Source organism: Mycobacterium sp. E3251 (assembly GCF_001666835.1).
Lineage (GTDB): Bacteria > Actinomycetota > Actinomycetes > Mycobacteriales > Mycobacteriaceae > Mycobacterium.
Map to the genome: position 1 here is coordinate 1 of NZ_LZJF01000128.1, position 55,602 is coordinate 55,602.

The following is a 55,602-nucleotide window of genomic DNA, read 5'->3' on the forward strand; positions in this document are numbered from 1 at the left end:
ACGCCCGCGATGATTCACTGGACTGCGCCGCCCGCTCCATCGACACCACCTCCGCGGCGGTGGCCGCCATGGCCGCGGAGGTCTTGTTGGCGGCCGCGGTCAGGTCACGGATCTCGGCGGTCGGCAACATCGAACCGCGCTCGATCACGTTCAGCAGCGAGAGGAATCCGCGTTCGGAGGCGCCCAGCGCGTACATGGCGGGCCGCGCCGCGGACCCGGGCGGCGGCAGCCGACGCGCGTTCGCCGGGCGGGGCGTGGGCAGCGGCTCGGAGCGCAGCCACCGGTAGCGGAACAACAACAGCGTCGCCGGGACGGCCATGATGACCGCGACGGCGCCGGTGATCTCCAGCAGCAGCGCGAACCATCCCCACGCCGCCAGCAGCATCGTCACCGCCGCCCAGAACACGCAGCCGGCGGCGAAGATCAGGCCCCACCGCAGCGCGCGACGTTGCCGCCGCAGCAGCCGCGCACGCGGATCCGCGGCGGCGCTGAGCTTCTGGGCCACCAGATCGGACAGGTCGGCGGCGGTGGCCAGCCCGCGCCCGAGCAGCGTGCGCCAGAGCCCGCGTCGCGCCTCGCTCACCGCCACGACACCCGGGTTACTGGCCAAAGGGCTTCTCGGTGACCGCGCCACTCTCGGCGGACGCGGGCCGGGCCTCCGGAGTGGCCCCGGCGGCGGGTGTCCCACCGGTCGGCAGCGCTTCGCCGCGCATCGACGCGCGGATCTGCTCCAGCCGGGAGTGACCGGCCATCTGCACCCCGGCCTGCTCGACCTCGAGCATGCGGCCCTGCACCGATCCCTGCGCGAGCTCGGCGGAGCCGATCGCGTTGGCGTAGCGGCGTTCGATCTTGTCGCGCACCTCGTCGAGGCTGGGCACGTTGCCCGGGGCGGCGATCTCGCTCATCGACCGCAGCGAGGCGCTCACCTGCTCCTGCATCTTGGCCTGCTCGAGCTGGCTGAGCAGCTTGGTGCGCTCGGCGATCTTCTGCTGGAGCACCATCGCGTTCTGCTCGACCGCCTTCTTGGCCTGGGAGGCCGCGCTCAGCGCCTGATCGTGCAGTGTCTTGAGGTCCTCGACGCTCTGCTCGGCGGTCACCAGCTGGGCCGCGAACGCCTCGGCGGCGTTGTTGTACTCGGCGGCCTTGGCGGCGTCACCGGCGGCGGTGGCCTGGTCGGCCAGCGTCAGGGCCTGACGCACGTTGACCTGCAACTTCTCGATGTCGGCGAGTTGCCGGTTCAGCCGCATCTCCAGTTGGCGCTGGTTCCCGATCACCTGCGCCGCCTGCTGCGTCAGCGCTTGATGCGTGCGTTGCGCTTCCTCGATGGCCTGCTGGATCTGCACCTTGGGGTCGGCGTGCTCGTCGATCTTCGCGTTGAACAGCGCCATCAGGTACTTCCACGCTTTGACGAACGGATTGGCCATGAGTGAGCTCCACCTTCGCTTCTTGTTGGCCGGATGGCCCCTGGATGGGCCGTCGCTTGTCGCTCAATTTAATGCGTCGGGGCCGATCGCCCTACCCCTGGCGCTGGAACGCCGCGCCGGGGCACCGCTCAGGCGATCGCCAGGGAAGCCACCGGCGGGATGACGACCTTCGTGCCGGCATCGATGCTGGGACCGCGCGCCCCGTCGACGGGCGCACTACGGGCCGCCCGTTCCTGGCCGGCCATCCGCTCGCCGGCGTCGGTGAGCACCGACGACAGCGGGACCTGTAACGCCTCGCAGATCGCGTTGAGCAGCTCGCTGGAGGGCTCCTTGCGCCCGCGCTCCACCTCGGACAGGTATCCAAGGCTCACCCGCGCCGAATCGGACACCTCGCGCAGCGTCCGGCCCTGCGTCACCCGGGCCTCGCGCAGCACGTCGCCGATGACCTCGCGCACTAATGACGGCATTCCCGCCCTCCTTCGTCAAGTCGGCCCCGCTCGGCACGGAATCGACCGCGTCCGGCAGATGCTCATTATGAAACGCGGGTGACGGGGCCTTGGTTCCCGTTCGGCGACCGGAAAATCAGTCCGTTGTCCGGCGCACTTCCCGAACGGTCGACACCACGTAGTCGATGCCGGTGACGATCGTCAGCACGATCGCCGCACCCATCACCACCGCCGCCGTCACCCGGAACGGCCCGGCCAGCGGCAGGATGAACAAGCCGATCGCCACCGCCTGGACCACGGTCTTGACCTTGCCGCCCCAGCTGGCCGGGATGACCCCGCGGCGGATGACCGCCAGCCGCAGCACGGTGACCCCGAACTCGCGCGCCAGGATCACCACCGTGACCCACCACGGCAGGTCGCCGAGCATCGACAGCCCGATCAGCGCCGACCCGATCAGCGTCTTGTCCGCGATCGGATCGACGAACGCGCCGAATTCCGTTGCCATTCCATAATTGCGGGCCAGCAGGCCGTCCAGCCGATCGGTGATGACCGCGACCGTGAAGATGACGAACGCCACCACCCGGAAGGCGACCTCGTGCCCGTCCTTGGCGAACAGCGCGAGCAGGAAAACCGGGACCAGCACCAGCCGGAGCAGCGTCAGCGTGTTGGCCAGGTTTGCGATGTGGACGCGGCCTGGGGGTCCCATCACCGGACCCGTTTGCGGCTGCCCCGACACGGCAACAGAATAACCGTTGGTCAGCATGCCCGTCCCCGATGCCGATACTGTTAGCCGTGACCGAAAGCTCACAGGACTGCCTGGTGCGACGCGCGCGAACGTCCGATGTCCCCGCCATCAAGCGCCTGGTCGACACCTACGCCGGCAAGATCCTGCTGGAGAAGAACCTGGTGACGCTGTACGAGGCCGTCCAGGAGTTCTGGGTGGCCGAATGCAACGACGAGGTGGTCGGTTGCGGCGCGCTGCACGTGATGTGGTCCGACCTGGGCGAGATCCGCACGGTCGCGGTCGACCCGGCGATGACCGGCCACGGCATCGGCCACGCGATCGTCGACCGGTTACTGGAGGTCGCGCGCGAGCTGCAGCTCAAGCGGCTGTTCGTGCTGACGTTCGAGACCGAGTTCTTCGGCAAGCACGGGTTCACCGAGATCGAGGGCACGCCGGTCACCGCCGAGGTGTTCGAGGAAATGTGCCGGTCCTACGACATCGGTGTCGCCGAGTTCCTGGACCTGAGCTACGTCAAGCCCAACATCCTGGGCAACTCCCGGATGCTGCTGGTGCTCTAGCCCGAAAGTGGCGCCCCGCGCTAGTCGTCGGGGTCGCCGCCGTCGGCGTCGCTGCCGCCCCGGATCAACGCCAGCGTTCCGGCCAGCTCGTCGGGCTTGACCAGCACCTCACGCGCCTTGGATCCCTCGCTGGGCCCGACGATGCCGCGGGTCTCCATCAGGTCCATCAACCGGCCGGCCTTGGCGAAGCCGACGCGCAGCTTGCGCTGCAGCATCGAGGTGGAGCCGAACTGGCTGGACACCACCAGCTCGACCGCCTGCAGGAACACGTCCATGTCGTCGCCGATGTCGGGGTCGACGTCGGTGCGTTCGCCCGTCGGCTTGGCCGTGGTGACGCCCTCGGTGTATTCGGGCTCGGCCTGGTCCTTGCACGCGTTGACGACGGCGTGGATCTCCTCGTCGGTGATGTAGGCGCCCTGCAGGCGCAGCGGCTTGCTCGCGCCCATCGGCAGGAACAGGCCGTCGCCCATGCCGATCAGCTTCTCCGCGCCGGCCTGGTCCAGGATCACCCGGCTGTCGGTGAGCGACGACGTGGCGAACGCCAGCCGCGACGGCACGTTGGTCTTGATCAGCCCGGTGACCACGTCGACGGACGGGCGCTGGGTGGCTAGCACCAGATGAATGCCGGCGGCCCGGGCTTTCTGGGTGATCCGCACGATCGCGTCCTCGACGTCGCGCGGGGCCGTCATCATCAGGTCGGCCAGCTCGTCGACGATCGCCACGATGTACGGGTAGGGCCGGTATTCGCGTTGGCTGCCCAGCGGCGCGGTGATGGCCCCCGACCGCACCTTCTCGTTGAAGTCGTCGATGTGGCGCACCCGCGATGCCTGCATGTCCTGGTAGCGCTGCTCCATCTCCTCGACCAGCCAGGCCAGCGCGGCGGCGGCCTTCTTGGGCTGGGTGATGATCGGGGTGATCAGGTGCGGAATGCCCTCGTACGGGGTGAGCTCCACCATCTTGGGGTCGATCAGGATCATCCTGACCTCTTCGGGGGTGGCCCGGGTCAGCAGCGACACCAGCATGGAGTTGACGAAACTGGACTTGCCCGATCCCGTGGAGCCCGCGACCAGCAGGTGCGGCATCTTGGCCAGGTTGGCCGAGATGAAGTCGCCTTCGATGTCCTTGCCGAGGCCGATCACCAGCGGGTGGTGGTCGCGGCGGGTCGACGGCGCGGTCAGCACGTCGGCCAGCCGCACCATTTCCCGGTCGGTGTTGGGCACCTCGATGCCCACGGCGGATTTGCCGGGGATCGGGGCCAGCATGCGCACGCTCTCGGTGGCCACCGCGTAGGCGATGTTCTTCTGTAGCGCGGTGATCTTCTCCACCTTCACGCCCGGCCCGAGCTCGACCTCGTAGCGGGTGACGGTCGGCCCGCGGGTGCAGCCGGTGACTGCGGCGTCGACCTTGAACTGGGTGAGCACCTCGCCGATGGCCTCGGCCATGACGTTGTTGGCGGCGCTGCGCTTCTTCGGCGGGTCGCCCGCCACCAGCAGGCTCATCGACGGCAGGGTGTAGGGACCCTCGACGACGCGGTCCAGCACCTCGGTCTTCTTCTTTTCCCGGCGGCGGCCCTTCCCGATGGCCGGCTCCGGCGTGGTGGGAATGTCGTCCTCGTTGTCGCGCAAGGCGGGGGCCGGCTCCGCCGTCGCCCATGGCGGCGGCCCGCCTTCGGCATCGAGCGAACCGTCGTCGTAGTAGTCGTCGGAAAAGTCTTCGGCCGCAGGGGAATCCGCGTCGTCGTAGTCGTCGTAGTCGTACTCGTCGTCGCCGAGCAGCCGCGCACCGAACATGGCGCGGACGGCGTCGGGCACCTCCCGGATGGTGGTCCCGGTCAGCAAGAGCAGGCCGAACATGAAGCCGATGAACAACAACGGCGCGGCGATCCAGGCCGTCAGCCCGTCCGACAGCGGGCCGCCGATGGCGAAGCCGATGAACCCCGCCGCGCGGCGCCGCGCTTCCGGGTCTTCCGGCGAGCCCGACCACAGGTGCCGCAGGCCGAGCGCGGAAAGCGCGATCAGGGTGGCGCCCAGGATCAGCCTGGGTCGCGCGTCGGGATTGGGCTGGGTTCGCATCAGCGCCACCGCCACCGCGGCGGTGACGACCGGGAGCGCCAGGACGCCCGCCCCGATGAAGGTGCGCAACAGCGTGTCAACCCACGCGCCGACCGGCCGGGCGGCGTTGAACCACGAGCTCGCGGCGACCACGACGGAAAGGCCGAGCAGCATCAGCGCGATCCCGTCGCGGCGGTGCCCCGGGTCGATGTCACGGGCGCGGCCGATCGACCGCGCCGCGCCGCCGGTGCTGCGGGCCGCCATCAGCCAGGTGGCGCGCAGGGCGCGGCCGCCGGTGAGTCCGGCGGCCACCAGGAGTGAATGGTTACGCCGCTTGGCGGGCCTGCTCGGCCGCTTGCGGGGCGCCGCCGGCCGCGCGCGACCCGACCCACTTCGCGAAGGGGCCTTTGACCTGCTCGTTCTGGCTTTGGAGCGGGCGGCGGTCTTGTTAGCCATGTCGGCAAGGGTAGTCGCACCGCCATCATCTGCACCACCCGCCACACTGGTAACGGTTCGGCTTGTGAGCCATCTGACGGGCCGGCCGCGGCGGCGCGTGAGTAGGGTGACAACCGGTGACCTGAATAACACAAGTCATGCGCGTCACCCACCCCGTAACCCAGGAGGCCCGAGCATGCCCGTCGTCGTCGTTGCCACCATGACCGTCAAACCGGAATCGGTCGACACGGTCCGCAACATCCTCACGCAGGCTGTGGAGGAAGTGCACAACGAACCCGGCTGCCAGTTGTACTCCCTGCACCAATCGGGCGAGACCTTCGTCTTCGTCGAGCAGTGGGCCGACGAGGAGGCGCTCAAGACGCACAGCACCGCCCCGGCCATCGGCAAGATGTTCGGCGCGGCAGGCGAGCACCTGGCCGGGGCCCCCGACATCAAGATGCTGCAGCCGGTCCCCGCCGGCGACCCGGACAAGGGTCAGCTCCGGTCCTGATGACGCGTCCCCTCGAAGGCAAGATCGCCTTCATCACCGGCGCGGCGCGCGGCCAGGGACGCGCACACGCGGTGCGGCTCGCCGCCGACGGCGCGAGCATCATCGCGGTCGACCTGTGCGACCAGATCGCCAGCGTGCCCTATCCCCTGGCCACCGAGGACGACCTGGCGCAAACGGTCAAGCTGGTCGAGGACACCGGCGCCCGGATCGTCGCCGCTCGCGGCGACGTCCGCGACCGGGCGTCGCTGTCGGCGGCCCTGCAGGCGGGCCTGGACGAGTTCGGCCGGCTCGACATCGTCGTGGCCAACGCCGGTATCGCACCGATGCAGTCGGGCGACGACGGCTGGCGCGACGTCATCGACGTCAACCTGACCGGCGTCTACAACACCATCAAGGTGTCCATCCCGACCATGGTCAAGCAGGGCACCGGGGGCTCGATCGTGCTGATCAGCTCGAGCGCCGGACTGGCCGGCGTCGGCAGCCCCGACGCCGGTTCCGTAGGCTATGCCGCCGCCAAGCACGGCGTGGTGGGGCTGATGCGGGTGTACGCGAATCTGCTTGCCACACAGTATATCCGGGTCAACTCGATCCATCCGTCCGGCGTCGAGACCCCGATGATCAACAACGAGTTCACCCGGGAATGGCTGGCCAAGATGGCGGCCGCAACCGACACGCCCGGCGCCATGGGCAATGCCATGCCGGTGGAGGTGCTGGATGTCGAGGATGTCGCAAACGCGGTGGCGTGGTTGGTGAGCGACCAGGCCCGCTACATCACCGGCGTCACTTTGCCGGTCGACGCGGGCTTCCTGAACAAGTAGCGGCGCATGGCACGAAATCCCGCCGCGCAGACCGCTTTCGGCCCGATGGTGTTGGCCGCCGTCGAACAGAACGAGCCGCCGGGTCGCCGCCTGGTGGACGACGACCTCGCGGAACTGTTTCTGCCGGCGCCGCTGCGCTGGCTCGTCGCGGCGACCCGGGTGGCGCCGGTGCGCCGCGTGATGATCCGCGCATCGGAGTGGACCGGGCGCGGTCTGTGGGCGAACATGGCCTGCCGCAAGCGTTTCATCGGCGACAAGCTGGCCGAGGCGCTCGAGGGCGTCGACGCGGTCGTCATCCTCGGCGCCGGATTGGACACCCGCGCCTACCTGCTGACCCGGCAGATCCGCATCCCCGTGTTCGAGGTCGACCTGCCGGTCAACGTCGCCAGGAAGGTGAAGACCGTCCGGCGGGTGCTCGGCGGGCCGCCGATGTCGGTGCGGCAGGTCGCGTTGGACTTAGAGCGCGACGACTTGCTGACCGCCCTGGCCGAGCACGGTTATCGCACCGATTACCGGGCCTTCTTCATCTGCGAGGGTGTCACCCAATACCTGACCGAAGCCACCGTTCGCCGGACGCTGGAGGGGCTGCGGGCGGCCGCGCCCGGCAGCCGTTTGGTATTCACCTACGTCCGGCGCGATTTCATCGACGGTACCAATCGGTACGGTACGCGTACGCTCTATCGCAGCGTCCGCCAGCGGAGGCAGTTGTGGCACTTCGGTTTACAGCCCGAGGAGGTCGGCGAGTTCATCGGGGAATACGGTTGGCGGCTGCTCGAGCAGGCCGGGCCCGACGAACTCCTCGAGCGTTACGTGCGGCCCACCGGGCGCAAGCTCAAGGCCTCGCAGCTGGAATGGTCGGCATACGCGGAAAAGCTGTAGGGCGGGTCAGATCTCGACGGTGGCGACCCGCTTCGCCCGGCTCCGCCGCGCTCGCGATCGCCACTAGACCTCGATGACCGTCGGCACGATCATCGGTTGCCGGCGGTACGTCTCGCCCACCCACTTGCCGACGGTGCGGCGCACGGCCTGGGCGATGCGGCCCGGATCGGTGATGTTGTCGGCGGCAAGCAGTTCCAACTCTGCCTCGACCCGGCGGCCGGCGGGCTCCAGCGCCTTGGGGTCTTCGGAGAAGCCGCGCGAATGCAGATGCGGCGCGGCCACGGGACGCCCGGTGCCGCGCTGGACGACGACGGTCACCGCGACGAAGCCCGACGACAGGATGAGCCGTTCCCCCAGCGTGATGTCGCCGACGTCGCCGCTGATGAGCCCGTCGACGAACATCTTGCCGACCGGCACCGCCCCGGCGATCGACGCCGCGCCGGCGACCAGGTCGACGCTGACACCGTTCTCGGCCAACAGGATCGACTCCTCCGGCACCCCGGTGCTGGCCGCCAGCTTGGCGTTGGCGCGCAGCATCCGCCAGGTGCCGTGCACCGGCATGACGTTGCGCGGCCGCACCCCGTTGTACAGGAACAACAGCTCGCCGGCGTACGCGTGGCCCGAAACATGCACGCGGGCTTGGGCGTTCGTGACGACGCGCGCCCCGATCTTGGCGAGGGCGTCGATCACGCCGTAGACCGCCTCCTCGTTTCCGGGGATCAGCGACGACGCCAGCACGATCAGGTCGCCCGCGGTGAGCGTGATGCTGCGATGCTCGCCTCGCGACATCCGCGACAGCGCCGACATGGGCTCGCCCTGGGTGCCGGTGGTGATCAGCACCACCCGCTCGGGCGGCATCATCTCGGCGGCGCCGATGTCGATCACGTCGGAATCGGCGACCCGCAGGAACCCCAGCTCCCGGGCGATGCCCATGTTGCGCACCATGGACCGCCCGACGAACGACACCCGCCGGCCCAACGCGACCGCCGCATCGATGATCTGCTGCACCCGGTCGACGTTGGAGGCGAAGCACGCCACGATCACCCGGCCCTCGGCGCCCCGGATCAGGCGGTGCAGCGTCGGTCCCACTTCGCTTTCCGACGGCCCCACGCCGGGGATCTCGGAGTTGGTCGAGTCGCACAAGAACAGGTCCACCCCGGCGTCGCCGAGGCGGGACATGCCGGGCAGATCGGTGGGCCGGCCGTCGAGGGGAAGTTGGTCGAGTTTGATGTCGCCGGTGTGCAGGACGGTTCCCGCGCCGGTGTGTACGGCGATCGCGAGCGCATCCGGGATGGAGTGGTTGACGGCGAAGTATTCGCACTCGAAGACGCCGTGGGTGCTCCGCTGGCGTTCGCTGACCTCGATGAACACCGGCTTGAGCCGGTGCTCGCGGCATTTCGCGGCGACCAGCGCCAGGGTGAATTTCGACCCGACGACCGGGATGTCCGGGCGCAGCTTGAGCAGGAACGGGATGCCGCCGATGTGGTCCTCGTGCGCGTGGGTGAGCACCAGCGCCTCGATGTCGTCCAGCCGGTCCTCGATGTGGCGCAGGTCCGGGAGGATCAGGTCCACGCCGGGCTCGTCATGGGTGGGGAACATCACCCCGCAGTCGATGATCAGCAACCGGCCGAGATGCTCGAAAACCGTCATGTTCCGGCCGATTTCGCTGATGCCGCCCAGCGCGGTGACCCGCAACCCACCGGTGGTCAAGGGACCAGGAGGGGCGAGGTCTACATCCACTTACGGGTCACCCTTTGACTCACCGGAGCACCGACGCCGCGCGCATATCGGCGGCCAGCGCATCGATTTGCTCGGGCGTCGCCGGCATCTGCGGCAGGCGGGGATCGCCAACTTCGATGCCCTGCAAGCGTAGACCCGCCTTAGACATCGTCACGCCGCCCAGCCGGCCCATCGCGTTGCACAGCGGGGCGACGGAGACGTTGATCTTCCGCGCGGTGGCGATGTCACCGGAAGCGAAGGCGGACAACATCTCTCGGAGCTGACCGGCGGCCACATGAGAGATCACGCTGATGAAGCCGGTGGCACCCATGGCCAGCCACGGCAGGTTCAGCGCGTCGTCGCCGGAATAGTAGGCCAGCCCGGTCTCGGCGATGATCTGGCCGCCGCTGTGCAGGTCGGCTTTGGCGTCCTTGATTCCCACGATGTTCGGATGGGCGGCCAGCGCGCGGATGGTCTCGGTCTCGATCGGGATCACCGAGCGCGGCGGGATGTCGTAGAGCAGCACCGGCAGTTCGGTGGCGTCGGCGACGGCGGTGAAGTGCGCGATGAGCCCGCTCTGCGGCGGCTTGGAGTAATAGGGGGTGACCACCAGCAATCCGTGGGCGCCCTCGGCCGCGCAGGCCTTGGCCAGCCGGACGCTGTGAGCGGTGTCATAGGTGCCCGCGCCGGCGACGACCCGGGCGCGGTCGCCCACCGCCTCCAGCACGACGCGCAGCAACTCCCGCTTCTCGTCGTCGGTGGTGGTCGGCGACTCACCGGTGGTGCCGGAGACCACCAGGCCGTCACACCCCGCGTCCACCAGGTGGTTCGCCAGGTGCGCCGCGGCGGCGGTATCGAGCGAGCCGTCGGGATCAAACGGTGTCACCATCGCGGTCAGCACGGTTCCCAACCGGGCCGGGGCGTCGAATCCGACGGTGCTCACGGTCATTAGGTTACCTGGCGGCGGCAAGGTATTTGGCAACGGCGCGGACGTGCGTTGACGGGCCGCCGGGGCGGTCAGCGTCAGGCTTCGGTGGCCAGCGGGCTGGTGGCCACCTCGGTCCCGTCGGCCAGGGTCGAGATCTCGAAGTCGGCGAACACCGCGGGCGCGGCGCCGGCGAGCTGGCGCAGGCACTCGATGGCCAGCCGCCGGATTTCCACGTCAGCGTGCTCGCTGGCGCGCATGGCGATGAAGTGCCGCCAGGCCCGGTAGTTGCCCGTGACGACGATGCGGGTCTCGGTCGCGTTCGGCAGCACCGCCCGGGCGGCCTGGCGCGCCTGCTTGCGGCGCAAAATCGCGTTGGGTTGGTCGGCGAACTTCGCCTCGAGCCTGGCCAGCAACTCCGCGTAGGTGGCCCGGCTGGCGTCGGCGGCCTCGGTCAGGATCCGGCGCAGTTCGGGGTCGTCCTCCATGCCCGGGGGCACGACGACGCGCGAGTCGCCCTCCGGCACGTAGCGCTGCGACAGCTGCGAGTAGGAGAAATGCCGGTGCCGGATCAGCTCGTGCGTGAGCGATCGCGAGATGCCGGTGATGTAGAACGACACGCTGGCGTGCTCGAGCACCGAAAAGTGCCCGACGTCGATGATGTGCTTGATGTAGCCGGCGTTGGTCGCGGTCTTGGGGTTGGGTTTCGACCAGCTTTGATAGCAGGCCCGGCCGGCGAACTCGACCAGCGCCGCGCCACCGTCGGCGTCGGTGCTCCACGGCACGCCCGGGGGCGCCAGGAACTCGGTCTTGGCGATCAGTTGCACGCGTAGCGGCGCGGTCTCGGCCACGGCGCTCACCTTAACGTTTCGCCCGGACCGCGAGCTCACCCGATATCAGCGGGGGCAGCAGCGCGTCGCGCAAGGCGGACAGCCGCGCGCTCTCGGTGCGACGCGCGTGGCACAGCGCCCCCAGGCCGGTGATCGTTCGTAGCGCCGTGGTGGGCAGGCGCCGAACGTCCGGGACCATAACGTCCAACAGATCGCGCGGCTGGATCCGCTGATGGCTCCCCGACGTCCCGGCCACCCGGCGTTGCAGCCGTTCGGAGACATCGGGTTGGCGCACGGCCGACCACAGGGCCGAGGCGTCGACGCCGCTGGGCTGCAGGACCACGAACTCGCTGCTGGCCACGGCCAGCTGCGGCGGAAGGCTCGGCACGTTCCAGATTCGCGGAATCCGGGGATTGAGCTTCGCGAACAGCACGCACGGGCCCGACAGGAGGAACTTGCCGCTCCTGATGGACTCGGCGCTCACGACGTGGGGCTGCGCCCCGTCGTCGAACGCCGGGAGGCTGAAGTGCGCGACCACGTCGTCGAACTCGGCCACATTGAGGAACGCCGTCGACCGGGTCGCAAGGCTGGACAGCGGCGCGCGTTCGCGGGCCGACTCCGCGATGGCGACCATCACGTTCTCGGCGGCCTCGATCACGCGCTCGTTGGCGGACACCTTGTCGTCGAGGGAGCCGAGCAGTTCGGCGATCGCCCGGCGCTGCGGCGCGCGCACGCTGCGCACCGCGACGTCACGCAGGATGCGCTGGCTGAGCAGCGGCTGCCCCGATCCGCAGCGGTGATCGCCCAGCCGACAGGTTTGCAGCGCGTAGTACCAATACCGCGTCTCGCGTGGGTCGTTGGCCCGGCATACCAGTGCGTTCTCGGTGACCCAGACGTCGGAGTCGCAGTACCGCAGGCTGCCGCAGCGCGACCCGACGCGCCCGAGGACGATCAGCGGGCCGGCCGCGTTGTGTTCGGCCGCGTAACCGATGGCCCCGTTGGCGCCGTAGACGCGGAAGCGTCCGCCCGGCGCGCGCGGCGGCGAGCTGCCACCGCTGCTGAAGGCCAGGTGGTCACCCAGCGTGGTGATCATCGCAGGCGCTCCAATTGTTGGCGCACAACGCCTTCCAGGCGTGCGGATTCGTCGAGCGCCGCGAGCAGGTCGCCGGTCAGGCGGGCGATCTTCTCCTCGGCCGGCTCGCCGTCGTCCTCGGGGACGGGCGCCCCGACATAGCGCCCCGGCGTGAGCGCGTATCCCGCCGCGGCGATATCGTCGAGCGACGCGGAGCCGCAGAAACCCGGAACATCTTGATAGGTAAGGCCTTTCGCGGCGGCCGATTCCGATCCGCGCCACGCGTGATACGTGTCGCCAATGCGGACGACCTCCTCGTGCGTCAGCACCCGCTCGGTGCGGTCCACCAAATGGCCGAGCCCGCGGGCGTCGATGAACAGCACCTGCCCGGACCGCTTGCCCTTGTCGGTGTCGAAGAACCACAGGCACACCGGAATCGACGTGCTGCGGAACAGCTGCCCGGGCAGCGCGACCATGCACGACACCAGGTCGGCGTCGACGATCCGCGCGCGAATCTCGCCTTCCCCGGCCACATTCGACGACATCGAACCGTTGGCCATGACCACGCCGGCCTTCCCGCCCGGGGCCAGTTTGGACAGGACGTGCTGAATCCACGCGTAGTTGGCGTTGCCGGCGGGCGGGACACCGAAGCGCCACCGCGGGTCACGCTCGTCGCGGGCCCAATCCTTGATGTTGAAGGGCGGATTGGCCATCACGTAATCCATCTGCACGCCGGCGTGCAGGTCGTCACGGAACGTGTCCCCCCACCGCTCGCCCAGCCCCGCGCTGTCGAGGCCGTGCACGGCGAGGTTCATCTTCGCCATCCGCCAGGTCTGCTCGACGCTTTCCTGTCCGAAGATGGTGACCCGCACGGGATCGCCCTCGTGCTCTGCGATGAACCGCTCGGTCTGCACGAACATCCCGCCCGAGCCGCAGCACGGGTCATACACCCGCCCGCTCGAGGGTTTTAGGACCTCGACGATCACCCGGACCACGCTGGGTGGGGTGAAGAATTCGCCGCCGCGGCGCCCTTCCGCGCGCGCGAAATTGCCCAGGAAGTACTCGTACACCTCGCCCAGCACGTCCCTGGCGTTGCCACGCCCACCCAGTCGCGCGGTGTCCAGCAGGCGCAGCAGCTCACCGAGGCGGCGCGGGTCGAGGTTTTCGTACAGCCGCGGCAGCGTCGCGGCCTCCATCGCCTCGTCGACGAGGCGGCCGATGTCGGGTGAATCCGCATTGTGCGCCAGGGACTTCCACTGTGCGTCGGAGGCATGTTTGAGGAACACCAGCCCGAGGATGACGTCTTTGTACTGGCCGGCCGAAAGGGAGCCGCGCAGCTTGTTGGCCGCCTTCCACAGCGTCTCTTTGAGATCTTTGTCCGTGGCCCGCATCAGCCGGCCGCCCGCAGACCGGCGGCCAGGTCGCCCCGGCTGGCGACGCTGAACCCGCCCAGTCCCAGCCACGAGGCCATGGATTGCAGTTCCCCGGCCAGCGCCTCGACGACGCGCGGTCGCGGCGCGTCGGGTTCGCCGAACGCACCGACGACGCGCAGCGTGTCAGCGGCCCGGTCGGCCTTGAGGTCGACCCGCGCGACCAGCTGCCCGTCCACCAGCAGCGGCCACACGTAGTAGCCGTATTGGCGCTTGTGGGCCGGAGTGTAGATCTCGATGCGGTAATGAAATCCGAACAGCCGCTCGACCCGGGGCCGAAAGAAGATCAACGGGTCGAACGGACACAACAGCGCGGTGCCCCGGTCGGCACGCGGCACCGCGCGGCCGGTGCGCAGATAGGCCGGCGCGGGCCAGCCGTCGACGTCGACCCGCTCGATCTCACCCGCGGCCAGCAGGTCGGCGACCGCCGGCTTGGCCTGCTGGGCCGACAGCCGGAAGTAGTCGCGGATGTCGGCCTCGGTGCCCACGCCGAGCGCGGTGGCCGCCCGCAGCGTGAGTTCCCGGACGGCTTCCTCGTCGTCGACGTCGCGCGCCAGTACGCTCGCCGGCAGCACCCGTTCCACCAGGTCGTAGTGCCGTGCGAAGCCCACCCGGGTGGCCGTCGTGAGCACGCCGGCCGCGAACAGCGCCTCCGCGACCCACTTGGTGTCGCTGCGGTTCCACCAGGTTCCCTTCTTGCGGCGCGGCTCGGCCGCCAGATGCGCTTCGATCTGCCCGGCGGTGCTGGGGCCGAGTTCGGCGACGGCGGCGACGATGTCCTCGGCAAGCTGGGGATTGGCCTTGACGATGTGGACGCCCCAGCGGCCGTGCCGGTACTGGCGCATCCGCCAGCGCAGCAGCGGCCAGTCGTCCACGGCCATCAGCGCCGCCTCGTGCGCCCAGTACTCAGCCAGCAGCCGCGCCGCGCGCGGGCCCCAGGCTGCGCGATCCAGCACGTCGCGATCGTAGGGACCGAGCCGGCTGAACACGGGCGCGTAGTGGGCGCGCACCGCGACCGAAACCGAATCCAATTGCAGCACTTGGATTCTCGAAATCAGGCGCTTCAGGTGGGCGCGGGTGACCGGACCGGCGGGGCGCGGCTCGCTAAATCCTTGGGCCGCAACGGCGATCCGTCGGGCTTGCGCGGCCGACAGCCTGGGGGTCCGGATCGACACGGCGCCGACAATACCGCTCGGGTGCGACAGCTCCCGGCGACGACGCGGCTAGCCCGTGCTGACTTTCCCGTCCAGCGGCACCGCGACGCTCGGCTCCGGCGCGTTCTTCTGCTCCTGGTAGGCCGACTCGAGCGCGGCCGGGACCGCTTCGAGGTCGCGGTACACGCCCATCAGTTGCTCGAGGACGTTGATCCGTTGCTTGATCGCCTCGTCCGCCGCGCGCCGGGCCTGCTCGCGGTAGTGATCGGCCTCGCGCTGGGCGTCGCGCCACGCCTTGTCGATCGCCGCTTCGGTCTCGGCACGCATCCCGGCCATTTCGGCCTCCAGCTGCTTTTTGGCTTCCTCGTAATCGGTTTCCATGGCTTTTCGCTGTTCGGCCATCTCCGCCAACTCCTCTTCGTGCTTTCGCTGCGCGGCCTCGACCTCGGCCTCGGCCGCTGCGATCAGCGCGTCCGCCTCGCTCCGCGCCTCGGCCTGCATCTCGGAAACCTCCTCGACCGCGCGCTGCAGCATCTTCGCCATCCGGCGCTGCACCGCGTGGGGTGAGGGTGAGGTGTCGATGAGGACGGCGACCTCCTTGCGCAGCGCGGCCGTCTGGTCGCCGGCTTCCTTCAGCCGGGACCGCAAACTCTCGACGTCGTCGAGCAACAACTGCTGCTTGGTGGTCAACATCTCGATGTGGGCATCGACCGCGGCCGGGTCGTAGCCCCTGAACATGCGAGTGAACGCTTTCGTGGGTTCGGTTATCACTGCCAATTCCCCCTCCTGGCAACGTGTGGTGACGTGGAGAGACCGACCCCCGCGTCCGAGTATGTCACGGGCGCGGAGACCAAGGCCTATGCCCGACGGTAGCTGTGCAGCCGGTACCGCAGCCCCGTGCGACTGACCTGCCACTCCCCCGTCTCACCCAGCCAGGCGTCGTCGAGCACCGGCGCGAGCGCGTCGTCGTCGTCGCGCCGCAGGTCGACTTCGACCTCGGTGACCTCACACCGCGTGGCCTGGGGCAGCGCGAGCAGGTAGACCTGCTCGCCCCCGATCACCCACGTCTCGGGCTCGTCCGCGGAATCGGCAAGAGCCGCCTCGAGCGACCCGACGACCTGCGCGCCGTCGGCCACGAAGTCCCTCCGGCGCGAGAGTACGACATTCCTGCGACCGGGCAGCGGCCGGACCTTGGCCGGCAGCGACTCCCAGGTGCGCCGGCCCATCACCACGGTGTGCCCGATGGTCAGCTCTTTGAAGCGGGCCAGGTCCTCGGGCACTCGCCATGGGATGTCGCCACCACGGCCGATGATGCCCGACGTCGATTGCGCCCACACCAGGCCGAGGTCGGTCATACAGCGACGGGGGCTTTGATCGCGGGATGCGGGTCGTAATTCTTCACGACGACGTCGTCGTAGGTGTAGTCGAAGATCGAATCCCGATGTCCCAGCACAAGTTCCGGGTATGGCCGCGGCTCGCGGCTGAGCTGGGTACGCACCTGCTCGACGTGGTTGTCGTAGATGTGGCAGTCGCCGCCCGTCCAGACGAACTCACCGACCGACAGACCGGCCTGGGCGGCCATCATGTGGGTGAGCAGCGCGTAGCTGGCGATGTTGAACGGCACGCCGAGAAAGAGATCGGCACTGCGCTGGTACAGCTGGCAGCTGAGCCGACCGTCGGCCACGTAGAACTGGAAGAAGGCGTGGCACGGCGGCAGCGCCATCTGCGGGATCTCCCCCACGTTCCACGCCGACACGATGATGCGCCGCGAGTTCGGATCGGTGCGCAGCAAGTCCAGCGCCGCGGTGATCTGGTCGACGTGCTCGCCCGTCGGCGTCGGCCAGGACCGCCACTGGACGCCGTATATCGGCCCGAGATCGCCTGTCTCGCTTGCCCATTCGTCCCAGATGGTGACGCCGTGCTCGTGCAGCCAGGCGACATTGGAGTCGCCGCGCAGGAACCACAGCAACTCGTAGATGACCGACTTCAGATGCACCTTCTTGGTGGTGAGCAGCGGGAAACCGGCCGACAGGTCGTAGCGCAACTGCTGGCCGAACAGGCTGCGGGTCCCGGTGCCGGTGCGGTCGGCTTTGGCCGTGCCCCGCTCGAGCACCAGGCGCAACAGGTCCTCGTAGGGCGTCGGGATCGGCACGCGGCCAGCTTAACGGCGATCGCAAGCGCGGCGAAGCCGGGCGCGGCGGGTCGACGCCGAAAAATCTAGCTCCCAGGGCCAGGAGTAGAACGGGTCCCATGCCGAACATCATCGACACCATCGCCACCGCTGACGGGACCTGCACCGTCCATTTGCTCACCCCCGATGGTCCGGAAGCTCAAGTCACGTGGCCCGGCGTGGTCATGTACCCCGACGCCGGCGGACTGCGCGACACCTTCGAACAAATGGCGGCCAAATTGGCCGGATACGGCTACGCCGTGCTGCTTCCCGACGTGTACTACCGCAGCGGCGAGTGGGCCCCGTTCGACATGGCCACCGTGTTCGCCGACGAGAAGGAACGCAGGCGGCTGTTCGGGATGATCGGCGGCATCACCCCGGACAAGATGGCCAGCGACGCCGTCGCCTTCTTCGACTACCTGTCGGCCCGGCCGGAGGTGTCCGGGGAGCGCTTCGGCGTTTGCGGCTATTGCATGGGCGGCCGCACGTCCCTGGTGGTCGCCGGCCGGGTGCCCGAGCGCGTCGCCGCTGCGGCGTCCTTCCACGGCGGCGGCCTGGTAACCGACGCGGCGGACAGCCCGCACCTGCTGGCCGACCGGATCAGCGCGACGGTGTACGTGGGTGGCGCCAAGGATGACGCGTCCTTCACGCGCAACGACGCCGAGCAGCTCGACAAGGCGCTGACCGCAGCCGGCGTGCAGCACACCATCGAGTGGTACCCGGCGGGCCATGGGTTCGCGGTGCCGGACAACGCGCCGTACGACGCCGCCGCGGCCGAGCGGCACTGGCAGGCCATGACCGAGCTCTTCGGTTCGGCGTTACCCCGCTAACCCGTTCAGCAGCAGCGTCGCGGCCATCGCCGCGCCGTCGGTGCGGATCTTGGCGGCCACGGCACTCGCCCCCGCGCGGATATCCGGCGACAGGGCGGTCTCGAGCGCGGCCGCCAGCGACCCGGCGGTGGGGGCCGGCCCGTCGTGCGCGGCGCCGATGCCCAGCTCGGTCACCCTGCCGGCCCAGTACGGCTGGTCGGCCCCCTGCGGCGCCACCACCTGCGGCGCGCCGGCCCGCGCTGCGGTGGTCGTGGTGCCAGCGCCGCCGTGGTGCACGACGGCGGCGACGCGGGCGAAGAGCGCCTGGTGGTTGAGCTCACCGATGGCGAGGCAGTCGTCGCGGTCGTCTATCGGGGACAGGCCGGACCAGCCCCGGTAGAGAATCGCCCGGCGGCCATGGGTGCGGACGGCCTCGACGACGGCCCGGGAAAGGTCGGTCGCGGCGCGCATCGGCATGCTGCCGAAGCCCACGTACACCGGCGCCGGGCCGGCGTCGAGGAACTCCGCCACGTCGGCAGGGAGGGGACGTTCGTCGGGCAGCAGCCACGCCCCGGTCTGGACCACGTCGAGCCCGCTTCGCTCCGGCCACGGGCCCAGCGTGGGATCCGCCGCCAGCCACGGACGCTCGGTGAGGGCGTAGTCGCGGATGTCGTCCACCGGCGGCAGGCCCAGCGACGCACGATGGGCGTTGAGCGTCGCGCCGAACAGCGTGTTGATGTGCTGGGCGTCCAGCTGCCACAGCACCCGGTTGTCGATCACGCCCGGCGGAAACTGGCCGGCATAGGTCGGCGGCAGGTGGTGCGGCGACGGCAGGATGGTCGGTTGGTAGCTCACGTAGACGTAGGGAATGCCCAGGCGCTCGGCCACCGACCGCGCGCCCGCGGCCACCGGCGGGAAGCCGGTCGACACCAGCAGGTCACATCCATCGGCCGCGGCGGCTACCGCGTCGAATTGCCCGGCCACCAGCCCGTCCAAGTGCCGGCGCAGGTCGTCCTCGGACGGCGTGAGGCCTGCCGCCCGCGCACGCCACGAATCGCCGAAAGGCACCAGCGGCAGATCGATACGGGCCAGCAAATCCGCGAATTCCCGGTCCGGCGGCGCGCACACCCGAACCTCCGCGCCGAGCGCCCGCAACTGAACCCCGAGCGCCGCAAGCGGTTCGACCGCCCCGCGCGAATCGTGGGTGGACAGCAGCACGCGCATTCCGATGTTTTTCACCTCCGGCGTGCGGTCGGCCACCTTGTTCGCCCACCGCGGACCGACACCTTCGCATGAAACGGCGGCCGGTGGCCTTGCGCCGACCCGCAGGAGACTCCCATGGCGCCGCGAATAGGGCGGCGCGATAACGAATTTCGCTGCTCCCCGACGTCCCGCGGGGAAAAAATCAACCCGAGCCCAACTAGCTCGGGGGCAGGTCGACCAACTCCGCCAGCCGGGCGCGGTGGCGGTAGGCGCTGCCGAACGTCAACTGATCGCTCTTGGCGCGCTTGAGATAAAGGTGCGCCGGATACTCCCACGTCATGCCGATGCCGCCGTGCAGCTGCACGCACTCCTCGGCCGCGTGCACGGCGACGCCGCTGCAATACGCCTGGGCGACGGCCGCCGCGACGGCCGCGTCGTCGTCGCCGCGGGCGCACGTATCGGCCGCGTAGCGGGCCGCGGCCGTCGCGGCGCCGACCTCGAACCACAGATCGGCCAGCCGGTGTTTGATCGCCTGGTACGAGCCGATCGCGCGGCCAAACTGCTTGCGCTGCTTGGCATATTCCAGCGTGGTCTGGAAACACCATTGGGCGATCCCGAGTTGCTCGGACGCGAGCAGGGCCGCCCCCGTGCGCAGCGCCTCGGTGACCGGGCCGTCGGCCGGCCCGACGCGTGACGAGGCGGCTGCCGAAAAACCCACGTTCGCAATGGGTCTCGTCATGTCCAGCGCCAGCAGTGGCGTCACCTCCACACCGGTCGCGGTGCGCGGGACGGTATGCAGCTCGGGTCCGTCCGCGCCGGCGACCGGCACCACCAGCACGTCGGCCTCGGCGGCACCGGCGACGCTGGCGACCGATCCGTTCAGTCCGTCCGTAACGCGGGTCATCACCCCGAGCGGATCGCCGGGTGCGGTCGAGAGCGGCACCACCAGGGCCGCGGTCAGCTCGCCCTGGGCCAGCGCGGACACGGTCTCGACATCGCCGGCATGCAACAGCGCAACGGTGGCCAGCACCGCGCTGGACAGGAACGGCACCGGCGCGACGGCCCGGCCGATCTCCTCCATGACGACCGCGGCCTCGCGGGCGCCCGCCCCCGCCCCGCCGAGCGACTCGGGGACGAGCAGGCCGGCCACCCCGAGCTCGACGGCCAGTGTCCGCCAGACGCCGGAGAAGTCTTGCGGTTGCGGGTCATAGGCGCGGGCCACCGATTCGGGCGGGCAGCGGTCGGCGAACAGATGCCGAACGCTGTCGCGCAGGGCCTCCTCGGTGTCCGAGTAGAGCAGGTCACTCACCGGTCCAGGTCCTTCCAGGCGACGTCTTTGTCGACGCGGTGCTCGCCGGGCAGGCCGAGGATGCGCTCGGAGATGGTGTTGCGCAGGATCTCCGAGGTGCCGCCCTCGATGGAGTTGCCGCGGGCCCGCAGGTAGCGGTATCCGGGCTCGCGCCCCACCAGGTCGACGGTTTCCGGTCGGCGCATGGTCCAGTCGTCGTAGCGCAGCCCGGCCTCGCCGTGCAGTTCGATCTCGAAGCCCGAGATCGCTTGAGCCAGGCGGGCAAACGCCACCTTCATGCCCGCACCCTCCGGGCCGGGCTGACCCGCGGTGGCCTGCTGGCGCAGGCGCTCACCCGCGAGCCGCAGGACCTCCGCCTCGACCCACAGCCGCATCAGCTCGTCGTGCATGGCGGGGTCGCGCAGCGCGGGCTCGTTTCGCCAGGCCCTGGTGACCTTGCCGATATGGCCGCCCTCGCGCGGAGTTCCGGCGCGGGTGCCGATGGCGACGCGCTCGTTGTTGAGGGTGGTGGTCGCGACGCGCCAGCCGCCGCCCTCCGGTCCGAGCCGATTGGCGTCGGGAACCCGGACGTCGGTGAGGAACACCTCGTTGAATTCCGCCTCGCCGGTGATCTGGCGCAGCGGGCGCACTTCGACGCCGGGTTGCGTCATGTCGCACAGGAAATACGTCAGGCCGGCGTGTTTGGGCACCGCCGGGTCGGTGCGCGCGACCAGGATGGCCATGGTCGCGTGCTGTGCCTGCGACGTCCACACCTTCTGCCCGTTGACAATCCAGTCGTCCCCTTGCAAACCGGACGCGCGGACCGCCCGGGTGGACACGCCGGCCAGGTCCGAGCCGGCACCGGGTTCGCTGAACAGCTGGCAGTAGATCTGTTCGCCGGTGAACAACGGGCGCAGAAACTTTCGCTTCTGCTCGTCGGTCCCGAACGCCGCGATCGTCGGCGCCGCCATGCCCATGCCGATGTAGTTCTTGGCGGTGCCGCCCACCGGCGCGCCGGCGGCTGCCAGCTGGGCGTCGACGAGTTCCTGGGCCTTGCGCGGCAGGTCCAACCCGCCGAAGCCGTGCGGCAGATGCACCCAGGCCAGGCCCGCGTCGTACTGCGCGCCAAGGAATTCGCGCGGCTCCGTGGTGGCCGGGTCGTATTCGTCCAGCAGCGCCTGCACCCGCGCCTTCAGGTCCGTCACCAGATCATCGGAGCTCATGGCTAGCCCTGCGGTCGGAAGCCCTGCGCGGCACCGAGCAGCAGGCCGCCGTCGATCACCATCGTCTCGCCGGTGATCCAGCTGGCCGCGTCGGAGACAAGGAAGGTCACGGCGGCGGCCACGTCGGCGGGCTCGCCGATGCGTCCGAGCGCGATCGAGGATGCGAGCGGATCCTCGTGGTCCTTCCACAGCGCCTCGGCCAACCGGGTGCGCACCACGCCCGGAGCGATCGCGTTGACGCGGATCCGGGGCGACAGTTCCAGCGCCAACTGCTTGGTGACGTGGATCAGCGCGGCCTTGGTGGCGTTGTACATGCCCATGGCCGGCGATTGGTGCAGGCCTCCGATGGACGCGGTGTTGACGATCGCGCCGCCGTGCTCGCCCATCCACGACTTGACGACGAGCGAGGTCCACAGCAGCGGGGCCCAGAGGTTGACGTCGAAGATCTTGGTGAAGCGGGCGTGGTCCTGGTCGATCAGCGGGCCGTACGCCGGGTTGGTGCCGGCGTTGTTGATCAGGATGTCCGCGCTGCCGAAACGCTCGAGCGTGAGGTCCACGCAGCGCCGGGCGGCGTCCTCGTCGACGGCGTGCGCGCCGACGCCCAGCGCGTTGCCGGCTACCTGCGCCGCGGCCTCGTCGGCGGCCTCCTGCTTGCGGGCGGTGAGCACCACGTTGGCCCCGGCGGACGCGAGCTGCTGGGCGATCGCGAGCCCGATCCCGCGCGATGCGCCGGTGACGATCGCGGTTCGGCCGGTCAGATCCAGTGAGGTCATTGAGCTGCGCCTTCCGTCGCGAAAGCCAACGGTTTACCGTTTGCTATATGGATGTGTTTACACGTGTGTCAGCGTGGTATGCGAACCGCATGTCCACGAAATTAACCCTCACGAAAAGACTGGTGGTGGGCGGGGCTGCGGCGGCAGCAATCGCGGTCGCGCCGATCGCCGTAACCGATTCCCTGGCATCCGCACCTGGGCAGTCCGCGGCGCCCACGCACGTGGTGTTCAAGGACGACCCCAGCGGCGGGGGCTGTGACGCCAACGGCAACTGCGGTTCGGGCGGCCAAAACAGCGGCCCCGGCGGCGGCCCCGGCGGTCAGGGCTGCGTCCCGGGCGTCGGCTGCGGCTCCGGCGGCCAAAACGCCGGACCCGGCGGAGTTCCCGGCGGCCAGGGCTGCCTGCCCGGCGTCGGCTGCGGTTCCGGCCACGCCTGATCAGTTCGATGAACGCGGCTCCCGGAGCCTGGCGACCCAGGCCCGGGTGTCCGCGGGGTCGATGACGTCGTCAAGTTCGAAGGTGGTGGCCGCGCGCAGCGCTTTGCCATGCTCGTAGGCCGCCGCCACCAGCTTGTCGAACAACTCTTGGCGCCTGACGGGGTCGCCCTCGGCCGCCAGCTCCTTGCTGAACCCGAGGCGCACCGCACCCTCGAGCCCCATCCCGCCTATCTCCCCGGTTGGCCAGGCGATGGTGAACTGGGGAGCGCGGAAGGAACCGCCGGCCATCGCCATCGCCCCGAGCCCGTATCCCTTGCGCAAGATGATCATTCCGACGGGCACCGTCAAGCGTGCACCCAGAACGAACATCCGCCCGAACCGCCGGACCGCCGCCTCCTTCTCCGCCTCGGGACCCACCATGAAGCCCGGGGTGTCGCAGAGCGAAATCACCGGCAGCCCAAACGATTCACACAGGGCGAGGAAATCGCCGGCTTTGTCGGCCGCCTCCGCGTCGATGGCACCGCCGAGGTGATGGGTGCTGTTGGCGATCAGCCCGTAGGCCGCCCCTTCGACCCGGACCAGGGCGGTGACGATGCCGACGCCGTAGTCGGGGCGCAGTTCCAGCGCGGAGCCGGTGTCGACGATCGCCTCGATGGCGCGGTGCACGTCATAGGCGCGTAACCGGTTCTGCGGCACCACATGCCGGGCCAGCCGCGGATCGGGCGCCGCCCAATCGTCCACGTGACCCTGGAAATACGACAGGTATTGCTTGGCCAGCGAGACCGCGTGCGCCTCGTCGCGGGCGACCAGGCTGACCACGCCGTTGCGTCGCTGCACGCCTATCGGGCCGATCGCCTCCGGCGGGTAAACCCCGAGCCCGCCGCCCTCGATCATGGCCGGTCCGCCCATCCCGATGTTGGCGTCCGGGGTCGCGATGATCACGTCACAGACCCCGGCCAGCGCGGCGTTCCCGGCGAAGCACCGGCCCGAGACGATCGATACCAGCGGCAACCGGCCGCTCAGCGAGGCCAGCATCCGGAAGGTCGGCACGTCCAGGCCGGCGGCGCCGCCGACGTCTGTGTCCCCCGGCCGGCCTCCGCCGCCCTCGGCGAACAGCACCACCGGCAGCCGTTTCCGGGCGGCCAGGTCGAACGCACGGTCGGTCTTGGCGTGGTTGCGCATGCCTTGCGTGCCCGCCAGCACGGTGTAGTCGTAGGACACCACGACGGCCTCGGCCGCCGCCGGCCCGAAACGGTCCGCGCCGATGGTGGCCAGGCCGGCGACCAGGCCGTCGGCCGGGGTGTTGGCGATGAGGTCGTCCTCCGAGCGCCGGCTGCGCTGCGCCGCGATGGCCAGCGCGCCGTACTCGACGAAGCTGCCGGGGTCGACCAGATCGGCGATGTTCTCCCGCGCGGTGCGACGGCCTTGCTTGTGCCGCTTGGCGACCGCGGCCTCGCGGCCCTCGTCGAGGGTGAGCAGATGCCGCCTGCGCACCTCGTCGAGGTCGGCGCGTGGGCGGTCGAGATCGGTTGCGGCCGTTGCCGAATCGCCCTGTGCACCGCTGGCGGTGCGGGCGAACACCAGCAACGGGTCACCGGTCCCGACGACCTGCCCGGGCGTCACCAGATTGCGCACAGTTTGCAGTGCGTCCGGCGCGACGAGCACATGCTGCATCTTCATCGCTTCGAGGACGACGAGCTGGCCACCCGCGGGGTATTCGGCGCCCTCGGGCGCCACCTCGACCACCGTGCCGGCCAGTTGGGCGCGCAGCACGTCCTCGCCGGGATAGAGCTCGACCGGAGCCGCACGGACGTCGAGTTGGTGCGACGAGGCCGCCGCCGCCAGCTCGGGCAGCTTCTCGTCGACGAAACCGGTGCTCACCCAACCGGATTGAACGGCGGGGTGATTCAACAGCTCGCGGAGGAAGTCGATGTTGGTGCGGACCCCCTCGATGCCGAACTCGGCGAGCGCGGTCCGGGCCTTCCGCAACGCGGACTGCGGCGACGACCCGTGCACGTGGGCGACGACCTTCGCCAGCAGTGAGTCGTATTGCGGGTTGACCGCCAGGCCGGCCCGGCCGTAGGTGTCGACGCGAATCCCGGGCCCGCTCGGCGGCGAGAACGCGGTGAGGGTGCCGGCCGCCGGTACCACCGAGAGGTCGGGGGCGAAAGTCTCCATGTTGACGCGGGCCTGGATGGCAATGCCGCGATGCGCCGCGGGCTCCCCGATGATTTCGTTGCCGTCGGAGGCGATGCCGGCCGGCAGCCCGAGCTGGTAGTAGGAGGCACCCCCGGCGATGGCCAGTTGGACGGCCACCAGGTCGAACCCGGTCGTCTCCTCGGTGACGGTGTGCTCCACTTGGATTCTCGGGTTGACTTCGAGGAAGACGAATTCCTCACCGGCGACGAGGAATTCGACGGTGGCCAGCCCCCGCAGTCCGACCCGCGCGCACAGCCGGACCGCGGCCTGGTGCAAGTCGCGCCGCAACGCATCGGAAAGCCCCAGCGCGGGCGCCATTTCGACGAGCTTCTGGTAACGCCGCTGGATGCTGCAGTCGCGGTCGCCGAGCGCCAGCGCGCGGGTTTGGTGCCCGGCCGGAGCGGCGACGACCTGGACCTCGATGTGCCGCGCGCCGTCGAGCAGCGCCTCGGCGAACAGCGCCGGGTCGCCGAAGCCCAGTTGGGCCTCCGCGGCGCACTGTTGGTAGGCGCCGGCGATCTGGTCGGCGCCGCGCACGGTCCGCATTCCCCGCCCACCCCCGCCGGCGAGCGCCTTGATCATGATGGCGCCGCCCTGGGCCTGGAAGAACGCCTCGATCTCGGTGACGCTGCTGGGCCCGTCGGTCGCGGGCAACACCGGCACCCCGGCGGCGATGGCGGCGCGGCGGGCCGCGGACTTGTTGCCCACCAGTTCGAGCGCGCCGGCGTCCGGTCCCACGAACGCGTAACCGGCGCCGGTGCAGGCGCGGGCGAATTCGGCGTTCTCACTGAGGAATCCGTAACCGGGGTGGATCAGCTCGGCGCCGGAGCTCTTGGACGCGGCCAGCACGGCGGGCTGGTCCAGGTAGGCCCGCGGCCCGGTCCCGGGGAGGCCGATCGCTTCGTCGGCGGCGTGCACGTGCGGGCTTTCGGCGTCGTCTTCGGCGTAGACCGCGACCGTTCGCATGCCCAATTCGACTGCGGTGCGGATGATTCGAAGCGCGATCTCGCCGCGGTTGGCCACCAGCACGGTCGAGCTCATCGCAGCGGCTCTCCCCACTGCACCTGTTCACGGAGTTTGCCCTTGAGCAGCTTGCCGCCGGCGTTGCGCGGCAGCGCGCCGTCGACCACCGTGACGTATTGCGGCACCTTGAAGTCGGCGAGCTGCTCGCGGCAGTGTTCGAGCACCGCCGGCACGTCGATCCCGTCCGCACCGCCGACCAACACGGCGCCCACTTTTTCGCCCATGACGTCGTCGGGAACCGCCAGCACGCACGCGTCCTGCACCTGGGGCGCCCCCAGCAGCACGGCTTCCACCTCGACGCTGGAGACGTTCTCACCGCCGCGGTTGATGATGTCCTTGAGCCGGTCGACGATGTGCACCCGGCCCGCGTCGTCGACCCGCACGACGTCGCCGGTGTGCAGCCAGCCTTCCACGATGGTGGCCGCCGTCGCCTCCGGCCGGTTCCAGTACCCGGCGGTCACGTTCGCCCCGCGCACCACCAGCTCGCCGACGCCCGGCTGGTCGCCGCCGAACGCAACCAGGCCGAGGTCGACGGACGGGACCGCGTAGCCGACCGAGTCGGCGTGCTCGACGGCGTCCCGGCTGGGCAGCACCGTCATCAGCGACGACGTCTCGGTCATGCCGTAGCCGTTGAAGACCGTGGCCTGCGGGAAGGCGTCCTTCACCGCGCGCACCAACGAGGGGGCGATCGGGGCGCCCCCGTAACCCACCCAGCGGACGCTGGAAACGTCGGCCTCGGCAAAGCCCTTCTGCCGCAACATCAATGCGTAGACGGCCGGAACGGTGACCATGACGGAGATGCGCTCGGCCGTCAACGTGGTGATCAGCCCGTCCAGGTTGAGGGCGGGCATGATCACCGAGGCGCCGCCCAGCCGAGCGGCGACCAGAAGCTGTGTGTTGCAACCGGTCACATGGAACAGCGGTACCGAGATGAGTGTGCGCATCGCCGCGCCCAGGTCGCGCGGCTGATCGAGACAGCGAATCCCGTTCTCGGTGTTGGTCAGGAAGGCCTCGTGAGTGGTCGGCACCCCCTTGGGGTGGCCGGTGGTGCCCGAGGTGTAGAACAGCGCGGCCACGTCGGCGGGACCGAGCCGCTCGGTCACGTACGGCTGGCCGTCGGGCAGCGGGGTGTCCGCGGCCAGGTCCGCCGTCGCCCCGCAGTCGGACAGGACGAATTCGACTTCCGGTTGCGCAGAGCGCGTATTGACCGCCACCGCAACGCCACCCGCCATCACGACGCCCCAGAACGCCAACACCCAGTCGATGCCGGCCGGGTAACGCACCGCGACGCGGTCGCCGGGTCGCAGCCCGCCCGCGCGCAACCCGCCGGCGACGCGCGCGGCGCGGTCCCACAGCTGGCGGTAGGTCAGTCGACCGGCGCCGAGTTCGACCAGCGCCTCGCTGTCGGGGCGCCGGTCGACCTGTTCGGCCAGCATGTCCAGCAGCGTCGCGGGCAGATCGTCGTAGTGTGGGACGCCGTCGGCGTCGCGGGTCACGCCGGTCGTTGGGAACGGGTTGTTTTCACGCGAAATTTCGATCACTGCAGGCATGCCCGTTCCTTACTATCCGGTGTCCTATCGTGATAGCGGTGACGATCGACGATCCCGCCATCATGCCCGAGGCGTTCTTCACTGTCGACGGTGACTCCTACCTGCCGGGCGTGCTGACCCGGGGGCCGTGGGGTGCCGCGATGGGCGGTCAGATCGTCGGCGGTCTGTTGGGTTGGGGCATAGAGCAATCGGGCATCGAACCCGACTTCCAGGCCGCCCGCTTCACGGTCGACCTGCTGCGCCCGGCGTTGATCGAGCCGGTGCAGATTCGGACCTCGATACAGCGGGAAGGCCGGCGGATCAAGCTCGTCGATGGGGCGCTGGTCCAGAACGGGACCACCGTCGCGCGGGCCAGCGCGCTGTTTCTGCGCCGGGGGGATCATCCCGAGGGGGCGGTGTGGTCCGCGCCCCTGCAAATGCCGCCGCTTCCGGCCGATTCCGAGGGCTTTCCTGTTGGTATGCCGTTCCTGATCTGGGGGTACGGGGCCACCGCCGCGGGCAGTCCCGGCATCGCGGCCGGCGAGTGGGAACAGTCCCATTCCCAGAAGTTCGCGTGGACGCGGATCTTTCGCCCGATGGTGCACGGCCACCCGCTGACCCCGTTCACCCGCCTGGCCTTCGTCGGAGACATCACGAGTTCGCTGACCCATTGGGGCACCGGCGGATTGCGCTACATCAACGCCGACTACACGGTCACCGCGAGCCGCCTGCCCGATGGTGAATACCTGGGCCTGGCGGCCCAGAGCCACTACGGGACGGCCGGGGTCGCGACCGGGGCGGCCACCCTGTTCGACCGGCACGGCCCGATCGGCACCAGCTCGGCGCTGGCCCTGGCCCAGCCGGCCGAGGCGTTCAAGCCGGCTTACACCTAGGCGACTCATTCCATCAACTGCGCCGCCACCGTAGCGCCGAGTTCCCAGCACGCCTGTAGGTCGCCCTTGTCCGGCTTGCCCGAAACCAGCACGGTCTCCGCGGCTTTCGTCCAACCCAGCCCGGTGGTGATCGACATGACCCCGCGTTCGGCGCCTTCGGTGCCCTCGTTGCCGTGCAGGTACAGGCCGAACGGGCGCCCGCGCGTCGAGTCGAGCAGCTGGTAGTAGGCGCAGTCGAACGCGTGCTTGAGCGCCCCGCTCATGTAGCCAAGGTTCGCGGGGCTGCCCAGCAGGTAGCCGTCGGCCTCGAGCATTTCTGCCGGTGACACGGTGAGCGCCGGTCGCCGGACGACCTCGACGCCCTCGATCTCGGGGTCGGTGGCACCCGAGACCACCGCCTCGAACATCTCGTGGCAATGCGGGGACGGCGTGTGGTGGACGATCAGCAGCGTCTTGCTCATTGGCGGCCCTGCAATTCCAGCGCCGTCTTCATCGCCTCTCGCGCCCGCCTGCGGTCCCCCGCATAGTCGTAGGCGCGGGCCAGCCGGTACCAGCGCCGCCAGTCGTCGGGGTGGTCTTCGACTTCGGTGCGCACCGAGGCGAACAGCGCGTCCGCGGCGTCCCGTTCGATACGGCCCGACGCCCGTCGCGGCAGCGCGCTGGTGTCGAGCTCCATGCCGTCGGCCGCGATGAGATGTGCCAGCTTCTGGTGGGCGAACCCGGACCGCAGGGTAGCCACCATGGCCCACAGTCCGATCAGGGGCATGATCAGCACCGCCAGGCCCAGGCCCACGGCGGCCGGGCGGCCCGAGGCGATCATCGCGACGGCCATCCGACCCAGCAGCACGAAGTACGCCAGCATCGCCACGCAGAGGAACGCGATGAGGAACTGGGTGCGCAGCGTCTTGGTCATTGCAGGTCGAGCAGGGGCTCGAGCCCCACGGTGAGGCCGGGCCGTTCCTGGACGCGCCGCACCGCCAGCAACACGCCCGGCACGAACGAGGTGCGGTCCAGGCTGTCGTGCCGGATGGTGAGCGTCTCCCCCTCGGTGCCGAACAAGATCTCCTGGTGGGCGACCAACCCGGCCAGCCGCACCGAGTGCACCGGGATGCCGTCGACGTCCGCGCCGCGGGCTCCGGGCAGGCTGGTGCTGGTGGCATCGGGGTTGGGCGGCAGCCCTTTTCGCGCTTCGGCGATCAGCTTGGCGGTGCGCGCCGCCGTGCCCGACGGCGCGTCGGCCTTGTGCGGATGGTGCAGCTCGATCACCTCCACCGACTCAAAGAAGCGCGCCGCCTGCTTGGCGAAGTGCATCGACAACACCGCGCCGATCGCGAAGTTGGGGGCGATCAGGACGCTCGTGTTCGGGCTTTTCTTCAGCCATTCCCCGACTTGATCAAGCCGTTCGGCGGTGAAGCCCGTGGTGCCGACGACGGCGTGAATCCCGTTGCCGATCAGGAACTCCAGGTTGCCCATCACCACGTCGGGATGGGTGAAGTCGATGACCACCTCGGTGCCGGAGTCGGTGAACATGCTCAGGGAGTCACCGGCGTCCACCTCCGCGGACAGGGTCAAGTCCTCGGCGGCCTGCACCCCCGCCACCATCGCCGAACCGACTTTGCCCTTAGCTCCCAAGACGCCTACCCGCATGAGCTTCACCCTAGACCGGGGGACGTTATCCACAGTTGGGTGTTTATCCACAGCGGTCGCAGTTTCGTGGCCGCTGTCTGCGGCGACCGATAGTATTCGAACATGCATTCGATTCCCGTTCCGGACGACGTGAGCGCCGCGCTCGATGCGCTGGATACGGCCGTCGCCAGGATCGGCAACCTCAACTTCGCGGCCTTGAGCCCCGTCGTCCGGCTGCGCGTGCTGGAAGCGATGGAGATCTCCCGGCGGCGCCAAATTGCGATCGGCACCGACGTGATCGCCGGCTTGGCGAACGAGGATCCGGGTGACGTCGGCGGTCCGGTCCACAAGGTGATCGCCGACTGGCTACGGATCAGCTATGCCGACGCGTGCCGCCGGGTTCGAGACGCCAGGCAACTCTCGCCTCGCCTGACGCTCACCGGCCAGGAGTTGCCGCCGGAACTGCCGGCCACCGCCCAGGCGTGGCGTAACGGCGTACTCGACGGGCAGCACCTGCGGGTGATTCAGGGGTTCGTGCGCGACCTGCCGGACGCCGTGGCCGCCGAGACGGTGGATGCGGCCGAGCGTTTCCTGGCGTCGCAGGCGGCGCAGCTACGTCCCGACCAGCTCCAAAAAGTCGCGCATCAGTGCGCCCTGTGGATCAACCCCGACGGGAAGTTCTCCGACGCCGACCGTGCCCGGCAGCGCGGCTTCAGCTGGGGCGCGCAACGCCTCGACGGAATGAGCGTCGGCAAGCTAATTGCTTCCCCGGAGTTGCGCGCCAACCTCGACGGCTGGCTGGCGCGGTTCGCGGCCCCCGGCATGTGCAACCCGGACGACGAAAAGCCCTGCGTCAACGGCGAACCGGGCGAGGAACTGGCAGGCAGAGACACGCGCAGCCATGCCCAGCGCCAGCACGACGCGCTCAACGCCCTGGTGCGCGGCCAGCTGGGCGATCCAAAGCTCGGCCAACACAACGGCCTACCGGTTACCGTCATCGTCTCGACCACGCTGCAGGAGCTGAACTCGGCGACGGGCCGCGCGGTGACCGGTGGCGGAACCGTGCTGCCCATGCGCGACCTGATTCGGATGGCCAGCCACGCCTACCACTATCTGGCGGTGTTCGACGAACACTCGAATCGCCCCCTCTACCTTGGCCGTTCACGCCGAATCGCCTCGCCCGACCAGCGCATTGTCCTCTACTCGAAGGAGCGCGGATGCACACAACCCGGCTGCGACGTACCCGGTTATTGGTCCGAAGTCCACCATGTCGATGACTGGGCCACCGGCGGTAGGACCGATGCGGACAAGCTCACCTTCGCCTGCACGCCCGACCACAAGCTGATCGAAAAGGGCTGGCGAACAAGGAAACTTCCCAACGGGCGTACCGAATGGATTCCGCCGCCGCATCTCGACCGGGGCCAACGCACAAACGACTACCACCACCCGGAACGCCTCGCGGACCCTTGACCGGCGACTACCTCTTGAACCGCCCGGCGAACCCGCGCAGCGGCAGGTCGGCGCTGGTGATGAGCCCCGGCGGCGCCGCCACGACCGACTTGATCGACGCCAGCGCGGGCATGCCGGTGACGGTCATCCCGATCGAGGCGAAGTTGTCCGGATTCGACAGGTCGACGCCGGCCTTGGGGAAGATCATGTGCTTGTTGTAGATGCACGGGTCACCCTTGATCTGGGTGATGTAGCAGCCCTTAATGTTCCAGCTCGGGTCGGTGTGCGGCGTCATCTGCCACTCCAGGTGCGTCTCGACCCGGGGAACCCCGTCCACCATGCCCTGGTACTTGATGTAGTTGCCCCCCAGCGATCCCTTGGGCAGGGTGTACCAGCCCAGGTCGACGTCCTTGGTGCACGCGCCCAGCTCGTAGCTGAACTTCACCTCGTCGAGGGTCAGGTCGAAGCAGTCGGCCATCATCAACACGCTGTCGGCGAAGACGCGGGTGTACTTCTCCAGCTTGGACGGGATCTCCGGATCGTCCACCGGCTGGCCGTAGCCCACCTCGATCCAGGTGTCCTTGGAGTGGTGGCACGACACGTCCACCGACTCGATGGTGGTGACGTTCTCGATATCGGCGACGTCGGCCGAACACACCACGCCCAGTATCTGGTTCAGGCCCGGGTTCATCCCGGTCCCGTAGAACGTCGCGCCACCCTTTTCACAGGCCTCGGCGAGCAGCCGGCTCACCGGCTTGCCCGACGGGTGCGGATGGTTCTTGTCGCGGTGCCAGCCGGTGATCCAGTCGGCGGTGGTGACGATATTGATGCCGGCCTCGAGCACTTTGACATAGAGGTCCTCGTCGGGGAACACGCCGTGGAAGGTGAGCACGTCCGGCTTGGCGGCGATGATCTCCTCGATCGAGCCGGTGGCCTTGACCCCGTTGGGTTCGATGCCCGCGAGCTCACCGGCATCGAGCCCGACCTTCTTCGGCGAATAGCAATGCACGCCAACGAGTTCGAGATCGGGCTGCGTGGCGATCCGCTTGATCATCTCCGAGCCGACGTTCCCGGTGGCCACTTGGAAGACGCGGATCGGTGCTTTAGTCATTCGGTTGAGCCTTTCTGCATTGCGAACGCATCCGGATAGAACTGCTTGGCCCACTTGCGAATTGCCGTGAAGCCCTCGTACTCGTCGGTGGCCAGCGCGGGTGGATCCGAATAGCGCTGGTGACACCAGATCTCGATGTCCTGCTCGAACTGCCGGATCACCTCACGGCCGAACTCGGTCGCCTTGAGCTCGGCGCGGGCCGGGTCTTTGTGCGGCGTGCGGCCGATGTAGACCATGAAGCGGACGTCGGAGGTGAACTCGTCGACCGGGGTGACCGCGGAGATGGTGCGGTTGTCGATCATCCCCCAGCTCTTGGTCACCGCGATGCCCAGACCACCGTTGATGGCCTCGACGCCGCTGTTGACGTCCTCGATCTTCTGCCCGTCGTCACCCTCGAAGGTGATGGTGAAGTCAACGAACGACACCGGCTCTGCGAAGTCGTGGCGGGTGAACACCGGCACGATCGGCGTGTTGTGCACGAACTTGAAATGTGCGAAGTCGACACCGTTTTCGAGCACGTACTGCGGATGAAGCTCCAGGGCCGGCCGGGACAACCGCTGCTGCGGGTAATAGCCGCCCGCGCCGCTGCCGTCGCGGAACGCGCCGAAAACGTCCGGTGCGTCGAAGTACGGCTCGCGGCGCTCGACGTCATGCCAGATGTAGACCGACTCGTTGCGCTCGACCACGGGGTAGGTGCGGATCCGCCGCCCGCGGTTGGGCCGATCCTGGTAGGGAATGCAGACGTTGCGGCCCTCCTGGCTCCACTGCCAGCCGTGGAACGGGCACTGCAACACCTCGCCGACGACTTTGCCGCCATACCCCAGATGAGCGCCGAGGTGTTCGCAGTAGGCGTTCATCACGGTGAGCTGCCCGGACTCGGCCCGCCAGGCGACCATCTCCTGCCCGAAGTACTTCATCTTGTGCACGTCGCCCAACCCGATTTCGTCGGACCAGGCGACCTGGAACCAGCCGGTTGGTTTCATCGACAACGGCGGCTTAGCCATGCGGAATCCCTCCTTGAAAACGAATGATAGGCCGCGTCCCCGCGAAATCAAAGTACCCTCTATGAAACCTTGGGCGTGCGATAGGCTCGGCAGATGACTCGGCAGGTGAGCGGGGCCGGAACCGCGAACCGGCGCCCCAACCGGCGTGGCAACGCCACGCGCGAGAGCATGCTCGAAGCCGCGCTCAAGTCGTTGGCGTCGGGCGACCCCGGCTCGGTGTCGGCCAACCGCATCGCCAAGGAGATCGGCGCGACCTGGGGCGCCGTGCAGTACCAGTTCGGCGACACCGACGGGTTCTGGGCGGCGGTGCTGCACCGCACCGCCGAGCGGCGCGCCGCGACCTTCTCGACCCTGTCGACGCCGATCTCACCGGACGCGCCCCTGCGCGAGCGCGTCGGCGCCATCATCGACACCCTCTACACCGGATTGGCGTCGCCGGATTCCCGCGCGATCGAGAATTTGCGCGCAGCGCTCCCCCGCGACCCCGCCGAGCTGGAGCGCCTGTTCCCGCGCACCGCCGCCGAGCTGTTTTCTTGGGGCAAAAGCTGGCTGGAGACCTGCCAGAACGCCTTCGCCGGTCTGGACGTCGACCCGGACCGGGTGCGCGAGGTGGCCGCCCTGATCCCCGGCGCCATGCGCGGGCTGGTGTCCGAGCGCCAGCTCGGCTCGTACGCGGACCTGGACATGGCGCGGCGGGGCCTGACCAACGCGCTGGCCGCCTATCTGGAGCAATCACGCCCGTGACGATGGGCGGCATCACGATCCGCCGTGCCGGACCGGCCGATCTCGCGAACGTCGCCGAGATGCACTATCCGGTCTGGCGGCAATCCTGGACCGGCATCCTGCCGGACACCACCCTCGACGTTCTCGGATCGCCGCGGCGCTGGGCCGTGCTGGCGTACCCGCGAATCCTGCAGCGCACCGGCTGGAGCATGTGGGTCGCCGAATCAGATTGCCGGACAATCGGAATGACGATGTTCGGACCGGACCCGGCGAAACCCGAGCAGGTCGAACTCGACTCGCTGTACATCGCGGCGGACTGCCAGCGGCGCGGTGTCGGGGAGCGCCTGCTCGCCACCGCTCTGGCCGAAAGCCCCTCGGGTGACGTCGTCCTGTGGTGCGCGGAACGCAACACCCAAGCGCGAACCTTTTACGAGAAGAACGACTTTCACGCCGACGGACGCACCCTGGACTGGGAGCCCCTGCCCGGCGTCAGGGTCGCACATCTGGGCTACCGGCTCAGCCGGCGGTGACGTTTCGGCGCAAGTCGTACTGTCCGAGATCGGTGTTCGCCAGCATGGCGCGATGCTCGCCCGGGGTGAAGGGCCACACCTCGGGTACCCCGTCCTTGTTCAGGTACCAACTCTGGCAACCGGTGGTCCACACCGTGTTCGGCATCGCCGCGCGCAGCTTGGCGTTGAAACTATCCGTCGCCGGCCCGGTCGGCTCCACCGTGTCGAATTCGCCGCGCCGCCAACGCTGAATCCACCGCAGTATGTGGTCGGCCTGCGATTCGGCGACGGTGGTGAGTGCGAGGTTGCCGACCGGGCTGTGCGGGCCCAGCATCATGAAGAAGTTGGGAAAGCCCGGCAGCGCCACGGTTTGGTAGGCCCGGGGAAGGGTGATGCAGCACTCCGGTCGCGCAGATCAAGAAGTCGACGGTCGATTCGTCCCCGGCATCCGTGCGCAGTCGCCAGCGGCCGCCCTCGAAGCGCGCGCTCACTATCTCGGTGCCGAACCGGATGCGCTCGCGCAGCCCGAAGCGGTCGGCGACGTCGCGGAAATAGGCCTGGATTTCGCGGCCGGGCGAGAACAGGTGCGACCAGTTGGGGTTACGGGCGAACGTGTACTGGTAGACCCGCGAGGGGATGTCACAGACCAGACCGGGGTAGGTGTTCTCGCGCCAGGTCCCGCCCACCTCGTCGGCCTTCTCATAGACGGTCACGTCGGTTATCCCGTTGCGCAGCAGCGCGATCGCGATGCACATGCCCGACATGCCGGCTCCGACGACGGCTAGGGCGGGATCGCGTCCCATGGTCGCCGGCTACTCGGACTCGGCGCGCGTCTTGAGGCGCTGCAGGGTGAGCCGGATGTGTTCGGTGTTGGCCGCCACGCGATCTGGGACGCCGGTGGCCTTACTGGCGATCTTGCGGAACCAGCCGGGCCTGTGGTCCCACGTGCTTTCGGTGACCCGACAACCGCCGTCGGCCGCCACGATGTCGTATTGCCAGCGCGCGATCGGAAGCACGGAGTGCCGCACATCGAACGCGAAGAGGCGGCCCGGTTCCGCGTCGGTGACCGTGCACTTGGTGCTCCAGCGCCGTTTGCCGCTCTCGTTGTGACCGGTGAACACCGCCCCGGGGCGCGCCGCATCGCCCTTGCGCCACTCCATCGCCACCGCCTCCTCGGCGAACGAGGCCAGCGTGGGCAGGTCGGTGATGAGCCGGTACACCACATCCGGGCGGGCGTCGACCTGCACGGTTTCCGACACGCAGGGGTCAGTCATGGGCCGATCATAGCCAGCGCCCCCGCGGTCTCACCTCGATTGCGGCCCATCAAAACTTTCTCCACACTTGAGGGCGAACTTCCAAAGCAAGGGGCAACCATGCGAGTCGGCGTACCGACCGAGGTCAAGGCCAACGAGTTCAGGGTGGCCATCACGGCCGCCGGCGTCGCCGAATTGACGCGCCGCGGCCACGAGGTGCTCGTCCAGGCCGGCGCCGGGGAAGGGTCGTCGATCCCCGACGAGGAGTTCAAGGCGGCGGGCGCCCAACTGGCCGACTCTGCCGAACAGGTGTGGGCCGACGCCGATCTGCTGCTCAAGGTGAAGGAACCGATTCCGGCCGAATACGGCCTCCTGCGGCAGCATCAGGTGCTGTTCACCTATCTGCACCTGGCCGCCTCCCGCTCCTGCACCGATGCGTTATTGGCTTCCCGCGCAACGTCAATCGCCTATGAGACCGTGCAGGCGGCCGACGGCAGCCTGCCGTTGTTGGCCCCCATGAGCGAGGTCGCCGGTCGGCTATCGGCGCAGGTCGGCTCCTACCACCTGATGCGGTCCCACGGCGGGCGCGGTGTGCTGATGGGCGGGGTCCCGGGCGTCAAACCCGCCGACGTCGTGGTGATCGGCGCCGGCACGGCCGGTTACAACGCCGCCCGGGTCGCCAACGGCATGGGCGCGAGCGTGACGGTGCTCGACCTCAACATCAGCAAGCTCCGGCAGCTCGACGCGGAGTTCGGCGGGCAGGTCCGCACGCGCTACTCGTCGGCGTACGAGCTGGAGGGCACGGTCACGCGGGCCGACCTGCTGATCGGGGCGGTCCTGCTGCCGGGCGCCAAGGCACCGGAACTGGTCTCGAATTCGCTTGTCGCGCAGATGAAACCGGGCGCGGTCCTGGTGGACATCTCCATCGACCAGGGCGGCTGCTTCGCGGATTCCCGGCCGACCACGCACGACGACCCGACGTTCACCGTGCACGACACGCAGTTCTACTGCGTGGCGAACATGCCGAGCGCGGTGCCCAAGACGTCGACCGTGGCGCTGACCAACGCGACGATGCCGTACGTGCTCGACCTGGCCGACCGTGGCTGGCAGGCGGCGTGCCGGTCGGATCCCGCTCTGGCAAAAGGACTTTCGACGCACGACGGCGGGTTGCTGTCCGAACGGGTGGCCAGCGACCTGGGGCTGCCGTTCACCGATCCGGCGAGCGTGCTGGCCTAGTCGGCTTCCACCAGGCTCGCGATGATGTCGGCCGCCGGCCCGGGCTGGGCCTCCTTGAACGACGTTCCGGCCCACAGCGGTATCCCGTTCGGGTCCTCCATGGCGGCCGCCGCCTCGCGAATCGGGGAGGTCATCTGGTTGACCTCCGGGTAGCCCAGTGGCGCCACATTGTCGAGCAGGCGGGTGAAGTTGTTCTCCAAGCCGCGGGCGTACCGGCCCGAGAACGCGCGGGTGACGACGGTGGTACCGAAGACCGGATTCTTCAGGGCGGTGCGGTGCGCGGCGCTGGTGCCCGCTTCGTCGCTGAGCAGCAGCGCGGTGCCGACCTGGGCGGCCACCGCACCGCGGTGCAGCACGGCGGCGACGTCCCGCGCGGTGCCCAGTCCGCCCGCGGCGACGACGGGCACCTCATGCGCGTGGCGGATGCGATCGATCAGGTGGTGCAGCGATTCGTTACCGGGCTCCATGTCGGGCGCGAACGTGCCCCGGTGCCCGCCCGCGTCGGGTCCCTGCACGATGAGGCTGTCCGCGCCCGCGGCGACGGCGATCCCGGCCTCGTACGCCGACGTCACCGTGACCATCACCAGCAGCCCCAGCGCCCCCAACCGCCGGATGACGTCGGGCGGCGGCACACCGAAGGTGAACGACACCAGCTCGGGCCGCACGTCGGCGACCACCTCGAGCTTGCGCTCCCAGTCGTCGTCGTCACCGTAATGCGGGTGACCCACCTCGACCTGGTAGTAGTCCGCGATCTCCTCGAGTTCTTCGGCGTAGTAGTCCAGCGCCATCCAGTCGGCGACGCTGGGTTGCGGAACGAACAGGTTGACGCCCAGCGGCCCGGTGGTGGCCGCCCGCGCGGCCGCGATGTCCTCGGCGAATCGCTCCGCACTCCGATGGCCGCCCGGGACGAAGCCGAGCCCGCCCGCGTTGGACACCGCCGCGGCCAGCTCCGGCGTGCCCGGTCCGCCGGCCATCGGCGCGCCCACGATGGGCACCATGATGTCCCAAAAGCCCAGTACCACGGGGCTAATTTACCATCGCCCGAAGTTGTTGGGGCAGTGACCGTTTGGAGGCATACGGACCCAGGACGGCGGCGCCGTAGGGCTGGCTCAGCAGCCGGCGGGCAACCGCATTGACCTCCTCGACGGTCACTTGGTCGATCTTGCGCAGCGTGTGCTCGATGCTGCGGTGGTGGCCGTAGTTCAGCTCGTTGCGGCCCAGCCGGCTCATCCGGGAGCTGGAATCCTCCAGGCCGAGGACCAGGCCACCGCGCAACGACCCCTTCGCGATGCGGCATTCGGCCTCGGTGATGCCGTCGCGGGCCACCGACTCGAGGACCTCGTTGGTCACCTGCATCACCTCGGCGAACCGCTCGGGCTGGCAGGCGGCATAGACCGACAGCGCGCCGCTGTCGGCAAAGATGTCCACCGTCGAGTAGACGGAGTATGCCAGCCCGCGCAACTCGCGAACCTCTTGGAACAGGCGGGAACTCAGCCCCCCACCCAGCGCGGTGTGCAGCACCGACAGCGCCCAGCGATGGCGCCAGCTACGTCCCGGGGTGCGCACGCCCAGCGAGACGTGGGTCTGCTCGGCGTCCCGATTGCCCAGCATCAAGCCGGGCCGTCCGGTCACCCGCCCGGCGCCCTTGCGCGGGGCGATGGGCCGGCGCCCGCGCACCAGGTGCGGCCCGAAGTGCTCACGCACCAGCGCCACCACCTCGTCGTGGTCGACATTGCCGGCCACGGCGACCACCATGCGTTCCGGCGTGTAGCGCCGGACATGGAAGGAGTGCAGCTGGGTCCGGGTCATCGACGACACTGACTGCGCGGTGCCGATCACCGGCCGGCCCACCGGGTGGTCACCGAACATCGCCCCCAGGAACATGTCCCCCAGCGCGTCCTCGGGATCGTCGTCGCGCATCGCGATCTCTTCGAGCACCACGTCGCGTTCCAGCTCGACGTCTTCGGTCGCGCAGCGGCCGTTGAGCACCACATCGGCCACCAGGTCGACGGCCAGCTCCAGGTCGCTGTCCAGCACGTGCGCGTAGTAGCAGGTGTGCTCCTTGGCGGTGAACGCGTTGAGCTCACCGCCGACCGCGTCCATCGCCTGCGCGATGTCCACGGCGCTGCGGGTGGGAGTCGACTTGAACAGCAGGTGCTCGAGGAAGTGCGCCGCCCCCGCCACGGTGGCGCCCTCGTCGCGCGATCCGACGCCGACCCAGACCCCGACCGACGCCGAACGCACCGACGGGAGGTACTCGGTGACTACCCGAAGACCGCCCGGAAGCGTGCTGCGGCGCAGTGCGGATTGGCGGTCCGGTTCCGCCTCGGCGATCTGCTTACCCCGGCGCAGGGCGCCCGCACGGGTCGGGCGCGGCCGGGGCAGGTCAGCTGCTGGCGGTCGCGGCATCGGCAGGGGCGGCCGCCGGAGCATCGGCTGGGGCAGCGCTGTCCTCCTCGACCAAGACGAGGGAGATCTTGCCGCGCTTGTCGATGTCGGCGATCTCGACCCGCAGTTTGTCGCCGACGTTCACGACATCCTCGACCTTCGCGATGCGCTTGCCCCGGCCCAGCTTGGAGATGTGGACGAGGCCGTCGCGTCCCGGCAGCAGCGACACGAACGCACCGAAATCGGTTGTCTTGACCACGGTTCCGAGGAACCGCTCGCCCACGGTCGGCAGCTGCGGGTTGGCGATGGCGTTGATCCGGTCGATCGCGGCCTGCGCCGAGGGCCCGTCGGTGGCGCCGACGAACACCGTGCCGTCGTCCTCGATCGAGATCTGCGCGCCGGTCTCCTCGGTGATGGCGTTGATGACCTTGCCCTTGGGCCCGATGACCTCGCCGATCTTGTCCACCGGGACCTTGATGGTGGTGACCCGCGGCGCGTAGGGGCTCATCTCGTCGGGCCCGTCGATGGCCTCGGCCATGACCTCGAGGATTGTCAGGCGCGCATCCTTGGCCTGGGACAGCGCACCCGCGAGCACCTGGGACGGGATGCCGTCCAGCTTGGTGTCCAGCTGCAGGGCGGTGACGTAGTCCTTGGTGCCCGCGCACTTGAAGTCCATGTCGCCGAACGCGTCCTCGGCGCCGAGGATGTCGGTCAGCGTGACGAAGCGACGCTCGGTCTTGCCGTCGATCTCGACGTCGTCGGAGACCAGCCCCATCGCGATGCCGGCGACCGGCGCCTTGAGCGGCACACCCGCGTTGAGCAGCGCCAGCGTGGACGCGCACACGGAGCCCATCGACGTCGAGCCGTTGGAGCCCAACGCTTCGGACACCTGCCGGATGGCGTACGGGAACTCCTCGACGCTGGGCAGCACCGGGATCAGCGCCCGCTCGGCGAGCGCGCCGTGCCCGATCTCACGCCGCTTGGGCGAGCCCACGCGGCCGGTCTCGCCGGTGGAGAACGGCGGGAAGTTGTAGTGGTGCATGTAGCGCTTGGAGGTTTCCGGCCCCAGCGAGTCGATCTGCTGCGCCATCTTGACCATATCCAGCGTGGTCACGCCCAGGATCTGGGTTTCGCCTCGTTCGAACAGCGCGCTGCCGTGCGCCCGCGGTACGACGGCGACCTCGGCCGACAGCGCGCGGATGTCGGTGATGCCGCGGCCGTCGATGCGGAAGTGGTCGGTGAGGATGCGCTGGCGGACCAGCTTCTTGGTCAGCGAGCGGAACGCGGCGCTGACCTCCTTCTCCCGGCCCTCGTAGGTCTCGGCGAGGCGCGCGAGCGTCTCGGCCTTGAGCTCGTCGGTGCGGGCGTCGCGCTCGGCCTTGCCGCCGATCGTAAGCGCCTTGGCCAGCTCGTCGGTGGCCACCGAGGCGACCGAGTAGTAGACATCCTCGGCGTACTCGGGGAAGACCGGGTAGTCGGCGGTCGGCTTCGCGGCCGCCCCGGCCAGCTCCTCCTGCGCGGTGCACAGCACGGCGATGAACGGCTTGGCCGCCTCCAGGCCTTCGGCCACCACGGTTTCCGTCGGCGCCTGGGCGCCGCCCTCGACGAGCTCGATGACCTTCTCGGTGGCCTCGGCCTCGACCATCATGATGGCGACGTCATCGTCGACCTTGCGGCCGGCCACCACCATGTCGAACACGGCCCGCTCGAGCTGCTCGACGGTGGGGAAGGCGACCCAGGTGCCGTCGATCAGGGCGACGCGTACGCCGCCGACGGGGCCGGAGAACGGCAGGCCGGAGATCTGGGTGGAAGCCGAGGCGGCGTTGATCGCCACCACGTCGTACAGGTCGTTGGGGTCCAGGCTCAGGATCGTCACGACGACCTGGATCTCGTTGCGCAGTCCGGACACGAACGACGGGCGCAGCGGCCGGTCGATGAGGCGGCAGGTCAGGATCGCGTCGGTGGAGGGCCGGCCCTCGCGGCGGAAGAACGAGCCGGGGATGCGCCCGGCGGCATACATCCGCTCCTCGACGTCGATGGTCAGCGGGAAGAAGTCGAAGTGCTCCTTCGGGCTCTTGCTGGCGGTGGTCGCCGACAACAACATGTTCTCGTCGTCGAGATAGGCGACGACGGCGCCGGCGGCCTGCTGGGCCAGCCGGCCGGTCTCAAAACGGATGGTGCGGGTGCCGAAGCTCCCGTTGTCGATAACGGCGGTCGACTCGAACACGCCTTCTTCAATTTCAGCGACAGACATAGGTGTCCGTACGGCCTCTCTGGGTATTCAGCTTTTTCGCGTCGTCACGCTTTAACCCGAGAGCTTCCTACGAGAGGAAAAAGTCTGGATGCGGCCGCGGCCGTCGATCGAAGCGGCCGACCTGCTCCAGATCCGGAGAGCCCGGCAGCCACTACCGAAGACCGCCCGATACAGACTGGGCTGCTCCCGTCATGACACGCTGGAACGGCACACGCGGATCTGCGCGGCCGCACCGTTCGCTCGGGCCGAACCGGCCCAGAACGCTCTCACTCTACACGGACGGACCTAGCGGTCAGTAGACCGCGGTCAGCGGCGCAGGCCCAGGCGCTCGACCAGCGAGCGGTACCGCTCGACGTCGATCTGGGCAACGTACTTCAGCAGCCGGCGCCGGCGCCCGACCAGCAGCAACAGGCCTCGCCGCGAGTGGTGATCGTGCTTGTGGACCTTGAGGTGCTCGGTGAGGTCGGCGATCCGCTTGGTCAGCAGCGCGACCTGCGCCTCCGGGGAACCCGTGTCGGAGTCGTGCAGGCCGTAGGTGCCCAGGATTTCTTTTTTCTGCTCGGCGGTCAGCGCCACGAAAACATCTCCATCAATCGGTGCCGCGAAAATTCTCGTGCGTGGCCACCGCGGACTGCAGCACACGCCGTATCGGCTGGCGAGTCTATCAGCGGCGGCGACGTCCACCGAAATCGCAGGCCAGCGCCCAGCACTTGACAACCTACAACCATTTGGTTGTACGTTGTGCTGGTGACCGTAGACCAGGAAGATCGGGTGGACGCCCTCTTTCACGCGCTCGCCGACCGCACCCGGCGCGACATCATGCGCCGGACGCTGGCCGGGGAGCACTCGGTTTCCTCGCTCGCCCTGAAATACGACATGAGCTTTGCGGCCGTGCAGAAGCACGTCGTCGTGCTGGAGAAGGCCGGCCTGATCACCAAACGGCGCAGCGGTCGCGAGCAGTTGGCCAGCGGTGACGTGGCGGCGGTGCGGTCGGTCGCCGGCATGCTCACCGAGCTGGAACAGGTGTGGCGGGGCCGCATCGCCCGCATCGACGAACTCATCTCGACCGACCCGAACAAGGAGGACTGACCCATGCCCGTGACCGACGTCAAGCATGACCCGGACGCCCTGACGCTGACCATCACCGCCGACTTCGCCGCCCCGGTGGCCCGGATCTGGCAGGTGTACGCCGACCCGCGGCAACTGGAGCAGGTCTGGGGGCCGCCGTCGCACCCGGCGACCGTGGTGAGCCACAGCCTCACGCCGGGAAGCCGAACGACCTACTTCATGACCGGCCCGGACGGCGAGAAGTACGCCGGCTACTGGGAGATCACCGCCGTCGACGAGCCGAACAGCTTCTCGTTTCTCGACGGGTTCGCCGACGCGGACTTCAACCCGAACCCCGACCTGCCGGTCGCGCAGAACGTCTACACCTTCACCGAGCACAACGGCGGCACGCGCGCGACCTACGTGTGCACCTTCGAATCCGCCGAGGATCTTCAGCGAGTGCTGGACATGGGCGTTGTCGAGGGCTCCACGTCGGCGATCAACCAGATCGACGACCTGGTCGCTTCCTGAAGTCGCGGCAGTTCAGTCCTGCGCCAAGAGCATCGCGCGGGCCCGGTCGGTGTCCTTGCCCATCGCGTCGATCAGCTCCTTGACCGAGTCGAACCTGCGCTGACCGCGGATGCGGGCGACGAAGTCCAGCGCCACGTATTGGCCGTAGAGGTCGGCGGTGGTGTCCAGGACGAAGGCCTCGACGGTGCGCGTGCGGCCGGAGAAGGTCGGGTTGGTGCCCACGGACACCGCGGCCTGGTACCGCTCGCCCGGGACGACGGTGCCGGTCACCGGTCCGTGCCCGAGCAGGGTGAACCAGGCGGCATACACGCCGTCGGCCGGGATCGCCGAATACATCGGCGGCGCCACGTTGGCCGTCGGGAATCCCAGTTCCATGCCCCGCCCCTCGCCGCGGACGACGACGCCCTCGACGCGGTGCGGGCGGCCCAGCGCCTCCATGGCCGCCACCACGTCACCGGCGTCCACGCAGGACCGGATATACGTGGACGAATACGTCACGGTCTCGTTGCTCAGGTGCTCGCTGAGCAGGGACATCGACTCGACCGCGAACCCGAACCGCTCGCCTGCGCGCCGCAGGGTCTCGACGTTCCCGGCCGCCTTCTTGCCGAAGGTGAAGTTCTCCCCCACCACGACCTCGACCACGTGCAGGTGTTCCACCAGGAGCTCGTGGACGTAGCGCTCCGGCGTGAGCTTCATGAAGTCGCTGGTGAACGGCATCACCAGGAAGACGTCGATGCCCAGCTCCTCGACGAGTTCGGCGCGGCGCGTCAGCGTCGTCAGCTGCGCGGGATGACTGCCGGGGTAGACCACTTCCATCGGGTGCGGATCGAACGTCATCAGCACGGTCGGCACGTTGCGGGCGCGCCCGGCCTTGACGGCATGCGCGATTATCTCCGCGTGGCCCCGGTGCACGCCATCGAACACCCCGATGGTGAGCACGCATCTGCCCCAGTCCGTGGGAATCTCGTCTTGGCCGCGCCACCGCTGCACGACCGCAAGCCTACGGCCCGCCGCGGTCCACCGGGAGATCCGTCGGCGCGAGGGTGTCGAGGAGCACACGATCAGGCTTGGGTTGCCTAAACTTTCTCGTTGTGAGGGCTGACGAAGAGCGTGGCGGTCTCACCGCGGTCGGCCAGGACTATCTCAAGGTCATCTGGAACGCCCAGGAGTGGTCCCGGGAAAAGGTCAGCACCAAGATGCTGGCCGAGAAGATAGGGGTATCGGCCAGCACCGCCTCGGAGTCGATCCGCAAACTCGCCGAGCAGGGCCTGGTCGATCACGAGAAATACGGCGCGGTGACCCTGACCGAGGCGGGCCGGCGCGCGGCGCTGGCGATGGTGCGCCGACATCGGCTGCTGGAAACGTTCCTGGTCAACGAGCTCGGCTACGGCTGGGACGAGGTGCACGACGAGGCCGAGGTGCTCGAACACGCGGTGTCGGACCGGCTGGTGGCCCGCATCGACGCCAAGCTCGGGTTCCCGCAACGCGACCCGCACGGGGACCCGATCCCGGCCTCGGACGGGCAGGTGCCCACGCCGCCGGCCCGCCAGCTGTGGGCGTGCGGCGACGGTGAGACCGGAACGGTGGCCCGCATCTCCGACGCCGACCCGGAGATGCTGCGCTATTTCGCCGACGTCGGCATCAACCTCGATTCGCGGCTGCGGGTGCTGACCCGCCGGGAATTCGCCGGCATGATCTCGGTGGCGATCGAAGCCGGCGACGGCGCGGAGACGACGGTCGACCTGGGCAGCCCGGCCGCCCGGGCCGTCTGGGTGGTGGGCTAGCGGCGATCGCAAGCGCGGCGAAGCCGGGCGCCGCGGGTCGCCGCCATCGGGCTGACTCTCAGAGCGCCGAACGTGCAGTCATGGCGAAATTTCGCCCGATTTTTCGCCCTGAGAGCACGTTCGACGCCGGCGCCGCCGCGCTCTAGCGTTCGGCGCGCTGGTAAGCGGTGACCACGGCCGCGCCACCCAGCCCGATGTTGTGTTGCAGTGCGGCGCTGACGTTGTCGACCTGACGCTTGTCGGCGGAGCCGCGCAGCTGCCAGGTCAGCTCGGCGCACTGCGCGAGCCCGGTCGCGCCCAGCGGATGACCCTTCGAGATCAGGCCGCCCGACGGGTTGACCACCCAGCGCCCGCCGTAGGTGGTGTCGCCGTTGTCGATCAGCTTGGGCGCCTCGCCCGGACCGCACAGGCCGAGGGCTTCGTAGAGCAGCAGTTCGTTGGCCGAGAAGCAGTCGTGCAGCTCGATCACCTGGAAGTCCTCCGGGCCCAGGCCGGACTGGTCGTAGACCTGTTGCGCCGCTTGCACATTCATGTCATAGCCGATCAGGTTCTTGGCGGTCCCGTCGAAGGTCGACGCGAAGTCCGTCGTCATGGCCTGGCCGACGATCTCCACGGCCTGGCCGGCCAGCCCGTGGCGGTCGACGAAGCTCTCCGAGGCCAGGATCGCCGCGCCGGAACCGTCGGACGTCGGCGAGCACTGCAACTTGGTCAGGGGGTCGGAGATCATTCGCGCCGCCAGGATGTCCTCGAGCGTGTAGGACTCCTGGAACTGCGCGAACGGGTTGTTGACGGAGTGCTTGTGGTTCTTGTAACCGATCTTGGCGAAATGCTCTGCGGTGCTGCCGTATTGGCGCATGTGCTCGCGGCCGGCGGCGCCGAACATCCAGGGCGCGACGGGCATCGCGAACTCGTCGATCGCGGCCATTGCCTTGACGTGCTTGCCCATCGGCGATTCGCGGTCCTGGGCGCCGCCGCTCAGCGAGCCGGGCTGCATCTTCTCGAAACCGAGCGCGATGGCGCAGTCGACGATCCCGCCGCGGATGGCCTGGGCCGCCAGGAACAGCGCGGTCGAGCCGGTCGAGCAGTTGTTGTTGACGTTGACGATCGGAATCCCGGTCATGCCCAGCTCGTAGAGCGCCCGCTGCCCGGACGTCGAATCGCCGGCGACGTAGCCGACGTAGCCCTGCTGCACCTCGCGGTAGTCGATCCCCGCGTCGGACAGGGCGTTGGTCCCGGACTCGCGCGCCATGTCCGGGTAGTCCCAGCCTTCGCGGCGGCCGGGCTTCTCGAATTTCGTCATGCCGACGCCGACGACGTAAACCTTGTTGGACATAGCGCGCCCCTTCTTCGACAGGCTGGAGAGATCCGCGCCTCAGCCTATTCCTGGAGCGTCGCGGGTCTGATCACAACCACCGACTTGGTGCGTGAGCCCTCGTCGCGCAGCAGCGCGATCACCCGCCCGGCGGCGTCGCAGGCGGCGTAGACGCCGTCGATGCCGGCAGGCGCGAGCGCTCGCCCGTTGGCCGCCGCTTCGGCCTCCCCGGCGGTCAGGTCGCGGCGCGGGAAGATCAGCAGGCACGCCTCGTCGAGGGTCAACGACAGGCCGGGCCGCTCGGCCAGGTCGTCGAGCGAGCGGGCCTGCTGCAGGGTGAAGCGACCGACGCGGGTGCGCCGCAGCGCCGTCAGATGCCCGCCAACGCCGAGCGCGGCGCCGACGTCGCGGGCCAGCGCGCGAACGTAGGTTCCCGACGAGCAGTCGACCTCCACGTCGACGTCGACGAACTGGCCCTCGGACCGGACATCGAGCACCTCGAACCGGTCGATGCGCACCGGCCGGGCCTCGAGTTCGACTGTCTGGCCCTCGCGAACCAGCCGATAGGCGCGCCGCCCATCCACCTTGATCGCGCTGACCGCGGACGGCACCTGCTCGATATCGCCGCGCAGGCCGGCGACCGCGGCCACGATCTCCTCTCGCGTCAGGTGCGCGGCCGAAACGCTGTGCAGCACTTCTCCTTCGGCGTCCTCGGTGGAGGTGGTCTGGCCCAGCCGAATGGTGGCGGTGTAGGACTTGGCGGCCGCGGTCAACAGGCCGAGGATCTTGGTGGCGCGGTCGACGCCGATCACCAGCACGCCGGTGGCCATCGGGTCCAGCGTCCCGGCGTGCCCCACCCTGCGGGTGGCGAAGATGCGGCGGCAGCGGCCCACCACGTCGTGACTGGTCATCCCGGCCGGCTTGTCGACGACGACCAATCCCGGACCGGGCCCCGGGCCGCCACTCATAGCACGATGGCGGTCAGCACCAGTCCCCGCTCGACCGACCACCGGCCCCTCAGCGCGGTCAGAGGTGGCCCGTCGAGGGTCTGCCCGTCGATCAGGATCTTGGACACGAAAACCCCGGTGGTCTCCCCGTCCGGCGGGTCGAGGTCGAACACGATGTGGGCGTCCTCGAAACCCAGCCAGCGCTTGGTCAACGGGAACCAGGCCTTGTACGTTGCTTCCTTGGCGCAGAACAGGATTCGGTCCCAGTGCAGGCCGGCGGGCAGCGTCGTCATCTCGTGTCGCTCTTCGGGCAGGCTGATCGCGTTCAGCACGCCGTCCGGCAGCACGTCGTGCGGTTCGGCGTCGATGCCCACCGAGCGCACCGCTTCGCTGCGGCCGACGACCGCACCGCGATAGCCGGTGCAGTGGGTGAGGCTGCCCACCACGCCGTCGGGCCAGCACGGTTCGCCCTTCTCCCCCTTGAGGATCGGCACCGGCGGCAGGCCGAGCTCGCCCATCGCGACCCGGGCGCAGTGCCGGACGGTGACGAACTCGTTGCGTCGCTTGGCCACCGACTTGGCGATCAGCGGCTCCTCTTCGGGCAGGGGAACGAGGTCCGGCGGGTCGGAGTACAGCTCCGAGTAGGCGAGCTCGCCCATGTCGGGCAGCACCGAGGAGACCAGCTTGTCCGTCATCGTGATTGCCGCTGCCGCAACCGTTCCCGGAACTGTGCGGCCTGCTGCCGCATCTCGGGAGTGATCTCGAAGTGGCCGCCGAAGTCGTTGAGGTATCCCGGCGCGTATTGCGGGTCGGGCAACACCTGGCGCAGCCAGCTGTGCGGCTTGCGGCGCCGCCACTCCCTCGGGTATCCCACCGACACCTCCTCGAAGCGCACGTCGTCGTACCAGGTGGTGCGCGGAATGTGCAGGTGACCGTAGACCGAACAGACCGCGTTGTAGCGGGTGTGCCAGTCGGCGGTCTTGGTGGTCCCACACCACAGCGAGAACTCCGGGTAGAACAACGCGTCGCAGGGCTCGCGGACCAGCGGGAAATGGTTCACCAGGACGGTCGGCGTCATCCAGTCGAGTTGCTCGAGGCGGGTCCGCGTGGTGGCGAGCCGCTCCTGGCACCACGCTTCCCGGGTGGGGTACGGCTCCGACGACAGCAGGAATTCGTCGGTGGCGACCACGTTGCGCTCCCGCGCGATGGTCAGGCCCTCGGCTTTGCTCGCCGCCCCCTCGGGCAAGAAGCTGTAGTCGTAGAGCAGGAACATCGGCACGATCGTGGCCGGGCCGCCGCGCTCGGTCCACACCGGGAAGGGATGCTCCGGCGTGACGATGCCCATCTCGTCGCACATGTGGACCAGGTACTCGTAGCGGGCCCTGCCGAAGACCTGCACCGGATCCCGCGTCGTGGTCCACAACTCGTGGTTGCCGGGCACCCAGATCACCTTGGCGAAGCGCCGGCGCAGCAGGTCCAGGGCCCAGCGGATCTCGTCGGTGCGTTCGGCGACGTCACCGGCGACGATCAGCCAGTCCTCCGGCGAGGACGGGTGCAGCGACTCGGTGACCGGCTTGTTGCCCAGGTGACCGGTGTGCAGGTCGGAGACGGCCCACAGCGTGGGTTGTCCCCCATTGGTCGATTCCTGCCCCGCATTTTGACCAGCCACGGTTAACCAGCCTAATGACCCGCGGTGCGGGGCCGGCTGGGGCCGCGCCTTGCTCGCCGGCATTGGAACGTGTTCTTGTTTACCGGTGACCGCGCGGGAGGCGACTTGTACACTCCCGGCAAGGGCCAGGGAGCCGTCAGGGGGTGTCGTGTTCGCCAAGATACGTCTGATCGGGGCCATCGGTGCCGTGATCGCGGCGGCCATCGCCGGCACGGCCGGGTGGCAGGGCGGCGCTCAGGGGCCAACCGGGGGCGGGCGCGTCGAGCTGCGCTCGACGGCGGCGCCGATGGAAACCACGATGAAGAGCCCGATCGTGGCCACCACCGACCCGCGCCCGTTCGACGCGTGCGAGGACATCCCGTTCGACGTCATCCAGCGGCTCGGCCTGGCGTTCACACCGCCCGAGCACGAAGACGGCCTGCGCTGCCACTTCGACGCGGGCAACTACCAGGTGGCCGTCGAGCCCATCATCTGGCGCACCTACGAGGCGACGCTGCCCCCCGACGCCGTCGAGACCACCATCGCCGGCCACCGCGCCGCGCAGTACTGGGTGCTCAAGCCGACGTATCACAACAGCTACTGGTATTACTCCTGCATGGTCGCATTCAAGACCAGTTACGGCGTGCTGCAGCAGGCGCTTTACTACTCCACCGTCTACTCCAACCCCGAGGTCGACTGCATGTCCACCGACCTGCAGCGAGCCAACGACCTCGCGCCGTACTACAAGTTCTGATCCCCGCTCGGGCCTTAACCTGGGCACCGTGAGTATCACCTCGACGCGACCCGCCCAGCCCGCGCTGCACGCCCTGCGACACCTCGGCGGCAAGGCGGTGGGCCGGCTGCTGGGCCTGCCGCCGGCGACCACCGAGTACACCGTCGAACGCGTCCGGGTGCCCATGCGCGACGGGGTCGACCTGGTGGCCGATCACTACACACCGAACACCGACTTCCCCGCCGGCACCCTGCTGGCGCGGGGGCCGTACGGGCGCTCCTTCCCGTTCTCGCTGGTGTTCGGCGCACTGTACGCGGCCCGCGGCTACCACGTCGTGCTGCAGAGCGTCCGCGGCACGTTCGGGTCGGGCGGGGATTTCGAACCGATGGCCAACGAGGCCGCCGACGGCGCCGACACGGTGGCCTGGCTGCGTGAGCAGCCCTGGTTCACCGGCAGCTTCGCCACCATCGGTTTGTCGTACCTCGGGTTCACCCAGTGGGCGCTGATGACCGATCCCCCGCCGGAGCTCGCCGCGGCCGTCGTCACCGTGGGGCCGCACGATTTCAACGCCTCGGTGTGGGGTACCGGCTCGTTCGCGATCAACGACTTCCTCGGCTGGAGCGACATGGTCGCCCACCAGGAAGACCCGGTGCGCGCCCGGTCGGCGCTGCGCCAGCTGCAGAATCGCAGCAGGGTGACGCAGGCGGCCCTCGGGCTGCCGGTGGGCGACACGGCCCGGGCGCTGCTCGGTGCGGGCGCGCCCTGGTTCGAATCGTGGGTCGAGCACACCGACCCGAACGATCCGTTCTGGGACGCGCTGCGCTGCGGCGACGCGCTGGACCGCGTCGACGTGCCGGTGCTGCTGATCGGCGGCTGGCAGGACATCTTCGTCAGGCAGACGCTGCAGCAGTACGAGCACCTGCGCGGCCGGGGCGTCGACGTCGCGCTCACCATGGGCCCCTGGACGCACACCCAGCTGCTCACCACCGGCCTGAGCACCTGCACGCGGGAGTCGCTGGACTGGCTGGGCGCCCACCTCGGCGGCGCGCCCGCCCCGCGACGGCCCGGCCGGGTCCACGCGTATGTCACCGGCCAGGGTTGGCGCAGTGTGGCCGACTGGCCGCCCGCCACCACCGAGCGCGAGCTGTATCTGCGGCCCGGCGGACACCTCGGTGAGACCGCACCGACGGACCTGACGCGGCTGGCGCCGGCGTCCTTCCGCTACGACCCCGCCGACCCCACACCCACCACGGGCGGCCCGTTGCTGTCGCCGAACGGCGGTTACCGCGACGACAGCCGGCTCGCGACGCGCGACGACGTGCTGGCCTTCACCAGCCTCACCCTCACCCACGACCTGTGCGTCTACGGGACCCCGATCGTCGAGCTGGCGCACGGCGCCGACACTCCCCACGTCGACCTCTTCGTCCGGGTGAGCGAGGTCGACGCCAAAGGCCGGTCGAAGAACGTCAGCGACGGCTACCGGCGGTTGCGGACCGCCAAGAAATCGTCGAAGGGGACCGTCCGCGTCGAACTAGACGGCATCGCCCACCGCTTCCGCGCCGGCTCCCGCATCCGCCTGCTGATCGCCGGCAGCTGGTTCCCCCGCTACGCGCGCAACCTGGGCACCGACGAGCCGATTCTGACGGGCCGACAGTCCGAGCCGGCCACCCACACGGTGCGCTACGGACGTTCCAGGCTGCTGCTGCCCGTCGGCCCGCTCGACCTGTCAGCCAACGGCGCGGCGGACGCGGGCGGCGACCTCGGCTAGCGCGGCGTCGTCGTGAACGGGCGCCGCGAGCGGCTCCCGCAGGGGCAGCTCCACCCAGCTTTTGCAGCCGCCGTAGTCGGGCGTCCGGGTGATCTGCACCGGCTCGGCCAGCGGGTGCACCGACACCACCAGCACGGCCAGCTTGTGCCTCGGGCGGAAGTCGAGCCGGTCGGCGCGCACCGAATCGCCGGTCCAGATGTGCAGGTCCTCGATTTCCGCCAGCCGGTCTGGCTGGTTAACCGCCACGGCGGCAACGACTTTCGCGGCCGCCCGGATCACCAGACGGTCGTCGGTGCTGTCGGCGGCGGCCGCCTCGAGCAGGTCGCGATGCTCGGGCCGCACGCGCTCGAAGTGGCTGTGGGCGACCGTCGGGAACAGGAGGAACTCGGAGGCGGCCAACTCGAAGCGCTTCTCCCCGATGCCGCCCTTGCGTAGCAGCACCTGCTGTCGCCCGTTTAGCAGGGCGTGCACCGCCGCGCTCCACTCCTTGAGAGCGGGCGTGGTTGCGGTGTGCGTCACTGCGCCCCGGCCAGGCGGGCGATGATCTCGGGCCGGCGCAACGGTGGGACGGTCTTGGGCGGCTGGCGCCGCGGAGGCAGGGCCGCCAACAATCGGGCCGTCGTCTCGGTGACCTCGGCAACCGCCGCCTCGAAGGCGTCTGCGTTCGCCGCCGAGGGTCGGGTGATCCCGCTGACCTTGCGCACATACTGGCGGGCCGCCGCCGCGATCTCCTCGGCGGTCGCCGACGGTTGCAACCCGCGCAACTCGGTGATGTTCCGGCACATGCCTCAACGATAGGCGGGGCCGGCGACCCTTTACGGTGATCTCATGAGCGACGACATCCTGCTGATCGAAACCGACGAGCGGGTGCGCACCCTGACCCTCAACCGGCCGCAGTCCCGCAACGCGCTGTCTTCGGCGCTGCGGGATCGATTCTTCGGGGCGCTGGCCGACGCGGAAGCCGACGACGCCGTCGACGTCGTCATCGTGACCGGCGCCGACCCGGTGTTCTGTGCGGGCCTGGATCTCAAGGAGTTGGGCGGTTCCTCGGCGCTTCCGGACATCTCCCCACGGTGGCCTCCGCTGAGCAAGCCGGTCATCGGTGCGATCAACGGCGCCGCGGTGACCGGCGGGCTGGAGCTGGCCCTGTACTGCGACATCCTGATCGCCTCGGAGAACGCCCGCTTCGCCGACACCCACGCTCGCGTCGGCCTGCTGCCCACCTGGGGGCTGAGCGTGCGGCTGCCGCAGAAGGTCGGCGTCGGCCTGGCCCGCCGGATGAGCATGACCGGGGACTACCTGTCGGCCACCGACGCGCTGCGTGCCGGGCTGGTGACCGAGGTGGTGCCGCACGACCAGCTGCTGCCCGCCGCACGCCAGGTGGCCGCGTCGATCGTCGGCAACAACCAGGATGCGGTGCGCGCGCTGCTGGCGTCCTATCACCGGATCGACGACTCGCAGACCAGCGCGGGCCTGTGGCTGGAAGCGATGGCGGCCCGCCAGTTCCGGACCAGCGGCGACGACATCGCCGCTAACCGCGAGGCGGTGCTGCAGCGCGGGCGGGCGCAGGTCCGCTAGTCGCGCCGGCCTCGTCGATGATCCAATTTCCGCCGCCCGCGCCGTGGCGACGACCGACCGCGGACATCGTCGCGACCGTGCTGCTCTTCGTCGCGGAGCTGGCGGTCAGCGCCGTTTCAGTCGCCCTGGCGTTGTTGTCCTCGATGTGGCTGATGCTGCCGATATGCAGCGACAACTGCGACAGCCCCGCCGTCACGCACTTCGTCCACCGCACCTTCACCGGGACCGTCGTCATCGCGGGCGGGATCGCGCTGGCCCTGCTGGTGTCATGCGTCGGGGCGCTCGTCACCGGCATCCGGCGTCGGGCCGGGATGTGGAAATGGCCGGCGTTGGGCCTGGTCATCGCCGTTGTGTCAGTTCTGATCGCCGCTGGCTTGTGGGTGAACTGAGGGCAACCAATACGATCAGCTGATGCGTTTGGTCCTGGACGTCCTCGGGAGGTTGCTCGCGTGCGCCGTGGTGCTCACCGCGGCGGTCGCAACGGTGATCACAATGGTGGGCACAGCGCCGCGCGCGGCCGCGCAGCCGCCCGCGGGATTTCCCAACCTGGACGGTTTCGCACCAGTGCCGGCGGACGGCTACGTCATCAGCAGTGGCCCGAGTACCCCGCCGCGGATCAGCTTCTCCACCCCATACTCCTTGGTGTGTGACTTCTATGGCGGCCCGGCGCCCGCGCCGCAGCCGTCACAGGACATCAAGTGCAAGGGCGACATGCCCGGCATCGACGACGTCCCCGTCCTCGGCGGGCGCCCGCACCCGGGCGATTGCCTGGTGGGTTCGGCCGAGTTCAAGGGACCGGGCTACCAGTTGAGCCGCATGTCCTACGGCGGATGCGACGGCAACCCGGCCGCCCTGCCACCGGGCGGCAAGTTGTTGGGTGCAGGTCAGAAGCTGACCTACCTGAACGTCACGTGCGCCGTCGGCGCCGACAACCTGGTCGCCTGCCTGGACACCACCAGCGGTGACCACGGGTTCGTGCTGCAGCGGGCGGGCAGCTGGGCGTTCTAATCGAGGGCGGCGCGCAGCGACGCGACCGCGTCGTCGATCGGCCCGCTCGTCGAATAGCCGGCGGCCAGCCGGTGGCCGCCCCCGCCGAACGCGAACGCGACCGCCGCCAGATCCACGTCGGCCTTGGCGCGCATCGACACCGACCACTGCTGCGGGTCGACCTCCTTGAACACCGCGGCCACCTCGGCCTGCTGCGTGGTGCGCACGATGTCGACGATGCTTTCGACTTCCTCGGGCCGCGAGGTGACCCAATCCTGATGTCCGACAACGGCATACACCAGCCCACGGCCACCGGCCGCGTCGGGCAGCAGGTGCGCCGAGCCCAGCACGCGTGACAGCAGTGGCAGCCAGCTGAAGGGATGGCTGTCCATCAGCGCTCGGCTGACGGCGGCGTTGTCGACGCCGGTCTCCACCAGCCGGGCCGCCAGCCGAAGCGCGCGGGGGGTGGCCCAGCGGAACGACCCGGTGTCGGTGGTCAGCCCGGCGTAGATGCAGTGCGCGACGTCCGGCTCGATCGGCTTGCCCCACGCGTCGAGGATGTCGGCGATCATCATCGTCGTCGAATCCGCCGACACGTCAACGAAGTTCGCGGTCCCGAACAGCTCGTTGGAGGCGTGGTGGTCGATGACCAGCGACTCGCGGCCGGGGCCGGCCAGATCGCTCAGCGCGCCCAGCCGCTTGACGCTTGGAACATCAACGGTGACAACCAGATCGACGTCGCGCCGCATCGCGTCCGCACCGACCAGCAGCTGGCAACCGGGCAACGACGCCAGCGACTCCGGCAGCGTCGCCGGCTCGGCGAAACCGACCTCGACGCTTTTTCCGCACTTGTCCAGCACCAGCGCCAGCGCAAGGCCCGCGCCGATGGTGTCGGCGTCGGGGTGCACATGGGCGACCACCGCGATAGTCGCGGCGCCGGAGAGCAATTCGACCGCGCCGCGGGCGTCGATGCGCACCCCGGCTCCCGCGGCCCGGGCCGGCTCAGTCTTCGCGTCGGTCGTCGTCACCGGTGTCCTCGTCACTCGACCCCCGGTAGGGATCGGCCTCCCCGGCCGGCTTGGCCCCGGAACGAACCCGCGCCAGATCGGCGTCCGCGGCGCGGGCCCGCGCCAGCAACTCGTCCATCCGCGCCACGGTGTCCAATGTGGTG

Annotated in this window: 58 protein-coding genes and 1 pseudogene (1 of these 59 only partly in view); 19 read left to right on the top strand and 40 right to left on the bottom strand. The window is 69.3% G+C overall.

What is annotated here, in order from left to right; translation table 11 throughout:
• From A5697_RS15815 to pgsA, 4 genes are all read right to left on the bottom strand, one after another.
• Positions 1–589 (bottom strand): hypothetical protein (locus tag A5697_RS15815; protein WP_067949987.1); only part of this gene is annotated, 589 nt, incomplete at its 3' end.
• Between the two features lie 10 nt (positions 590–599).
• Complete coding sequence (gene pspA, locus A5697_RS15820) at positions 600–1,424, bottom strand: phage shock protein PspA (RefSeq protein ID WP_068011349.1); 825 nt, start codon at positions 1,422–1,424, stop codon at positions 600–602.
• A gap of 128 nt (positions 1,425–1,552) precedes the next feature.
• On the bottom strand, positions 1,553–1,891 hold the full coding sequence (gene clgR / locus A5697_RS15825; protein ID WP_067949991.1) for a transcriptional regulator ClgR: 339 nt from the start codon (positions 1,889–1,891) through the stop codon (positions 1,553–1,555).
• A gap of 115 nt (positions 1,892–2,006) precedes the next feature.
• Entirely contained in the window at positions 2,007–2,606 is a 600-nt protein-coding gene (gene pgsA, locus A5697_RS15830) for a CDP-diacylglycerol--glycerol-3-phosphate 3-phosphatidyltransferase (RefSeq protein ID WP_197501022.1), read from the bottom strand.
• A gap of 38 nt (positions 2,607–2,644) precedes the next feature.
• Here pgsA and A5697_RS15835 point away from each other — a divergent pair, with 38 nt between their 5' ends.
• On the top strand, positions 2,645–3,172 hold the full coding sequence (locus A5697_RS15835; RefSeq protein WP_067949995.1) for an amino-acid N-acetyltransferase: 528 nt from the start codon (positions 2,645–2,647) through the stop codon (positions 3,170–3,172).
• 20 nt (positions 3,173–3,192) lie between these two features.
• Here A5697_RS15835 and A5697_RS15840 read toward each other — a convergent pair whose 3' ends face one another.
• Positions 3,193–5,679, bottom strand: a complete 2,487-nt coding sequence (locus A5697_RS15840; RefSeq protein ID WP_156673321.1) for a DNA translocase FtsK — start codon at positions 5,677–5,679, stop codon at positions 3,193–3,195.
• A gap of 175 nt (positions 5,680–5,854) precedes the next feature.
• Here A5697_RS15840 and A5697_RS15845 point away from each other — a divergent pair, with 175 nt between their 5' ends.
• From A5697_RS15845 to A5697_RS15855, 3 genes are read left to right on the top strand one after another with little or no spacing between them, the layout of a single operon-like run.
• Complete coding sequence (locus A5697_RS15845; protein ID WP_067949997.1) at positions 5,855–6,169, top strand: putative quinol monooxygenase; 315 nt, start codon at positions 5,855–5,857, stop codon at positions 6,167–6,169.
• A complete protein-coding gene (locus A5697_RS15850) occupies positions 6,166–6,987 on the top strand; it encodes a mycofactocin-coupled SDR family oxidoreductase (RefSeq protein WP_066950641.1) in 822 nt (273 codons plus the stop codon). The genes A5697_RS15845 and A5697_RS15850 overlap by 4 nt, the downstream gene beginning before the upstream one ends.
• A 6-nt stretch (positions 6,988–6,993) precedes the next feature.
• On the top strand, positions 6,994–7,866 hold the full coding sequence (locus tag A5697_RS15855) for an SAM-dependent methyltransferase (RefSeq protein ID WP_068011350.1): 873 nt from the start codon (positions 6,994–6,996) through the stop codon (positions 7,864–7,866).
• A gap of 63 nt (positions 7,867–7,929) precedes the next feature.
• On the opposite strand, the gene A5697_RS15860 is transcribed toward A5697_RS15855, so the two are convergent.
• The 9 genes from A5697_RS15860 to A5697_RS15900 all read right to left on the bottom strand — a co-directional run bounded on the left by A5697_RS15860 (position 7,930) and on the right by A5697_RS15900 (position 17,148).
• Positions 7,930–9,606, bottom strand: a complete 1,677-nt coding sequence (locus tag A5697_RS15860; RefSeq protein WP_068011351.1) for a ribonuclease J — start codon at positions 9,604–9,606, stop codon at positions 7,930–7,932.
• A 19-nt stretch (positions 9,607–9,625) separates the two neighbouring features.
• Positions 9,626–10,528 (bottom strand): 4-hydroxy-tetrahydrodipicolinate synthase, encoded by a 903-nt coding sequence (gene dapA / locus A5697_RS15865; RefSeq protein WP_068011376.1) that lies wholly within the window; start codon positions 10,526–10,528, stop codon positions 9,626–9,628.
• 80 nt (positions 10,529–10,608) lie between these two features.
• Positions 10,609–11,361: an FAD-dependent thymidylate synthase gene (thyX, locus tag A5697_RS15870; RefSeq protein ID WP_068011377.1), complete on the bottom strand. Its 753-nt coding sequence runs from the start codon at positions 11,359–11,361 to the stop codon at positions 10,609–10,611.
• A gap of 10 nt (positions 11,362–11,371) precedes the next feature.
• Positions 11,372–12,433: a restriction endonuclease subunit S gene (locus A5697_RS15875; RefSeq protein ID WP_068011352.1), complete on the bottom strand. Its 1,062-nt coding sequence runs from the start codon at positions 12,431–12,433 to the stop codon at positions 11,372–11,374.
• Positions 12,430–13,803 carry a type I restriction-modification system subunit M gene (locus tag A5697_RS15880; RefSeq protein WP_068011353.1) on the bottom strand — a complete coding sequence of 458 codons (1,374 nt, stop codon included), beginning with the start codon at positions 13,801–13,803 and terminating at the stop codon, positions 12,430–12,432. Before A5697_RS15880 ends, A5697_RS15875 begins: the two co-directional genes overlap by 4 nt.
• Entirely contained in the window at positions 13,803–15,047 is a 1,245-nt protein-coding gene (locus A5697_RS15885) for a winged helix-turn-helix domain-containing protein (RefSeq protein ID WP_197501026.1), read from the bottom strand. The genes A5697_RS15880 and A5697_RS15885 overlap by 1 nt, the downstream gene beginning before the upstream one ends.
• A gap of 18 nt (positions 15,048–15,065) precedes the next feature.
• A complete protein-coding gene (locus A5697_RS15890; RefSeq protein ID WP_067950794.1) occupies positions 15,066–15,767 on the bottom strand; it encodes a cell division protein DivIVA in 702 nt (233 codons plus the stop codon).
• An 86-nt stretch (positions 15,768–15,853) separates the two neighbouring features.
• Positions 15,854–16,351, bottom strand: a complete 498-nt coding sequence (locus A5697_RS15895) for a dihydrofolate reductase (RefSeq protein ID WP_067950792.1) — start codon at positions 16,349–16,351, stop codon at positions 15,854–15,856.
• Positions 16,348–17,148 (bottom strand): thymidylate synthase, encoded by an 801-nt coding sequence (locus A5697_RS15900; RefSeq protein WP_067950790.1) that lies wholly within the window; start codon positions 17,146–17,148, stop codon positions 16,348–16,350. The genes A5697_RS15895 and A5697_RS15900 overlap by 4 nt, the downstream gene beginning before the upstream one ends.
• Positions 17,149–17,246: 98 nt before the next feature.
• On the opposite strand from A5697_RS15900, the gene A5697_RS15905 reads away from it, so the two are divergent.
• Positions 17,247–17,996, top strand: coding sequence for a dienelactone hydrolase family protein (locus A5697_RS15905; protein ID WP_068011354.1), 750 nt, complete (start codon positions 17,247–17,249; stop codon positions 17,994–17,996).
• Here the strand turns inward: A5697_RS15905 and A5697_RS15910 are convergent.
• The 4 genes from A5697_RS15910 to A5697_RS15925 form a co-directional block, all read right to left on the bottom strand.
• Complete coding sequence (locus A5697_RS15910) at positions 17,985–19,199, bottom strand: glycosyltransferase (protein ID WP_068011379.1); 1,215 nt, start codon at positions 19,197–19,199, stop codon at positions 17,985–17,987. The genes A5697_RS15905 and A5697_RS15910 overlap by 12 nt on opposite strands.
• 196 nt (positions 19,200–19,395) lie before the next feature.
• Positions 19,396–20,487 (bottom strand): acyl-CoA dehydrogenase family protein, encoded by a 1,092-nt coding sequence (locus A5697_RS15915; RefSeq protein WP_068011355.1) that lies wholly within the window; start codon positions 20,485–20,487, stop codon positions 19,396–19,398.
• Positions 20,484–21,689: an acyl-CoA dehydrogenase family protein gene (locus A5697_RS15920; RefSeq protein ID WP_067950785.1), complete on the bottom strand. Its 1,206-nt coding sequence runs from the start codon at positions 21,687–21,689 to the stop codon at positions 20,484–20,486. Before A5697_RS15920 ends, A5697_RS15915 begins: the two co-directional genes overlap by 4 nt.
• A gap of 2 nt (positions 21,690–21,691) precedes the next feature.
• On the bottom strand, positions 21,692–22,462 hold the full coding sequence (locus A5697_RS15925; RefSeq protein ID WP_067950783.1) for an SDR family oxidoreductase: 771 nt from the start codon (positions 22,460–22,462) through the stop codon (positions 21,692–21,694).
• A gap of 89 nt (positions 22,463–22,551) precedes the next feature.
• On the opposite strand from A5697_RS15925, the gene A5697_RS15930 reads away from it, so the two are divergent.
• A complete protein-coding gene (locus A5697_RS15930) occupies positions 22,552–22,899 on the top strand; it encodes a PE-PGRS family protein (protein ID WP_067950780.1) in 348 nt (115 codons plus the stop codon).
• Here the strand turns inward: A5697_RS15930 and A5697_RS15935 are convergent, their stop codons facing one another.
• Together A5697_RS15935 and A5697_RS15940 are read right to left on the bottom strand one after the other, a co-directional pair.
• On the bottom strand, positions 22,900–26,139 hold the full coding sequence (locus A5697_RS15935; protein ID WP_068011356.1) for a carboxyl transferase domain-containing protein: 3,240 nt from the start codon (positions 26,137–26,139) through the stop codon (positions 22,900–22,902).
• A complete protein-coding gene (locus A5697_RS15940) occupies positions 26,136–27,671 on the bottom strand; it encodes a class I adenylate-forming enzyme family protein (protein ID WP_197501024.1) in 1,536 nt (511 codons plus the stop codon). Before A5697_RS15940 ends, A5697_RS15935 begins: the two co-directional genes overlap by 4 nt.
• 38 nt (positions 27,672–27,709) lie before the next feature.
• Between A5697_RS15940 and A5697_RS15945 the strand changes: the two genes are divergently transcribed.
• Positions 27,710–28,543 carry a thioesterase family protein gene (locus tag A5697_RS15945; protein ID WP_082953428.1) on the top strand — a complete coding sequence of 278 codons (834 nt, stop codon included), beginning with the start codon at positions 27,710–27,712 and terminating at the stop codon, positions 28,541–28,543.
• Positions 28,544–28,548: 5 nt separating this feature from the next.
• On the opposite strand, the gene A5697_RS15950 is transcribed toward A5697_RS15945, so the two are convergent.
• The 3 genes from A5697_RS15950 to dapB are packed head-to-tail and all read right to left on the bottom strand — an operon-like array spanning position 28,549 to position 30,190.
• Positions 28,549–29,004, bottom strand: a complete 456-nt coding sequence (locus A5697_RS15950; protein ID WP_068011358.1) for a flavodoxin family protein — start codon at positions 29,002–29,004, stop codon at positions 28,549–28,551.
• A complete protein-coding gene (locus A5697_RS15955; protein WP_068011359.1) occupies positions 29,001–29,456 on the bottom strand; it encodes a hypothetical protein in 456 nt (151 codons plus the stop codon). Before A5697_RS15955 ends, A5697_RS15950 begins: the two co-directional genes overlap by 4 nt.
• Positions 29,453–30,190, bottom strand: coding sequence for a 4-hydroxy-tetrahydrodipicolinate reductase (dapB, locus tag A5697_RS15960; protein ID WP_067950771.1), 738 nt, complete (start codon positions 30,188–30,190; stop codon positions 29,453–29,455). Before dapB ends, A5697_RS15955 begins: the two co-directional genes overlap by 4 nt.
• A 102-nt stretch (positions 30,191–30,292) precedes the next feature.
• Between dapB and A5697_RS15965 the strand changes: the two genes are divergently transcribed.
• Positions 30,293–31,639, top strand: a complete 1,347-nt coding sequence (locus A5697_RS15965) for an HNH endonuclease signature motif containing protein (RefSeq protein WP_068011360.1) — start codon at positions 30,293–30,295, stop codon at positions 31,637–31,639.
• Between the two features lie 7 nt (positions 31,640–31,646).
• Here A5697_RS15965 and A5697_RS15970 read toward each other — a convergent pair whose 3' ends face one another.
• Positions 31,647–32,729, bottom strand: a complete 1,083-nt coding sequence (locus tag A5697_RS15970) for a dihydrodipicolinate reductase (RefSeq protein WP_068011361.1) — start codon at positions 32,727–32,729, stop codon at positions 31,647–31,649.
• A complete protein-coding gene (locus A5697_RS15975; protein WP_068011362.1) occupies positions 32,726–33,733 on the bottom strand; it encodes a Rieske 2Fe-2S domain-containing protein in 1,008 nt (335 codons plus the stop codon). The genes A5697_RS15970 and A5697_RS15975 overlap by 4 nt, the downstream gene beginning before the upstream one ends.
• Positions 33,734–33,901: 168 nt before the next feature.
• Between A5697_RS15975 and A5697_RS15980 the strand changes: the two genes are divergently transcribed.
• Both A5697_RS15980 and A5697_RS15985 read left to right on the top strand, forming a co-directional pair.
• Positions 33,902–34,477 (top strand): TetR/AcrR family transcriptional regulator, encoded by a 576-nt coding sequence (locus tag A5697_RS15980; protein ID WP_369806123.1) that lies wholly within the window; start codon positions 33,902–33,904, stop codon positions 34,475–34,477.
• 2 nt (positions 34,478–34,479) lie between these two features.
• Complete coding sequence (locus tag A5697_RS15985; protein ID WP_082953429.1) at positions 34,480–34,986, top strand: GNAT family N-acetyltransferase; 507 nt, start codon at positions 34,480–34,482, stop codon at positions 34,984–34,986.
• Here the strand turns inward: A5697_RS15985 and A5697_RS15990 are convergent.
• Together A5697_RS15990 and A5697_RS15995 are read right to left on the bottom strand one after the other, a co-directional pair.
• A pseudogene (locus tag A5697_RS15990) lies at positions 34,973–35,768 on the bottom strand (flavin-containing monooxygenase). The gene A5697_RS15985 and the pseudogene A5697_RS15990 sit on opposite strands and share 14 nt — an antisense overlap.
• Positions 35,769–35,777: 9 nt before the next feature.
• Positions 35,778–36,239, bottom strand: a complete 462-nt coding sequence (locus A5697_RS15995) for an SRPBCC family protein (protein ID WP_067950758.1) — start codon at positions 36,237–36,239, stop codon at positions 35,778–35,780.
• A gap of 99 nt (positions 36,240–36,338) precedes the next feature.
• Between A5697_RS15995 and ald the strand changes: the two genes are divergently transcribed.
• Positions 36,339–37,454 carry an alanine dehydrogenase gene (ald, locus tag A5697_RS16000; RefSeq protein WP_067950756.1) on the top strand — a complete coding sequence of 372 codons (1,116 nt, stop codon included), beginning with the start codon at positions 36,339–36,341 and terminating at the stop codon, positions 37,452–37,454.
• Here the strand turns inward: ald and A5697_RS16005 are convergent.
• The 4 genes from A5697_RS16005 to rpsO all read right to left on the bottom strand — a co-directional run bounded on the left by A5697_RS16005 (position 37,451) and on the right by rpsO (position 42,672).
• The gene (locus A5697_RS16005; RefSeq protein WP_068011364.1) at positions 37,451–38,476 is read right to left on the bottom strand and encodes a nitronate monooxygenase; all 1,026 of its coding nucleotides are present in this window, start codon (positions 38,474–38,476) and stop codon (positions 37,451–37,453) included. The genes ald and A5697_RS16005 overlap by 4 nt on opposite strands.
• A 4-nt stretch (positions 38,477–38,480) precedes the next feature.
• Positions 38,481–39,863: a pitrilysin family protein gene (locus tag A5697_RS16010; RefSeq protein ID WP_067947269.1), complete on the bottom strand. Its 1,383-nt coding sequence runs from the start codon at positions 39,861–39,863 to the stop codon at positions 38,481–38,483.
• Complete coding sequence (locus tag A5697_RS16015; RefSeq protein ID WP_082953430.1) at positions 39,841–42,096, bottom strand: polyribonucleotide nucleotidyltransferase; 2,256 nt, start codon at positions 42,094–42,096, stop codon at positions 39,841–39,843. The genes A5697_RS16010 and A5697_RS16015 overlap by 23 nt, the downstream gene beginning before the upstream one ends.
• Before the next feature lie 306 nt (positions 42,097–42,402).
• Positions 42,403–42,672, bottom strand: a complete 270-nt coding sequence (gene rpsO, locus A5697_RS16020) for a 30S ribosomal protein S15 (RefSeq protein ID WP_067199669.1) — start codon at positions 42,670–42,672, stop codon at positions 42,403–42,405.
• 171 nt (positions 42,673–42,843) lie between these two features.
• Here rpsO and A5697_RS16025 point away from each other — a divergent pair, with 171 nt between their 5' ends.
• Positions 42,844–43,185 carry a helix-turn-helix transcriptional regulator gene (locus A5697_RS16025; protein WP_067947271.1) on the top strand — a complete coding sequence of 114 codons (342 nt, stop codon included), beginning with the start codon at positions 42,844–42,846 and terminating at the stop codon, positions 43,183–43,185.
• A 3-nt stretch (positions 43,186–43,188) separates the two neighbouring features.
• Positions 43,189–43,674 (top strand): SRPBCC domain-containing protein, encoded by a 486-nt coding sequence (locus A5697_RS16030; protein WP_068011366.1) that lies wholly within the window; start codon positions 43,189–43,191, stop codon positions 43,672–43,674.
• 12 nt (positions 43,675–43,686) lie between these two features.
• Here A5697_RS16030 and A5697_RS16035 read toward each other — a convergent pair whose 3' ends face one another.
• Positions 43,687–44,664: a bifunctional riboflavin kinase/FAD synthetase gene (locus A5697_RS16035; protein WP_068011367.1), complete on the bottom strand. Its 978-nt coding sequence runs from the start codon at positions 44,662–44,664 to the stop codon at positions 43,687–43,689.
• A 101-nt stretch (positions 44,665–44,765) separates the two neighbouring features.
• On the opposite strand from A5697_RS16035, the gene mntR reads away from it, so the two are divergent.
• On the top strand, positions 44,766–45,458 hold the full coding sequence (mntR, locus tag A5697_RS16040; protein ID WP_067947237.1) for a manganese-binding transcriptional regulator MntR: 693 nt from the start codon (positions 44,766–44,768) through the stop codon (positions 45,456–45,458).
• 142 nt (positions 45,459–45,600) lie between these two features.
• On the opposite strand, the gene A5697_RS16045 is transcribed toward mntR, so the two are convergent.
• From A5697_RS16045 to A5697_RS16060, 4 genes are read right to left on the bottom strand one after another with little or no spacing between them, the layout of a single operon-like run.
• A complete protein-coding gene (locus A5697_RS16045) occupies positions 45,601–46,791 on the bottom strand; it encodes a lipid-transfer protein (RefSeq protein ID WP_068011368.1) in 1,191 nt (396 codons plus the stop codon).
• A gap of 44 nt (positions 46,792–46,835) precedes the next feature.
• A complete protein-coding gene (truB, locus tag A5697_RS16050; protein ID WP_067947241.1) occupies positions 46,836–47,738 on the bottom strand; it encodes a tRNA pseudouridine(55) synthase TruB in 903 nt (300 codons plus the stop codon).
• Entirely contained in the window at positions 47,735–48,412 is a 678-nt protein-coding gene (locus A5697_RS16055) for a 4'-phosphopantetheinyl transferase (protein ID WP_067947243.1), read from the bottom strand. Before A5697_RS16055 ends, truB begins: the two co-directional genes overlap by 4 nt.
• A complete protein-coding gene (locus A5697_RS16060) occupies positions 48,409–49,386 on the bottom strand; it encodes a metallophosphoesterase (protein ID WP_068011369.1) in 978 nt (325 codons plus the stop codon). Before A5697_RS16060 ends, A5697_RS16055 begins: the two co-directional genes overlap by 4 nt.
• A gap of 148 nt (positions 49,387–49,534) precedes the next feature.
• Between A5697_RS16060 and A5697_RS16065 the strand changes: the two genes are divergently transcribed.
• A complete protein-coding gene (locus A5697_RS16065) occupies positions 49,535–50,119 on the top strand; it encodes a DUF3558 domain-containing protein (protein WP_067947247.1) in 585 nt (194 codons plus the stop codon).
• 28 nt (positions 50,120–50,147) lie between these two features.
• The gene (locus A5697_RS16070; RefSeq protein WP_068011370.1) at positions 50,148–51,866 is read left to right on the top strand and encodes a CocE/NonD family hydrolase; all 1,719 of its coding nucleotides are present in this window, start codon (positions 50,148–50,150) and stop codon (positions 51,864–51,866) included.
• Here A5697_RS16070 and A5697_RS16075 read toward each other — a convergent pair.
• Entirely contained in the window at positions 51,825–52,385 is a 561-nt protein-coding gene (locus tag A5697_RS16075) for a DUF1802 family protein (RefSeq protein ID WP_068011371.1), read from the bottom strand. The two genes, A5697_RS16070 and A5697_RS16075, sit on opposite strands and share 42 nt — an antisense overlap.
• Complete coding sequence (locus tag A5697_RS16080; RefSeq protein ID WP_068011372.1) at positions 52,382–52,651, bottom strand: DUF2277 family protein; 270 nt, start codon at positions 52,649–52,651, stop codon at positions 52,382–52,384. The genes A5697_RS16075 and A5697_RS16080 overlap by 4 nt, the downstream gene beginning before the upstream one ends.
• Positions 52,652–52,694: 43 nt before the next feature.
• Between A5697_RS16080 and A5697_RS16085 the strand changes: the two genes are divergently transcribed.
• From A5697_RS16085 to A5697_RS16095, 3 genes are read left to right on the top strand one after another with little or no spacing between them, the layout of a single operon-like run.
• Positions 52,695–53,444, top strand: a complete 750-nt coding sequence (locus A5697_RS16085; protein WP_067947256.1) for an enoyl-CoA hydratase — start codon at positions 52,695–52,697, stop codon at positions 53,442–53,444.
• A gap of 17 nt (positions 53,445–53,461) precedes the next feature.
• Positions 53,462–53,833: a hypothetical protein gene (locus tag A5697_RS16090; protein ID WP_067947258.1), complete on the top strand. Its 372-nt coding sequence runs from the start codon at positions 53,462–53,464 to the stop codon at positions 53,831–53,833.
• A 22-nt stretch (positions 53,834–53,855) separates the two neighbouring features.
• Positions 53,856–54,452 (top strand): hypothetical protein, encoded by a 597-nt coding sequence (locus tag A5697_RS16095; protein ID WP_068011373.1) that lies wholly within the window; start codon positions 53,856–53,858, stop codon positions 54,450–54,452.
• Here the strand turns inward: A5697_RS16095 and A5697_RS16100 are convergent.
• Both A5697_RS16100 and rbfA read right to left on the bottom strand, forming a co-directional pair.
• A complete protein-coding gene (locus A5697_RS16100; protein WP_197501025.1) occupies positions 54,449–55,459 on the bottom strand; it encodes a bifunctional oligoribonuclease/PAP phosphatase NrnA in 1,011 nt (336 codons plus the stop codon). The two genes, A5697_RS16095 and A5697_RS16100, sit on opposite strands and share 4 nt — an antisense overlap.
• Positions 55,434–55,602, bottom strand: the 3' end of a protein-coding gene (rbfA, locus tag A5697_RS16105; RefSeq protein WP_067947265.1) for a 30S ribosome-binding factor RbfA. The gene runs 299 nt beyond the window's last position; 169 of the gene's 468 nt are visible here — the last part of the coding sequence; its start codon lies beyond the right edge, outside the window; its stop codon occupies positions 55,434–55,436. Before rbfA ends, A5697_RS16100 begins: the two co-directional genes overlap by 26 nt.

Excerpts from the sequence above, each read along its gene's own strand:
- pspA (WP_068011349.1), bottom strand. The coding sequence starts at position 1,424 with ATGGCCAATCCGTTCGTCAAAGCGTGGAAGTACCTGATGGCGCTGTTC.
- clgR (WP_067949991.1), bottom strand. The coding sequence starts at position 1,891 with ATGCCGTCATTAGTGCGCGAGGTCATCGGCGACGTGCTGCGCGAGGCC.
- A5697_RS15835 (WP_067949995.1), top strand. The coding sequence starts at position 2,645 with ATGCCGATACTGTTAGCCGTGACCGAAAGCTCACAGGACTGCCTGGTG.
- A5697_RS15840 (WP_156673321.1), bottom strand. The coding sequence starts at position 5,679 with ATGGCTAACAAGACCGCCGCCCGCTCCAAAGCCAGAACGAGCAGGTCA.
- A5697_RS15845 (WP_067949997.1), top strand. The coding sequence starts at position 5,855 with ATGCCCGTCGTCGTCGTTGCCACCATGACCGTCAAACCGGAATCGGTC.
- A5697_RS15855 (WP_068011350.1), top strand. The coding sequence starts at position 6,994 with ATGGCACGAAATCCCGCCGCGCAGACCGCTTTCGGCCCGATGGTGTTG.
- A5697_RS15875 (WP_068011352.1), bottom strand. The coding sequence starts at position 12,433 with ATGATCACCACGCTGGGTGACCACCTGGCCTTCAGCAGCGGTGGCAGC.
- A5697_RS15880 (WP_068011353.1), bottom strand. The coding sequence starts at position 13,803 with ATGCGGGCCACGGACAAAGATCTCAAAGAGACGCTGTGGAAGGCGGCC.
- A5697_RS15895 (WP_067950792.1), bottom strand. The coding sequence starts at position 16,351 with ATGACCGACCTCGGCCTGGTGTGGGCGCAATCGACGTCGGGCATCATC.
- A5697_RS15905 (WP_068011354.1), top strand. The coding sequence starts at position 17,247 with ATGCCGAACATCATCGACACCATCGCCACCGCTGACGGGACCTGCACC.
- A5697_RS15910 (WP_068011379.1), bottom strand. The coding sequence starts at position 19,199 with ATGCGCGTGCTGCTGTCCACCCACGATTCGCGCGGGGCGGTCGAACCG.
- A5697_RS15920 (WP_067950785.1), bottom strand. The coding sequence starts at position 21,689 with ATGAGCTCCGATGATCTGGTGACGGACCTGAAGGCGCGGGTGCAGGCG.
- A5697_RS15925 (WP_067950783.1), bottom strand. The coding sequence starts at position 22,462 with ATGACCTCACTGGATCTGACCGGCCGAACCGCGATCGTCACCGGCGCA.
- A5697_RS15930 (WP_067950780.1), top strand. The coding sequence starts at position 22,552 with ATGTCCACGAAATTAACCCTCACGAAAAGACTGGTGGTGGGCGGGGCT.
- A5697_RS15935 (WP_068011356.1), bottom strand. The coding sequence starts at position 26,139 with ATGAGCTCGACCGTGCTGGTGGCCAACCGCGGCGAGATCGCGCTTCGA.
- A5697_RS15940 (WP_197501024.1), bottom strand. The coding sequence starts at position 27,671 with ATGCCTGCAGTGATCGAAATTTCGCGTGAAAACAACCCGTTCCCAACG.
- A5697_RS15950 (WP_068011358.1), bottom strand. The coding sequence starts at position 29,004 with ATGAGCAAGACGCTGCTGATCGTCCACCACACGCCGTCCCCGCATTGC.
- A5697_RS15955 (WP_068011359.1), bottom strand. The coding sequence starts at position 29,456 with ATGACCAAGACGCTGCGCACCCAGTTCCTCATCGCGTTCCTCTGCGTG.
- dapB (WP_067950771.1), bottom strand. The coding sequence starts at position 30,190 with ATGCGGGTAGGCGTCTTGGGAGCTAAGGGCAAAGTCGGTTCGGCGATG.
- A5697_RS15965 (WP_068011360.1), top strand. The coding sequence starts at position 30,293 with ATGCATTCGATTCCCGTTCCGGACGACGTGAGCGCCGCGCTCGATGCG.
- A5697_RS15970 (WP_068011361.1), bottom strand. The coding sequence starts at position 32,729 with ATGACTAAAGCACCGATCCGCGTCTTCCAAGTGGCCACCGGGAACGTC.
- A5697_RS15975 (WP_068011362.1), bottom strand. The coding sequence starts at position 33,733 with ATGGCTAAGCCGCCGTTGTCGATGAAACCAACCGGCTGGTTCCAGGTC.
- A5697_RS15980 (WP_369806123.1), top strand. The coding sequence starts at position 33,902 with ATGCTCGAAGCCGCGCTCAAGTCGTTGGCGTCGGGCGACCCCGGCTCG.
- A5697_RS15985 (WP_082953429.1), top strand. The coding sequence starts at position 34,480 with ATGGGCGGCATCACGATCCGCCGTGCCGGACCGGCCGATCTCGCGAAC.
- A5697_RS15995 (WP_067950758.1), bottom strand. The coding sequence starts at position 36,239 with ATGACTGACCCCTGCGTGTCGGAAACCGTGCAGGTCGACGCCCGCCCG.
- ald (WP_067950756.1), top strand. The coding sequence starts at position 36,339 with ATGCGAGTCGGCGTACCGACCGAGGTCAAGGCCAACGAGTTCAGGGTG.
- A5697_RS16010 (WP_067947269.1), bottom strand. The coding sequence starts at position 39,863 with ATGCCGCGACCGCCAGCAGCTGACCTGCCCCGGCCGCGCCCGACCCGT.
- A5697_RS16015 (WP_082953430.1), bottom strand. The coding sequence starts at position 42,096 with ATGTCTGTCGCTGAAATTGAAGAAGGCGTGTTCGAGTCGACCGCCGTT.
- A5697_RS16030 (WP_068011366.1), top strand. The coding sequence starts at position 43,189 with ATGCCCGTGACCGACGTCAAGCATGACCCGGACGCCCTGACGCTGACC.
- A5697_RS16045 (WP_068011368.1), bottom strand. The coding sequence starts at position 46,791 with ATGTCCAACAAGGTTTACGTCGTCGGCGTCGGCATGACGAAATTCGAG.
- truB (WP_067947241.1), bottom strand. The coding sequence starts at position 47,738 with ATGAGTGGCGGCCCGGGGCCCGGTCCGGGATTGGTCGTCGTCGACAAG.
- A5697_RS16055 (WP_067947243.1), bottom strand. The coding sequence starts at position 48,412 with ATGACGGACAAGCTGGTCTCCTCGGTGCTGCCCGACATGGGCGAGCTC.
- A5697_RS16080 (WP_068011372.1), bottom strand. The coding sequence starts at position 52,651 with ATGTGCCGGAACATCACCGAGTTGCGCGGGTTGCAACCGTCGGCGACC.
- A5697_RS16085 (WP_067947256.1), top strand. The coding sequence starts at position 52,695 with ATGAGCGACGACATCCTGCTGATCGAAACCGACGAGCGGGTGCGCACC.
- A5697_RS16090 (WP_067947258.1), top strand. The coding sequence starts at position 53,462 with ATGATCCAATTTCCGCCGCCCGCGCCGTGGCGACGACCGACCGCGGAC.
- A5697_RS16095 (WP_068011373.1), top strand. The coding sequence starts at position 53,856 with ATGCGTTTGGTCCTGGACGTCCTCGGGAGGTTGCTCGCGTGCGCCGTG.